Origin of the sequence: Klenkia sp. PcliD-1-E, assembly GCF_024124375.1 — a bacterium.
Taxonomy (GTDB): Bacteria; Actinomycetota; Actinomycetes; order Mycobacteriales; family Geodermatophilaceae; genus Klenkia.
The window spans coordinates 1-51452 of record NZ_JAMXRZ010000011.1 but is presented as its reverse complement, the minus strand read 5'-3'; the positions used below and the strand labels follow the sequence as shown (position 1 = coordinate 51452).

Below are 51452 nucleotides of genomic sequence, written 5' to 3'. Positions count from 1 at the left end.
GGGTGGAGGCGACGCCGGGGGAGCGGCCCGGCGCGGTGGCGTGCGCCCGGAGGGTGGCCAGCAGGGCGTCGCGGTCGCGGTGCAGCTCGGCGAGCGTGGCGCCGATCCGGCCCACCACGACACCCGCGTGCCCGGCGGCCGGCAACCCGCAGCCGGCGCACGCCGTACCCGGGTGGGCCCGGTCGGGGACCGGTGTCGAGCAGACCGGGCAGCGCAGCACCCACGGGGCGGTCGGAGCAGTCATGTCGTCGAGGTTCGCCGCGCGCAGGGCCCTCGCCCTCCGCCGCACCACCTGACCTTCCCTGGGTAGTGCTACCCAGGTCACCGGCGGTGCGCTCGGAACCGGGCCGTCCCGGCGGTACCCTGGGACCAGTGATCACGACCACCGGGCTCGAGCTGCGCGCGGGCGCCCGCATCCTGATCAGCGAGGCCGACCTGCGCGTGCAGCCCGGTGACCGGATCGGACTGGTCGGGCGCAACGGTGCCGGCAAGACCACCACGCTGACCACCCTCGCCGGCGAGCGGGTGCCGCACGCCGGGAAGGTCGAGCAGACCGGCGAGCTCGGCTACCTGCCGCAGGACCCCCGCAGCGGCGACCTGTCGATCACCGCCAGCGACCGGGTGCTGTCCGGTCGCGGCCTCGACGAGCTCAAGGCCAAGCTGACCAAGGCCCAGATCGCCATGGCCGAGCCCGCCGACGACGCCGAGCGCGACCGCGCCGTCCGCCGGTACGGCCGCCTGGAGGACCAGTTCGCCGCCATGGGCGGGTACGCCGCGGAGTCCGACGCCGCCCGCATCTGCACCAACCTCGGCCTGCCCGACCGGGTGCTCGCCCAGCCGCTGTCGACGCTGTCCGGTGGTCAGCGGCGCCGCGTGGAGCTGGCCCGCATCCTGTTCTCCGACGCCGACACCCTGCTGCTCGACGAGCCCACCAACCACCTGGACGCCGACTCGATCGCCTGGCTGAAGACGTTCCTGGCCAGCCACCGCAGCGGCCTGGTGGTCATCAGCCACGACGTCGAGCTGCTGGCCGCCGTCGTCAACAAGGTGTGGCACCTGGACGCCAACCGGGCCACCGTCGACGTCTACAACCTGGGCTGGAAGCGCTACCTGGAGGCCCGGGAGACCGACGAGCGCCGGCGTCGCAGCGAGCGCGCCAACGCCGAGAAGAAGATCGGCGCGCTCACCGCGCAGGCCGACAAGATGCGCGCCAAGGCCACCAAGGCCAAGGCCGCGCAGTCGATGGACAAGCGCGCCGCCCGGCTGGCCGCCGGTCTGGAGCAGGTGCGTGTGCAGGACCGGGTCGCCAAGCTGCGCTTCCCGACGCCTGCGCCCTGCGGCAAGACCCCGCTGACCGCCGAGCGGTTGAGCAAGAGCTACGGGTCGCTGGAGATCTTCACCGGCGTCGACCTGGCCGTCGACCGCGGCACCCGGGTCGTCGTCCTCGGCCTCAACGGTGCGGGCAAGACCACCCTGCTGCGGATGCTGGCCGGCACCGAGACCCCCGACACCGGCGAGGTCAAGGCCGGCCACGGCCTGCGGCTGGGCTACTACGCCCAGGAGCACGAGACCATCGACATGGACCGTTCGCTGCTCGAGGTCATGCGCGCCGCGGCCCCGGAGCAGACCGACACGGAGCTGCGCCGCATCCTCGGTGCGTTCCTGTTCTCCGGCGACGCGGTCGACCAGCGGGCCGGCACGCTGTCCGGCGGTGAGAAGACCCGGCTGGCGATGGCCGCGCTGGTCTGCTCGGCGGCGAACGTGCTGCTGCTGGACGAGCCCACCAACAACCTCGACCCCGCCAGCCGCGAGCAGGTGCTCGAGGCGCTGCGCACCTACCAGGGCGCGATCGTGCTGGTCACCCACGACGAGGGCGCCGTCACCGCCCTCGACCCGGACAAGGTCATCCTGCTGCCCGACGGCACCGAGGACACCTGGTCGCCCGACTTCGCCGAGCTCGTCGAGCTCGCGTAGTTCCAGCGCGCGCCCACCCGTGCGGGGGGTGATCATTCGAGCGGGACCGGCGTCACAGGGACGGCGGCCAGGCGACCAGTGGGGGACCCGGCGTGACCGGGACGCTGGCGGGGAGGGAGTCATGGCCGACTCGAACGCAGCGGACACCTCGGGCACCGGGGACGCCGCCGGGCTGACCAAGGGCAAGCGGATCACCGGTGACGACCGGAACTCGCTGGCCGGTAACCTGCGCAAGCGCTACGACGCCGGGGAGAGCATCCGGGTGCTCGCCGCCGACACCGGCCGCTCGTACGGCTTCGTGCACCGGCTGCTCAGCGAGTCGGGGGCGACCCTGCGCAGCCGGGGCGGGGCCAACCGGCCGGCCGCGGACAAGAAGTGAGCGGTGACCCGGCGCGCGGCTGGGTCACCACCTCGCTGGACGGCCCGGTCCTCACCGTCCTGCTGGACCGGGCCGACCAGCTGAACGCCCAGGTCCCCGCCACCTGGACCACCCTCGCCGAGATCGGGGCCGCGCTGCCGGACGAGGTGCGGGTCGTGGTGGTCCGCGGCGCCGGGCGGGCGTTCTCCGCGGGCCTGGACCGGTCGCTGTTCGCCGCCGACCCGGGCACCCCCGGCGGGCTCGGCGAGCTCGCCGGGCTCGGTGCCCACGGCGCGCAGGAGCGCATCCGCGGTTACCAGGCCGGATTCCGCTGGCTCCGGCGGCCGGGCATCGTCTCCGTCGCCGTCGTGCAGGGCCACGCCATCGGCGCCGGCGCCCAGCTCGCGCTCGCCTGCGACCTGCGGGTCTGCGCCGAGGAGGCCACCTTCGCCCTGCCCGAGGCCACGCTGGGCCTGGTCCCCGACCTGACCGGCACCTCCACCCTGGTGCAGGCGGTCGGCTACAGCCGGGCGCTGGAGATGTGCCTGACCGGGCGCCGGGTGGGGGCCGCCGAGGCGTACACCGCGGGCCTGGCGAACGTCGTCGTCCCGGCGTCCGCGCTCGACGGCGCGGTCGAGCAGCTCGTCGCCGCCGTCCTCGGGCCGGACGTCGACGCCAGCCGCGAGACCGCCGCCCTGGTGCGCCGCGCCGCGGCCGCCGACGAGGACGGGCAGGACGCCGCCGAGCGGGCGGCGCAGTACCGGCGGCTGCACGCACTGGCGGAACAGGCCTCCTCGGCCCGGGGTTGAGCCCGTCGTGGACGGACCGATGACCTCGATGGCCGCGATGCGGTCCTTCCGCCGCGAGGCGACGCCCGCCCGGGAGATCCCGAAGGGGACCGTCCGGCGGATCCTCGGCGTCGCCGGTCCCTACCGGCGCGACCTGGCGTCCTTCCTCGCCCTCGTCGTGCTGTCCGCGGTCATCGGCGTGGCCACCCCGCTGCTGGCCGGGGACATCGTCAACCGGATCGCCGGGCTGACCGGCACCGCCGGGGACATCGTGCGGATCGCGCTGCTCATCGCCGGGCTCGCCCTCGTCGACGCCGGCAGCTCGCTGGCCCAGCGCTGGTACTCCTCGCGCATCGGCGAGGGCGTCATCTACGACCTGCGGGCCCGCGTCTTCGCCCACGTGCAGCGGATGCCCGTCGCCTTCTTCACCCGCACCCAGACCGGTGCGCTGGTCAGCCGGCTCAACAACGACGTCATCGGCGCGCAGCAGGCCTTCACCTCGACGCTGTCCGGGGTGGTCTCCAACGTCATCGGGCTGGTGCTCACCGGCGCGGTGATGCTGACCCTGTCCTGGCAGATCACGCTGCTGTCGGTGGTGCTGGTGCCGCTGTTCGTGCTGCCGGCCAAGCGCATCGGGAAGAAGCTGCAGGAGATCACCCGGGAGTCCTACGGGCTCAACGCCTCGATGAACGCCACCATGACCGAGCGGTTCAACGTGGCCGGCGCGCTGCTGGTCAAGCTGTTCGGCCGGCCCGAGGCCGAGGTCGAGTCCTTCCGTTCCCGCGCTGCCCGGGTGCGCGACATCGGCGTCCTGTCGGCGATGTACGGCCGCACGTTCTTCACCGCGCTCACCCTGGTCGCCGCACTCGCCACCGCCCTGGTCTACGGCCTGGGCGGGACGCTGGCCTTCGACGGGTCGCTCACCCCGGGTGCGGTCGTCTCGCTGGCGCTGCTGCTGTCGCGGCTCTACGGCCCGCTGACCGCGCTGTCCAACGTCCGGGTCGACGTCATGAGCGCGATGGTCAGCTTCGACCGCGTGTTCGAGGTGCTCGACCTGTCGCCGATGATCGACGAGGCACCCGATGCGCGGCCGGTGCCGGCCGGTGACCGCTCCGTCGAGTTCGACCACGTCTCCTTCCGCTACCCGACCGCCGAGCAGGTGTCGCTGGCCTCGCTGGAGGACCTCTCGCTGCCCGAGCACGGCGAGCCCGCCACCGTGCTGCACGACGTCAGCTTCCGGGCCGAGCCGGGCCAGCTGGTCGCCCTGGTCGGTCACTCCGGCGCCGGGAAGTCGACCATCGCCAACCTGGTGCCCCGGCTCTACGACGTCACCGAGGGTGCGGTGCGGGTGGGCGGGGTCGACGTCCGCCGGGCGACGGCGGACTCGCTGCGCGCCGCGATCGGCGTGGTCAGCCAGGACGCCCACCTGTTCCACGACACCATCCGGGCCAACCTGCGCTACGCCCGGCCCGAGGCCACCGACGACGAGCTCTGGACGGCGATGACCGGCGCCCGCATCGCCGCCCTGGTCGCCTCGCTGCCCGACGGGCTGGACACCGTCGTCGGCGACCGCGGGTACCGGATGTCGGGCGGGGAGAAGCAGCGGCTGGCCATCGCCCGGGTGCTGCTCAAGGCGCCGGGCATCGTCATCCTCGACGAGGCCACCGCGCACCTGGACAGCGAGAGCGAGGTGGCCGTGCAGAAGGCGCTGGACACCGCGCTCACCGGCCGGACCTCACTGGTCATCGCGCACCGGCTGTCCACCATCCGCAGCGCCGACCTCATCCTGGTGCTCGACGAGGGCCGGGTGGTCGAGCGCGGCACGCACGACGAGCTGCTGGCGCTCGGTGGCCGCTACGCCGACCTGTACCGCACCCAGTTCGCCCAGCGCCCCGTGTCGGCGGCACCCGGGCAGGCCTGAGCACTACCGTCACAGGGGTCCCACCCGCACCACCCCGGGAGTCCCGTTGTCCGTCGCCCACCCCGAGGACGCGGAGATCCGCGCCGTCTACGCCGAGTACCTGGACGGCTGGAACGCGCACAGCGCCGCCCGCCAGGCGGCCACCCTCACCGACGACGCCGACGTGGTCGGGTTCGACGGCACCCAGCACCACGGCCGGCTGCAGTTCGCCGCCGACCTGCGCCGCATCTTCGCCGACCACTCGCCGCCGCCCTACGTCGCCGCCGTCCGGTCGGTGCGCGCGATGGGGGAGGACACCGCGGTGCTGGTGGCCACCGCCGGGATGCCCGGTTCCGACGGTGCGCTGCACCCCGACCTGTTGGCCGTGCACACGGTCGTGCTGGTCAAGGACGGCCGGCGGTGGAAGATCGCCGTCTTCGCCGCCACCCCCGCCTCGCGCACGACCACCCTCGACGTCGTCGAGGTGCTGGCCGGGCAGCTGTCGTGACCGGGGTCCTCGCCGGGCCGGACGACGTCGCGGGCGCGGTGCTGCTCGACGTCCGCTGGGCGCTGGGGCGCACCGACGGCCACGAGCGCTACCTGGCCGGCCACCTGCCGGGCGCGGTGTACGTGGACCTGGACACCGAGCTGGCCGCCCCGCCGTCCGCGGCCGGCCGGCACCCGCTGCCCGCGGTGGAGGACCTGCAGGCCGCCGCCCGCCGCTGGGGCGTCTCGGCCGGGTCGCGGGTGGTCGTCTACGACGACGGGCCGGGGATCGCCGCGGCCCGGGCGTGGTGGCTGCTGCGCTGGGGTCGACATGTCGACGTGTCGATCCTGGACGGCGGCCTGGCCGGCTGGTCAGGGTCCCTGGAGACCGGCGAGGTGGAGCCCGAGCCCGGGGACGTCGTCCTGGCACCGGGCGGGATGCCGGTGCTGACGGCGGACGAGGCGGCCGCGCTGCCCGGCGCCGGTGGCCTGCTGCTCGACGCCCGCGCCCCCGAGCGGTTCCGAGGCGAGGTTGAGCCGGTCGACCCGGTGGCCGGGCACGTCCCCGGCGCGGTGAACCTACCGGCCACCGACCTGCTCGCCGACGGCCGGTTCCGCCCCGACCTGGCCTCGGTGCTCGCCGGCCGCGGCGTCGCGGGAGCCGCCGTGGGGGTCTACTGCGGCTCCGGGGTGACGGCTGCGCACACCGTCGCAGCCCTGGCCTCGGCCGGTGTCCACGCGGCGCTGTGGCCCGGCTCGTGGTCGGAGTGGGTCGCGGACCCGTCCCGCCCGGTGGCGACCGGCCCCTGAGCGCGGCCGGCCCCCGCGCGGGTGGCCGGCTGGCACCCCTTCGCCCCTGACCGACCCTCGACCGCCCGGCGTGGATCAGGTGGGACGACCAGCGTGCATCCTCCGCCGCGGACGCCGGTGGCGGAGGATGCATTCTGCCCGTCGGAGCTGATCCACGCCCCGGGTCAGGGGCGGTCAGGCGAGGGCGGCGTCGTAGCGGTCGAGCAGGACCTGGGCGATGCGGTCGTCGGGCAGCAGGGGAGCGGTGACCAGGTCGGCGCCGGCGGCGTCCAGCTTGTCGCGGAAGTGGCCGGGCGCCAGCAGGTAGGCCGCGACCACCACCCGGGTGGCGCCGGCGGCCCGGGCGGCGGCCACGGCCTCGGGCACGGGGGGCTGCGCCGCCGAGCCGTAGCCGGTGCTGACCGGACCGGCCCACGACGTCTGCAGCATCGCGGCCGTCTGCGCGACGTCGGCGGTGGCGCGGGCGTCGCTGGAGCCGGCGGCCGCCACGACCACCGCCGTGCCGGGGTCGGTGGGGTCGGCGCCGGCCTCGACCAGCCGAGAGTGCAGCACCTGCGCCAGCCGGGGGTCCGGGCCCAGCGGGCGGGCGGCGACGGCGTCCTCGCGCTGGGCCACCGCGCCGGCGATGTCGACGTGCACGTGGTAGCCGCCGGACAGCAGCACCGGCACCACCACGGCCGGCCCGCCCAGGCCCGCGACGACGTCGACGACGGTCGGTGGCTGCACGTCGACGAACGCCGCGGTGGTGGTCAGGCCCGGGCGCAGCCGGCGGGCGGCCAGGGCCAGCTCGGCGACCAGCCGACGTCCGGTGGGGTTGCGGGTGCCGTGCGCGCAGGCGACCAGGACAGGGCCGGTCACAGCGCGCGGGTCACGCCGCCGTCCACGGCGATCATGGTGCCGGTGACGTAGGAGGCCGCGGGGGACAGGACGAACGCGGCGACGCGGCCGAACTCCTCGGGCCGGCCCACCCGCCGCAGCGGGATCCCGGACTCGGTGCGCGCCCGCATGCCCTCGGCGTCGCCCGAGGCGGCCTCGATGTCGGTGATCCGGTCGGTGGCGATCGTGCCCGGCAGCAGGCCGAACACCCGGATACCGCGGGGCCCCAGCTCGTCGGCCAGCGCCTTCGCCGTCATCGCCAGGCCCGGGCGCAGCCCGTTGGAGACCGCGAGGTGACCGATGGGCTGGCGCACCGAGGTGGACAGCACCAGGCCGATGGCCGCCCCCTCGCCGAGCTCGGGCACCGCGGCCTTGACCAGCCGGACCGTGCCGAGCAGGACGGACTCGACCGCGTCGCGCCAGGCCGACTCGTCGGTGTCCAGCAGGGAACCCGGCGTCGGGCCGCCCACGGACACCAGGACGCCGTCGAGCCCGCCGAGGTGGGTGCGGCAGGCCCCGACCAGTCGCCGTGCTGCGTCGGGGTCGGCCAGGTCGGCGGCCAGCCCGTGCGCCGCGGGGGCCCCGCCGAGCTCGGCGACGGCGGCGTCGACGGACCCCGGGGAGCGGGAGCTGATCAGCACCCGCGCCCCGTCGTCGACCAGGGCCCGGGCGGTCGCGGCCCCCAGCCCCCGGCTCGCGCCGGTGAGCAGGTAGCGACGACCGCCCAGCCCCAGGTCCACCGGTCAGACCGAGGCGGACCCGCGGAGGGAGCGCAGCACGTACTGCATGATCCCGCCGTTGCGGTAGTAGTTCGCCTCACCGGGGGTGTCGATCCGCACGCGCGCGTCGAACTCGACGTCGCCGGCCTTCACCTTCACCGTGCGCGGCGTGGTGCCGTCGTTGAGCGCGGTGACGCCGGTGATGGTGAACTCCTCGTCGCCGGTCAGGCCGAGGGACTCCCGGTCCTGGCCCTCGGGGTACTGCAGCGGCAGCACGCCCATGCCGATCAGGTTCGACCGGTGGATGCGCTCGTAGCTCTCGGCGATGACGGCCTTGACCCCCAGCAGCGCCGTGCCCTTGGCCGCCCAGTCGCGCGAGGAGCCCGAGCCGTACTCCTTGCCGGCCAGGACGACCAGCGGCACGCCCGCGTCGATGTAGGCGCGCGAGGCGTCGTAGATCGTCGTGGTCTCGCCGGTCAGGTGGTTCTTGGTCACGCCGCCCTCGGTGCCGGGCACCAGCTGGTTGCGCAGCCGGATGTTGGCGAAGGTGCCGCGGATCATGACCTCGTGGTTCCCGCGGCGCGAGCCGTAGGAGTTGAAGTCGCGGCGCTCGATGCCGTGCTCGGACAGGTACTTCCCGGCGGGGGAGTCGGCCTTGATGGAACCGGCCGGGGAGATGTGGTCGGTGGTCACCGAGTCGCCGAGCACCGCGAGGGTGCGGGCACCGGTGATGTCCTCGACCGGGGCCGGCTCGGCCGGCATGCCGTCGAAGTACGGGGGCTTGCGCACGTAGGTGCTCTCGGTGTCCCAGTCGAAGGTGTTGCCCTCGGGGGTGGGCAGCGAGCGCCACTGCTCGTCACCGGCGAAGACGTCGGCGTAGTCGTCGACGAACATCTCCTTGGTGATCGACTCGTCGATCGTGCGCTGCACGTCGATCGGCGAGGGCCAGATGTCGCGCAGGTACACGTCGTTGCCGTCGGTGTCCTGGCCCAGCGGGTCGTTGTTCAGGTCGACGTCCATCGAGCCGGCCAGCGCGTAGGCGATGACCAGCGGCGGGGACGCCAGGTAGTTCATCTTGATGTCGGGGTTGATCCGGCCCTCGAAGTTGCGGTTGCCCGACAGGACCGAGACGACGGCCAGGTCGGCCTCGTTGACCGCCTCGCTGATCGCCGGGGGCAGCGGCCCGGAGTTGCCGATGCAGGTCACGCAGCCGTAGCCGACCAGGTAGAAGCCGAGCTTCTCCAGGTAGGGGGTGAGCTGGGCCTTCTCGTAGTAGTCCATGACGACCTTGGACCCCGGCGCCAGCGTGGTCTTCACCCACGGCTTGCTGGTCAGCCCACGCTCGACGGCGTTCTTGGCCAGCAGCGCCGCCCCGATCATCACCGACGGGTTCGACGTGTTGGTGCACGAGGTGATCGAGGCGATCGTGACGTGCCCGTGGTCGACGTAGGTCTCGGTGCCGTCCTCCAGCACGACCCTGGTCGGCTTCGAGGCCCGGCCCGGCACGCGGTCGGGGGCGACGGTGCGCGGCTTGCCGGCGTCGCCGTTGGCCCCCGCGGACGGCGAGACCGGGTCGGAGGCCGGGAAGGTCTCCTCGACCGCCTCGTCGACCTTCGACCCCTCGGCGGCTGCCGAGTCGGGGTCGGCGTCGCCGTCGCCGGCGTAGTCGGGCAGCGCGGCGCGGAAGGCGGCCTGGGCGTCGGAGAGCTGCACCCGGTCCTGCGGCCGCTTCGGGCCGGCGATGGAGGGCACGACCGAGGCCAGGTCGAGCTCGAGGTACTCGGAGAACACCGGCTCGCGGGTCTCGTCGTGCCACAGCCCCTGCGTCTTGGCGTAGGCCTCCACCAGGGCGACCTGCTCGGCCGAGCGGCCGGTGAGCTCCAGGTAGCGGATCGTCTCGCCGTCGATCGGGAAGATCGCGGCGGTCGAGCCGAACTCCGGGCTCATGTTGCCGATGGTGGCCCGGTTGGCCAGCGGGACGGCGGAGACGCCGGCGCCGTAGAACTCGACGAACTTCCCGACGACGCCGTGCTTGCGCAGCATCTCGGTGATGGTCAGCACGAGGTCGGTGGCGGTGGCGCCGTCGGGCAGCTGCCCGGAGAGCTTGAAGCCGACCACGCGCGGGATGAGCATGGAGACCGGCTGGCCGAGCATCGCGGCCTCGGCCTCGATGCCGCCGACGCCCCAGCCCAGCACGCCCAGGCCGTTGACCATGGTGGTGTGCGAGTCGGTGCCGACGCAGGTGTCGGGGTAGGCCAGGGTCTTCCCGGACTCGTCACGGGAGAAGACGACGCGGGCCAGGTGCTCGATGTTGACCTGGTGCACGATGCCGGTGCCCGGGGGGACGACCTTGAAGTCGTCGAACGCGCCCTGGCCCCAGCGCAGGAACTGGTAGCGCTCGCCGTTGCGCTGGTACTCGATCTCGACGTTGCGCTCGAAGGACTCCGGGGTGCCGAACACGTCGGAGATGACCGAGTGGTCGATGACAAGCTCGGCCGGCGCGAGCGGGTTGATCCGGGACGGGTCGCCGCCCAGGTCGGCCATGGCCTCGCGCATGGTGGCCAGGTCGACGATGCACGGCACGCCGGTGAAGTCCTGCATGACCACACGGGCCGGGGTGAACTGGATCTCCTGGTCGGGCTCGGCCGACGGGTCCCAGTTCGCGACCGCCCGGATGTGGTCGGCGGTGATGTCCGCGCCGTCCTCGGTGCGCAGCAGGTTCTCGAGGAGGACCTTCAGGCTGTAGGGGAGCTTCTCCGAGCCCTCCACCGCGTCGAGCCGGAAGATGTCGTACTCGGTGCCGTCGACGTCGAGCGTCGCCCGTGCCCCGAAGCTGTCCTTGCTGGCTGCCACTGTGCTCCACCCTCTTGGTCCGCTCTCGTTGCCACCGGCCATCATCCCAGCCCCCGCGCCGTCGTGCGGCGTGAGGCCACCCTTGCCTGACCGCCGGTGGGTGTCGGTGCGGCGAACACCACACCGAACGGTTCCGAAGCCCTACGGTCTGCGCCGTGACGACGACGGCGGTGCCCCCGACGACGTCCGCCGCGTCGGCCGTCGCCGCCGCGGACCGGGGCCGTCCCGTCCGGGCCGTCCTGTCCGCGGCGCACCTGGTCGCCTTCCTGGCGGTGTGCGTCGCCGAGGGCCTGCCGACCGACCGGCTGAGCCTGCTGCTGTGGGTGCTCACCGGGCTGGCCTGCCGGTGCGCCGGCCGGGGGTGGCGGCGCGGGGTGCGGCTGCTGGCCGACTGGGTGCCCCTCGGCGCGGTGCTGCTGGCCTACGACGCCAGTCGCGGCATCGCGGGCACCCTCGGGGCGCCGGTGCACGTGACCGGGCCCGCGGCCGTCGACACCGCGGTGTTCGGCGCCGTGCCGTCGGTGTGGCTGCAGGCCCACCTGACCGCACCGGGCTGGCTGCAGGTCGTGGTCACGCTGGTCTACAGCTCGCACTTCGTCGTCACCCCGCTGGTGCTGGCCGTGCTGTGGGTGCGCGACCGCGCCCGGTGGGGCCGCTACGCCCGGTTGGTGGTCGCGCTGTCGGTCGCCGGGCTGGTCACCTACGTGGTCTACCCGGCGGCCCCGCCGTGGCTGGCCGCCCGGCACGAGGTGATCGGCGAGGTGCACCGCACCAGCGGCGACGGCTGGGCGGTGCTCGGCCTGCCCCGCGCACAGGCGCTGCTGCACGCCGGCCAGGGCCAGGTGAACCCGGTGGCCGCCGTCCCGTCGCTGCACACCGCCTTCGCGGTGCTGCTGTGCCTGTTCGCGCTGCGGCTGGTCCGCCGACGCTGGCAGCAGGTGCTGCTCGTGGCCTACGCGGTGGCGATGCCGCTGGTCCTGGTCCTCTCCGGCGAGCACTACGTCGTCGACACCGTGCTCGGTGCGCTGTACGCGGCCGGGGTGTGCTGGGGGGTGCCGCGGCTGGAGCAGGTTGCGCGCACGGTGCAACGGCGGTTGTCGGGGGGCGGCGCTAGCGTGACGCCGACCACCCTCCGCGGCTGACCCAGCGGTCGGCCCCGACCCCCCCGGAGCCGGCATGCGCGTGCCCCTGACCACCCGCGACTTCATCGACCGCGCCGAGCTGGTCTACGGCGACCGCGTCGGCGTCGTCGACGAGCCGACCCAGCCGGCACCGTCGCTGGGCGAGGTCACCTACCGCGAGCTGGCCCGCCGCGGCCGGGCGCTGGCCGCCGGCCTGGACGCCCTGGGGGTCGGCGAGGGCGAGCGGGTGGCCGTGGTCAGCCACAACTCCGCACGCCTGCTCGAGATGCTGCTCTCGGTGCCCTCGCACGGCCGCATCTGCGTGCCGGTGAACTTCCGGCTCTCCGCGGAGGAGGTGCGCTACATCGTCGAGCACTCCGGTGCGTCGGTGCTGATGGTCGACCCCGAGGTCGACCAGGCGCTGTCGGGTGTCTCCGCACCGCACCGGCTCGTGCTGGGCGAGGAGTACGAGCAGCTGCTGGACTTCGACACGGCGCCGCGCGAGTGGTCGCAGCCCGACGAGGACGCCACCGCGACCATCAACTACACCTCGGGGACGACGGCCCGGCCCAAGGGCGTGCAGATCACCCACCGCAACATCTGGATCAACGCCGTCACCTTCGGCATGCACATGCAGCTGTCCGACCGCGACGCCTACCTGCACACCCTGCCGATGTTCCACTGCAACGGCTGGGGTCTGCTCTACGCCGCCGCCGGCCTCGGGGTGAAGCAGGTCGCGCTGCGCAAGGTCGACGGCCCCGAGATCCTGCGCCGGGTCGACCAGCACGGGCTCACCTTCGCCGCGGGTGCGCCCGCGGTCTGGAACGCTGTCCTGGACGCCGCCGCCGACCTCGACGGCCCGGTGCCCGGCCGGGACCGGATGCGCATCGTCGTCGCCGGCGCCCCGCCGCCCTCCCGCACGATCGCCCGGGTCGAGGCCGACCTGGGGTGGGAGTTCAACCAGATCTACGGCCTGACCGAGACCTCGCCGCTGCTCACGGTGAACCGGCCCCGGGCCGAGGACGACCACCTGGACCCGCTGGACCGGGCGAAGAACCTGTCCCGCGCCGGGGTCCCGGCGCTGGGCACCCGGATCCGGGTCAGCGAGTCCGGGGAGGTCCTGGCGCAGGGCAACACCGTGCTGGCCGGCTACTGGGACAACCCGGAGGCCAGCGCCGAGGCCCTGGACGGCGGCTGGTTCCACACCGGTGACGGCGGTTCGGTCGACGAGGGCGGCTACGTCACCATCTCCGACCGCAAGAAGGACGTGATCATCACCGGCGGGGAGAACGTGTCCTCGATCGAGGTGGAGGACGCCGTGTTCAGCCACCCCGCCGTCGCCGAGGTCGCCGTCATCGGCGTCCCCGACGAGAAGTGGGGGGAGATGGTCACCGCCCTGGTGGTGCTGGCCGAGGGCCAGACGGTCACCGAGGCCGAGCTCATCACGCACTGCCGCACCAAGCTGGCCGGCTACAAGCTGCCCAAGCGGGTCGAGTTCCGCGACGCCATCCCGCGCACCGCGACCGGCAAGATCCAGAAGTTCAAGCTCCGGCAGGACTTCTGGAGCGGCCAGGAGCGCCAGGTGCACTGACCCGGGGCGCCTCCCCCCATCGGGTGGAACCGGTCAAGGGCCGGTCCACCTGCGACGACTCCCTCTGCGGCGCCGCTCGACGGCGGCGTCCCGTGGTCGATGAGCGCCCGCGGTCCCGCGGGACGTGCCGCGGGCCGCCGCCGGGCGCAGGGGAGTTGTCACACCGGTGCGCAGCACGAAGTCCAGCAGGGTCCGGAGCCGGGTCGCCGTCCGGGCGGGAGGGGTGCTGCTCGCCGCGGCCCTCGCCGTCGGGATCGCCCCCGGGGCGGCGCAGGCCGCCCCGCAGAACCCCACCGACAGCCAGCTCGCGGGGGCTGCGTCCGCCCGCGACCAGGCCGCCGCCGCCGTCGGCGCGATCACCGCGCAGCTGGCCACCGCGCAGGCCTCCGCGGACGCCGCGCACCAGCAGGCCCTCATCGCGCTGCAGGACTACGAGGAGAAGCAGGCCGCCGCCGCGCAGGCGCAGGCCGACGCCGCGGCCGCGACCGCCGCCGCCGACGCCGCCGACGTCGCCCGCGCCCAGGGCCAGGACGCCGTCGACGACTACGCCCGCACCAGCTACATGGGCGGCAGCACCAACCCCGGGTTCGCCTCGTTGCTGACCTCGGGCAGCCCCAGCGAGTTCGTCGAGCGCTCCGCGCTGCTGGAGGCCGCCGGCACCGGCCGCACCGACGTGCTGGCCGAGCTCACCGGGCTGCAGCAGCAGGCCGAGGCCGCCGAGACCCAGGCCGCCACCGCGCTGACTGCGGCCAACGACCTGCAGGTCCAGGCCGAGCAGCTGCTCACCAGCGCCCAGGCGCAGGAGACCGCCGCCCGCGCCCAGGCCGACACCCTCGCCACGCAGACCACCGAGCTGCAGGCCCAGCTGACCGCGGCCCAGCAGACCCTCTACGGCCTGCAGGGCGCCCGCCAGGTCGCCGAGCAGCAGGCCGCCGCGGCCCGCGCCGCCGCAGCGGCGGTGCCGACCCGCAGCGGCAGCCAGTCCAGCTCCTCCGGCGGCGGCAGCACGACCACCGCGCCCCGGCCGTCCTCCTCCGGTAGCGGGTCCACCCCGGCCCCGGCCCCGGCGCCGGCCCCGGCGCCGGTGGGCGGCAACGCCGGCGCCCCCTCCGGTTCCGCGGTGCAGACCGCCATCGCCGCCGCCCGCTCGCAGATCGGCGTCCTCTACTCCTGGGGCGGCGGCAACGCCAGCGGCCCGACCTACGGCATCTCGCCCGACGAGTCGGTCTACGGCTTCGACTGCTCCGGGCTCATGGAGTACGCCTACGCCCAGGCCGGCATCCGGGTCGGCGGCACCAGCCGCGACCAGTGGTGGCTCAACCGCAACAAGCAGGTCGACGCCGACGACCTGCAGCCCGGCGACCTGATGTTCTGGGGCTCGGGCAGCGCCTACACCTCGATCTACCACGTCGCCATGTACATCGGTGGCGGGCAGATGGTCGAGGCCCCCGACCGCGGGCTGCGCGTGAAGATCAGCTCGGTGCGCTACGGCGGCGACTACTACGGCGCCGTGCGGCCCAGCGCCTGACGCAGGACGGCACGAGGGCCGGTCACCTGGTGGTGACCGGCCCTCGACGTGTGGGCGTCGGGCAGCCACGGGGGGAGCTGCCCGACGCGGTGTCGACCGTACCGCACACCGGGGCAGGTGGGACAGGAGTCCACATCTGTTGTGGATCCACGGGTCACAGCTGCGTGTAGGACACTGGGCAGCGGGGTCGAGTCGGCCCCGGTGCACCAGACCGCCGACCAGGGAGCCCCGTGAGCAGCGCTGCCAGCACGTCCGACCCGTCCCCGCAGCAGCACACCCCGCCGGCCACCGACGCCGCGCTCCTGGAGCGGGTGCAGTTCGAGGTCAAGCGGGTCATCGTCGGCCAGGACCGGCTGGTGGAGCGGATGCTGGTGGGCCTGCTCGCCCGCGGGCACGTGCTGCTGGAGGGTGTGCCCGGCGTGGCCAAGACCCTGGCCGTCGAGACGCTGGCCACCGCCGTCGGCGGCTCCTTCGCCCGCCTGCAGTTCACCCCCGACCTGGTCCCGGCCGACATCATCGGCACGCGGATCTACAAGGCCGGCCAGGACGCCTTCGACATCGAGCTCGGCCCGGTCTTCGCCAACTTCGTGCTGACCGACGAGGTCAACCGCGCCCCGGCGAAGGTGCAGTCGGCGCTGCTGGAGGTCATGGCCGAGCGGCAGGTCTCCATCGGCGGCGTCACCCACCCGCTGCCCGACCCCTTCCTGGTGCTGGCCACGCAGAACCCGATCGAGAGCGAGGGCGTCTACCAGCTGCCCGAGGCCCAGCGGGACCGCTTCCTCATGAAGGTGCTGGTCGACTACCCCAGCCCCGAGGAGGAGCGGGAGATCGTCTACCGCATGGGCGCCCACCCCCCGCAGGCGCAGACCGTGCTGGGCATCGAGGACCTGCGGCGCCTGCAGCGCACCGCGTCCGGGGTGTTCGTCCACCACGCGCTGGTCGACTACGTCGTCCGGCTGGTCGTGGCCACCCGCGCGCCGCGCGAGCACGGCATGGCCGACGTCGCGAACTGGGTGACCTACGGCGCCAGCCCCCGCGCCACGCTGGGCCTGGTGTCGGCCAGCCGCGCCCTGGCGCTGGTGCGCGGGCGGGACTACGTGCTGCCGCAGGACGTCCTGGACATCACCGCCGACGTGCTGCGGCACCGCCTGGTGCTCTCCTACGACGCGCTGGCCGACGGCGTGCCGGCCGACCACGTGGTCAAGCGCATCGTGCAGAGCGTGCCGCTGCCGCAGGTCAGCCCGCGCCAGCGCGCCGGCGGGTTCGGCCCGGCCTCGCCCGGCGGACCGCAGGTCCCGCAGGGCCCCTGGGGCGGCCCGCAGTTCTCCGGCCCGTCGCAGGGTCCGGGCCAGCCGGGTCCGCAGCAGCAGGGTCCCCAGCAGCAGGGTCCGCAGTCGGCGTGACGGCCCCCGACCCCGTCCGCTTCGGCGAGGGCGGTGACGCCGCCGTCCTGCTGCGCCGGCTCGAGCTGACCGTCCGCCGGCGGCTGGACGGGCTGCTGCAGGGCGACCACCTGGGCCTGGTGCCCGGGTCGGGCACCGAGGCGGGGGACTCGCGGCCCTACTACCCGGGGGACGACGTCCGCCGGATGGACTGGTTCGCCACGGCCCGCACGCAGACCCCCTACGTGCGCGAGACCATCGCCGACCGGGAGCTGGAGACCTGGGTCGTGCTGGACCTGTCGGCCTCCCTGGACTTCGGGACGGCGGACTGCGAGAAGCGGGACCTGGCCATCGCCGGGCTCGCCGCCGTCGGCCACCTCACCGTGCGCGACGGCAACCGGCTGGGGGCCGTGGTGACCACCGGCGAGCGGGTGGACCGCTACCCGGCGCTGCCCGGGCGGCTGGCCGCCGACCGGATGCTGCGGGAGGTGGTGCAGACCCCGCGCGCCTCCGGTGGCCGCCGCGGCGACCTGGCGCAGGCGCTGGAGTCACTGCGCCGTCCACCGCGCCGGCGCGGGCTGGTGTGCGTGGTGTCCGACTTCCTCGGCGAGCCCGACTGGGAGCGCCCGCTGCGCGCCCTGGGCCAGCGGCACGAGCTGCTGGCGGTGGAGGTCGTCGACCCCCGCGAGCTGGAGCTGGCCGACGTCGGCCTGCTCACCGTCGTGGACCCCGAGACCGGCCAGACGCTGGAGGTGCCCACGGGCAACGACGAGGTCCGCCGTCGGTTCGCCGAGGGTGCGGCCGCCCAGCGGGAGCAGGTCGCCGCGACGCTGCGCAGGGTGGGCGCGGGCCACCTGCGGCTGCGCACCGACCGCGACTGGGTGGCCGACGTCGTCCGGTTCGTCGCCGACCGCCGCCGCGCCGGTGCCGGAGGTGCCTCCCGATGACGTTCCAGGCCCCCTGGTGGCTGCTGGCCCTGCTCGCCGTCGTGGCGCTGGCCGGGTTCTACGTGCTGCTGCAGCGCCGCCGGCAGAAGTACGCCGCCCGGTTCACCAACGTCGCGCTGCTGGGGTCGCTGGTACCCCGGCGGCCGGGCTGGCGCCGGCACCTGGCCTTCGCCCTCGTGGTGCTCGGGCTCGGCGCGTTCGTCGTGTCGCTGGCGCAGCCCTCGACGGAGGTCCGGGTGCCGCAGGAGCGGGCGACGGTGATGCTGGCGCTGGACGTGTCGCTGTCCATGCAGGCCACCGATGTCGACCCCAGCCGGTTCGCCGCGATGCAGACCGCGGCGAAGGAGTTCGTGGACATCCTGCCGGCCCGGATCAACCTGGGGCTGGTGTCGTTCTCGGGGACGGCGACCACCCTGGTGCCGCCGACGACCGACCGCGAGCAGGTCAGCGTGGCCATCGACAACCTGCAGCTGAACGAGGCCACCGCGATCGGCGACGCGATCCTGACCTCGCTGACCGCGATCCAGAACTTCACCTCCACCCTGCAGGACGCCGGCGAGGCCGCCCCGCCGGCGCGGGTGGTGCTGCTCTCGGACGGCTTCTCCACGGTCGGCGCGGACCCCGAGCAGGCCGTCGAGTCGGCCAACGCGGCCGAGGTGCCGGTCTCCACGATCGCGTTCGGCACCGACTTCGGCACCGTGGAGATCGAGGGCCAGTCCCAGCCGGTGCCGGTCGACCGCGCCACGCTGGAGCAGATCGCCGACGAGACCGGCGGCAGCTACTCCGAGGCGGCGAGCGCGTCGGAGCTGGAGCAGGTCTACGCCGACCTGGGCAGCCAGATCGGGTACACCACCGAGCCGCAGGACATCAGCCCGTGGTTCGTCCGCGGCGGGGTGCTGTTCGCCTTCCTCGGCATCGTGCTGTCCCTGCTGTGGACCAACCGCCTGCTGTAGCCCCCTCAGCGTCGATCAGGGGAGTTGATCGAACTCCGTCCTCCTGCACCAGATCTGGCGCAGGAGGACGGACGTCGGTGCAGGAGGACGTCAGCGAGACGGGTCGAGGACCAGCTTCCCGGTGCTGCGGCGGGACAGCAGGTCCTGGTGGGCCTCGCGGACGGCGGTCATCGGGTACCGGCCGCCGACGACCGGGCGCAGGTCACCGGCCGCGGTGAGGGCGAGCAGGTCGGTCATCGCCTCGTCGAGCATCTCCGGCCGGGCGGTGCAGTGCGCCAGCCAGAACCCGACGACGGCGCGGCTGGTGCCCATCAGCGAGGCGGGCGCGACGGCGGATGCCATCTGCCGGGAGGCCATGCCGTAGGCGGCGATCCGGCCGAAGGGGGCGAGGGCGGAGAACGCGCCGTCGAAGACGTTCCCGCCGGTCATCTCCAGGACGACGTCCACCCGCTTGCCGTCGTTGGCCTCGCGCAGCGCCGCGGTGAAGGCCTTCGGGTCGTCCTCGGCCAGTGCGGGGTCGACGATGGCGTCGGCGCCCAGCTCCTCGGCCAGCGCCCGCTTCTCCGGTGACGACGCGGTCGCGATGACCCGCCCGGCGCCCCACCGCTTGGCCAGCTGGACGGCGAGGGTGCCCACCCCGCCGGCGCCGGCCATGACCACCACGGACTCGCCGGCCGCCAGGTGGGTGGAGGTGCGCAGCAGGTGCCAGGCGGTGGTGCCCTGCAGCACCAGCGACAGGGCCTGCTCGTCGGTGACGCCGTCGGGCAGGGCCCAGGTCGTCCGGGGGTCGGTGACGACGGTGTCGGCGTAGCCGCCGCCCCCGAGCAGCAGGCCCACCCGCCGCTCGTCGGTACCCTCCGCCGTCCCCACGAACTCCGCGCCCGGGATGAGGGGCAGCTGCTGCGGGGCGAGGTAGGAGTCCTCGGTCTGGTGCGTGTCGGCGTAGTTCACCCCCGCGGCGCGCACCCGGTACAGCTGCTGGCCGTCGGCCGGGACGGGATCGGGGAGGTCGACGACGTCGAGGACCTCGGGGCCGCCGAAGCGGGTGATCTGCACAGCGCGCATGCAAAGGAACGCTAGGGGACGACCTCCGCACAGCGGTACACGGCCGAGGTTGGGCTCCAGCTCTGGCCGTGAAGGCGTGGAAGCCGGCCGGCTTGTCGGTAGGGCGGGAGACAATCGGTGCATGGAGGGGAAGGGCCGCCCCGTGGCCAGGCGGCATCACACCGTGCCCCGCTTCTATCTGCGGGGGTTCGCGGAGCAGGAGCGTGTCGTGACGGTGCGGCTGCCCGGCGAGCAGCGCTTCCCTCAGTCCATCAACAACGCCTCGGTTGCCAAGGACTTCTATGCCGTAGCAGGGCACGAGGATGGTGACGACGTCATCGAGAGAGTCCTCTCCGAGGTCGAGGGCGCGACCGGGGAGGTCTTCAAGAGGATTGGCGATGGCACGTGGCCCCTGCCATTGGATGACCGCATGGCCCTCGGGTACTTCGTCGCGTTACAGGCAACTCGCGTGCCAGTACAGCGTCGGACGATGGACCACATCGCCCGACAGATGCTTCGCCTCCAGGTAGGGGCAGGCGGCAAGCCCGGACTCCGTCGGAGACTCGAGCAGCGGGGCGGGGAGGTAACCGACGAGCTCGTCGAAACGCTCTGGCAACAGGCGACCCGTCCGGAGGGGCCGCCGATCGAGCGTCCCAGGGTCGAGCACATCAAGCAAATGATCGAATTTGCAGACGAGCTCCATAAGTACATCGTCGGTCGGCCGTGGACGCTCGTGAAGTTCGACCGGCGCTCGCTGATCACCTCAGATGCGCCGGTGGGGCTGGTTCCGGATCCCCAGGACGAGCCCGGGGCGGGGGTGGGCTACATGACGGCCTGGGGCATCACCTTCCCGGTCACTCGAAAGTTCGGACTACTCATGAGCTCTCCTGAGCCACTGATCGAGCTCAAGATCCCGGTTGAGAAGACGCACGAGGGGGCGGCCGACACGACCCAGCTCGGCACGACGCAACTGGAGAGGTTCTTCAACCAGCAGACGGTCGCGAATGCGAGCGAGTGGCTATACCACCACCCCGAGGATGAAAAATTTGTCCCGGAGCAACTACCGGAGCCAAATCCTGTGACTGTCGCCATGTCCGGCATGGCCCGCGACTTCGACGGCGAGCCTTGGTTCGAGGATCGTCGAGTGATGCGTAGCGACGCGGCGGGCATTGCGGGGCCGGCGGCTGGCGGACTCCCGCCGCTACTCGGCATACAGGATGTCCCGTAATGCGGACCAAGAGTCAACTGGACCGTGCTCGTACCCCCTGCGCATTATGTGGCCAGCGTTTATCGACTCCGGACGGGGAGCACGTCTTGCCGCAGGCGCTACTGCGGTCGCTATTCCCGCCCGAGTCTGGCCCCTTCACGACCACGTGGGGCACGCCCGACACGCCTAGCAGAACAGTCGTGGCCAGAACATTACAGCGAGCGAAGCTGCCGTGTTGTAGGGCATGTAACGACTCATTGAATCGGCGGTTCGAAAATCCTGGCGGGAGTGCCGGCAGGCGACTTCTCAGCGAAGATGATCCGATTCTGTCGGAGGCTGAGCTTGAGAATGCGGCGCTATGGCTCTTGAAGACATGGCTCTTGTTGGTGCATCCAGAAACGACTTCGAATGAGGGGCTGCCCCAGCCGGCTGCTTGGACGAAGGCGCCACCTTAGTTGTGGGCTTGGCTGGTCGACGGGTCGCCCGTCCCGGACGGCTTGACACCGTGGGTGCAAGACGGCATTAATCCAGGAGGCGAGGGTGGAGAGGAGTCCAGGCTCTTCCTCCCGGAGATTACGGCTGACGGCCGCATGGTCGCCTTTCTTGGCTTCTCGCTCGGCTTTGCCAAGCGCTTCGTTTCTCTGATCTATCACCCGGCCTGGCCGATATGGCACCCAGGCGTCACTGTGGGCGTCGTGCTGCAGTTGTGGCCACCCATCGACGGGCGAAAGTTGAATGGACTTAAAAAGGAACCAACGCACGTCATCCGGTTTGTGCACGGGTCGAGGATTGAGTTCGTGGACGGCGTATATGGTCACCTGGTTCTTCCGGCCTTGACTCCTGATGTGCCACCTTACGAACCGGTATCCCCATGGGTGCGAGCTGCGGCTCTCTGATCCGTCGGCTGGACGGTACCGTCATGACGCCCCTTGCTTCCCGCGCATAGTGGGGTCTGACCAAGTCACAAAGCGTGCAGATTCAACATCGAGCGCGAAGGCGTCGTACGCCATGGTGGCCCGGTTCGTGCCGTCGGTCAGGTATTGGCGGGCGTGGGTCAGTGCCTTGGCATTGTCTTCAACGAGGACCCGATCGCAGTGGGCTGATCCGTGTCTCTCCCAGAAGCGCGGGCGCTCTCGTATGGTCGGCGGATGTTGCTGGCCGGAAGCGTGTGCTTGAACGCCGTGCTCGCCCGGCTCGCGGCGCTCCGTCCGGTGTTCCACTCCGAGGCGGACTTCCAGCAGGCGTTCGCCTGGGAGGTCCGAACGCAAGACCCAACCGTGCACGTCCGGTTAGAGACCCGGCCTGCGCCTGGGATGCGGCTCGATCTGCTCCTGACAAGTGAGGACGGAATGCGGCGCAGCGCGGTCGAGCTGAAGTACCTCACGCGCCTCTGGGCCGGCGAATCCGCCGGGGAGCGGTTCGAGCTGAAGGACCAAGGGGCGCAGGACGTCCGAGCGTACGACGTCGTGAAGGACATCTTGCGCGTCGAAAAGTTCGTCGCCGCGATGCCGGGCAGCAACGGCGCGGTGATCTGCGTCGGCAACGACCCGTCCTACTGGAACGCCCCCTTGCACGGCCGTCCCACCAACGCCGACGCGTTCCGCCTCCACGAGGGAGTGGTCCTGCACGGGACCCGGGCGTGGGGCCCGCTGACCGGCTCGGGCACTAGCCGGGGACGGGAAGAGCCCCTGCCACTGGTCGGGACGTACCGGACGGCGTGGTCGGACTACTCGGCTCTGCCTGGCCCACGAGGGGTGTTCAGGACGCTCGTCGTCGAGGTCGCCGGAGGCTGAGCTCTGAGCGCGTCGTTGGCGTCCCTGACGGCGGGCGTGACATCGGCGCCTGGTTGCTCGAGTGATTCGTTCCTACGGACCTCATGTCACCGCGTGAAGGAGCGGTCGCGAGCCGAGATTGACGGTGGAGCTCCCCGCCCGATCCGAGAGTCAAAGCGGTGCGATGACTTCTACCGCGTGCAGTTCGTGTCCGTCGCTCTCGTCGCATCAGCAGTACAGCGCCGGCGCAGCCCAGTCGAGGATGTTGTTGCCGTAGGAGCCCGTTGCTGGGGCGAGCTGGGCGGTGAGCTCGTGCACAAGTGTGTTGGACCGCCAGCTCGACAGCACCACGGCGTCGTAGAACGGGTCCAACTTCAGTTGCCCAGGGCCACCGCACCAGCGACATCTACGTGCCCGAGCCTCCTGGGCCAAATGCTCGTCCGCGCGCCGCCGGAGTTCGACCCGTTCGTTGGGTAGATTGCCGCCATCCGGTTGAGTGGGGGTGGCGGGGATGGATCGTGTGGAGCTTCCTGCATGGGACTCTGACCTGCCGGAAGATGCTCGACCCGAGTCCCTCCTGAGGCAACTGGACGATTGGATTCGCTCGAAGGCCTTGAGCGAACTCGCATCGACGTGGCAAGCCGAGCCACCGAGAGGTGCGGATGCAGCAACGTTGTACCGCTGGTACGCCGACCTATCCGCTGAGCGGTGGGACTTTCGTGGCGGGCAAGAACGCAACATGGCCGCTGCGGCCCACCTATCTTCGTCTCAAGAACAGGCAGCGATAGAAGCGGCGACCGCCCTTGGGTTATCGGGTGGTCGCGCTCCCAAACGCAAGCAGTACGACCACGCGCTTGTCCTAGGGGGACTCATCAGGGCATGCATCACTCGTCCCAGGTACGCCCGGGAGCTGATGGAATCGGGTATCGAACTATCTGATGTGGTGGCGCTTGGCGGCTTCAGGCCCCTCAAAGGTGACGAGATCACCCTTGCGTCGGTTCTTGGTGTGGATGCGAGCAACGAATTCGAGGCGATGGTAGCTGGCGTCAGATTCGCCCTGGGGATCGCGGACGAGCCGAGCGTGGAACGATCGGACTTCGTCGAGCCAGCCAATGATGACTGGGCCGTGGCGACCTTCCCCGGCTATGCAGCCTCGGTGATTGCTGCGCCGTCAAGGTTGCCTGACGTCCGGCGGGCGAACACGGCCGACACCTTCGCGTGGTGGGGTGACAAGCATCCAGACGCGCGCGGCTCACATGTCCTGCTCATCACCTCGCAGATCTATGTCCCGTATCAGGGGGCCGTCGCTATCCAGAACCTCGGCATGCCCTACGGCGTTACTGTTGAGACGGTAGGCGTCTCAACGTCGGCGGCCGACCTGGGACCTCACACACAGGCCTTCTCTGCCGCCAACTACCTCCAGGAGATTCGATCCGCCATCGGCGGACACCTTGCGTTACGCGACCTGCTAGTGGAGTCCTAGGCCTAGGAAGCGATCAAAATGGGAGCGCTTCTCTGGTTGTGGGCGCTAAACTTGGCACTCTTGCTCGCGATTCTGATCCTTGGGCGAAATGTAGTCGGCGCCCGGCGCTATCGACTGCGCAGTCAAAGGCGGAAAGTTCTAGACGCGGCAATGGGCTCCCTGCCGCCGGGAGCGCTCGCGGACGATCTGTTGGCAGCTTGGATACTGTTGCTCGAAAGCGGCAAGAGGGACTGGTCCGAAGTGTCGGCCGGCATGGTGCAGCGAGTCTTCGCGGTGGAGTTGGCCGACGATAACGTTGTCCGTGAAGTACGCCGAGACTTCGACGACGCAGTGAATTCTCACAACAAGCTTTGCGCCCTCATAGATGAGGGGCTCGTGCGCCCGAAGGACATTGCACGGGCCTACCCTGCCCAGCATGAGCGGCTGCTGACGGTTCTCCATCTTCTTGAGCCGTTCATCTGGTACGAATCGATCCTGCGTGGTCGGGGTCGGTGGGGCTTCAGAGTTGCCCAACTGCGTCGCGTCATGGAAGCACTGCGCCCAGTCTCGCCGCGGCGCGCCCTCCTCTCGAAGCACTGCCTAGAGGCCAGCGGCTTAATCCTAATGGCTTTGCCCGAGGTGCGACCCATGACGCGGGCGTGGCGACTGGTGCTGCTCGCCATACGATCGCCCACTATAAGTGTTCGCTCAAAGTTGAAGCAGGCGAGATATAGGGACTCCCTCGCCCACGAACTTTGTGAGCTCGGCGTCGCCATACATCAAACAAGTGATGCGAAGCGAGGAGCTGTCGATTGGTAGAACAGCTAACCGCGCTGCTCCATAATGAGACGGCTTTGGCGATCGTGGCGGCCGCACTCGCTTTCTGCGCCACGGTGCTGGGGCTGGATGGCCCACACTGGGAGCGGAAGTTTGCCGCCGCCTTCGAGGATGGCCAGATCCGGCGCGAGGTCGAGGGCGAGTTCTATGAGAAGCGGCCGGCTGCGAGTCTCTACCGCCTTGTGCCCGCGCTGGCATTGCGTGAGCCAGTTAAGGGTCGCCGGGCTCGGTACGTTGCGCGTGCTGGCCGATTCGTAGCCCTCCCAGAACCCGCAAAAACAGACGCCGTTCAGTTCACACGGGCTTGGGTCGTTAGCGTCGGAGCCTTCGCGGAGGACATCGGTTCGCGGCATCAGGTCGCTCTGCGCCCATTCTTGGCGACGAATCATCTTGCGGTGATACGGCAAGGTGTAGTCATTGTGCCTATCGCAGTCAGCCTAATGGCGGACGGGGCGCTGACGGAAGAGGAGGAGATCAAGCTGGCTTGGGGGCTTGCGTTGATGGAGTTGGCAGTCCGCTACAACTCGGTCACTCGCCAGCAACGAGAAGCTGTCTACTTCTCCGCCCAGGGCCACGAGCCCGCTATTGGCCCAGTTCTGAGAAGCCCAGACGTCCTGCGGCGCCCCTTCTACAACCTTCTTGATAGGGCCTCGGGGCACTATCGACTGCGACGCTGGCGGTATGTCTACTCCCGGATGTGGCTCGACTCGGTCACACGTCAGCTGCGTGCTGTCCGAGAGCATTCGTTATGACCGCTCCGTGGGTGGTCGTGGCCGGTGCAGCCGGAGACATTGGCCAAGCCATTGCGAGGAGGGCCCAAGCCGAGGGCTATTCCGTCTACTCTCTCGACAAGGTCGCGGCGCCGAGGTTCGCAGATCGAGAGCTCGTGGTCGACCTTGCCCGTCTCACCGGCGATAGTATTCGGCAGATCGGCGCTCAGGCCACGGGCCTAGACATACGACATCTGATCGCCGTTGTAGGTGGAGCCTTATCCCAGGAGTTGTTGATGGAGGACCGCGCACGGACCCCCATTGACGTCGCGAGAAAGACCTTTGAGCTGAATGTCCTGTCCATCATAGGTTTGGTTGACGCACTGCTGCCCATCATGCGCCAGACCTCGGGTAGGCGATCGATCACGGCTATCTCGTCGATTAACGCGCTCGGCGGTTATGGCGCGCCCGCATACTCCGCTGCTAAGGCCGCGCTGAACGGGCTCGTGGCATCCCTTGCGGAGTTGCTGGCCACAGAGGACATCCGCGTGAATGCGGTTGCCTTGGGCACGACGCGTACTGCGAACCTCGCCGATCTGATGGCTGCGCAGGGGCGATCGATAGAGTCGCTAGCCGACGTTTCGCGATTTCCGCTTGGCCGACCCTTGACGGCTTCGGAGGCAGGAGATGCTGTCTTCGACCTCGCGACCCGCCTTCACGTGGTCACTGGACAAACAGTGACCGCCGACCTTGGTCAGAGCCTGCGGCGCCCCCGATGATGGGTCGTAGCGCTGGGCGGCACTGCGCACCGTCCAATTAAGAGGCTCTCGTCTGCCTCGGTGACCAGGACCGGATTGTCGAAGGCGCCTGCATCCGCGACGCGACGGAGCACCCGCTGCAGATCCGGTCGCACGGCATCTAGGGAGGTCGTCAGGGCGGACGACCACACAGCCGTCGTCAGACAGGTGCCGCGCACGGCACCGAACCACGGTCTCAACCTCAGGTCCGCCCGAACGGTGGAGCGCGAGGCGGCTGCGGGTCGGGAGGCAATGCGGCTCATCGCAAACGAGGGTGTAGTCCGGTTCTGAATCCGCCAGTCTCCAGCAGGCTGCGGGCGATGTAGTTGGTGAGGTTGCGGAAGCCGAGAGCGGATCCGCGCAGGTGCTCAAGCCGACCGTTGAGCGCTTCGGTGGGGCCGTTGCTGGTCCCGGGTCGGTCGAAGTAGGCGAGCACGTCGGCGGCGCGCTGGTTCAGGGTCCGGCCGAGGCGGCGAAGCTCGGTGAGGGCTGCCGGGACCCCGGAGCCCAGGGCGGTGATTAGGGGCTCATCTGCGATGAGCCGGCAATGCGGCCACGGTCGGATGCCTGCGACCCCTGCCTGGAGTCTCATGTTTCGGCAAGCGGAGACGCGACGTGACGACCGGGCTACCAGCCGCGAGGGCTGCAAGCCGGTCGCCCGGTGGTACCGCGTCAGGTCAGTTGGCCGACGTGGGGTGGTGGGTGTCGGAGTAGTTCACCCCTGAGGCGCGCACCCGGTACAGCTGCTGGCCGTCGGCCGGGACGGGGTCGGGGAGGTCGACGACGTCGAGGACCTCGGGACCGCCGAAGCGGGTGATCTGCACAGCACGCATGCGTCGGACGCTAGGCGACGAGCCCTCCGGCCGTCAGGACCAGTCGCCGTCCCCGGCGCGCAGCTGCTCCTGCCCGCGCTGCGTGAGCGGGATGGCCGCCATGCTGGCCAGGCCGATCTCCAGCAGCGTGGCCCGTGTGGCGCCAGAGCCACCCAGGGTGGACATGCCCTCGATGACCGCGACGAAGAAGGCGCCCAGCGCTGCCGCGTCGGCCCCGGCGTCGACCTCCCCGGCGGCCTGGGCGTCGGCGATGCAGGCCGCGTAGTGGGTCCGCATGGACTCGAAGGCGCCGGCCACGGTGGCGGTCACCTCCTCGTCCCGGCCGGCGAGCTCGACGGCGGCCTTGGTGAACAGCGACGGCGCGGCCTGGGCGCCGCCGTGCTCCACGGCGACCTTCACCAGCTGCGCCCGGATGCGGGTGATCGGGCTGTCCGACCCGTGCCGGACGTCCTCCACGGCGTCCACGGCCTCGGCGGTGTCGGCCAGGAACGCCCGCATAAACAGCTCCTTCTTGCCGCCGAAGGCGTTGTAGAGGCTCTGCCGGGCCAGGCCCGTCGCCTCCAGCAGCGCATCCAGCGAGGTGCCGGCGAAGCCCGTCTCGGCGAAGGCCCGCCGGGCGCGGGCGACGACGTCCGCCTCGTCGAACGTGCGGGGTCGTGCCATGCGGGTCCTCCTGGTTCCGGGGTGCGCCCATCCTGCGGCACGGCTGCCTCAGGCGATCGAGGCGCCGCCGTCGACGAGCAGCTCGCTGCCGGTCATGCCCGAGCTCTGGTCGGAGACCAGGAACAGGACGGCGGCGGCGACCTCCTCGGGGCGCAGCACCCGCCCGAAGGGCATCCCCGCGGCGAACTGCCGGACGAACGCGTCCCCTCCGCCGTCCGGGACGAGGCCCGTGAGGCCGGGCGTCTCGGTCGGTCCGGGGACGACGGTGTTGATCCGCACACCGCGCGGGGCCAGCTCGGCCGCCCAGGTACGGGTCATCGCGGCGATCGCGGCCTTGGACCCGCCGTACAGCCCGAACGAGCGTTCGGTGCCCGACGCCGCGGTGGACCCGGTGACGACGACGGCGGCGCCGGCGACCAGGTGCGGCACCGCACCCTGCACGGTGAGGACGGTCCCGCGCACGTTGGTGGCCAGGGCGGTGTCGACGTCCTCGGGGGTGACCTCGGCCAGCGGCTTGAGCTCCCCGTTGCCGGCGTTGACGTGCACGACGTCCAGCCCGGTGCCGCGCCGGGCGACGACCTCGAACAGCGCCCGCACGTCGGCCGGCACCGAGGCGTCGGCGCGGACGACGGTCACCGCGTCCCCGAGCTCGGCCGCGACGGCGTCGAGCTGGGCCTGCCGCCGTCCGGTGACGACGACGTGGGCGCCCTCGGCGACGAACCGGCGGACGACGGCCAGCCCGATCCCCGACGTCCCGCCGGTCACGAGGGCGGTCTTCCCGGTCAGCACTGCGGTCATGGTGGTCTCCTCCACGGGTTGTTGACTGAACGGTCCCGAACTTACCTTCGTTCGGGACCGACCAGTCAAGAATTCAACGGCCGACCGGGACCTGCCCTCCGCTGCGCACGGGCAGGAGCCAGGCGACGACGGCGGTCACGAGGCACACCGCCGCACCCACGACGGCGATCGCGACGTAGCCCCCGGACCCGGGCTCGGTGGCTCCGCCGGCCGTCGCGGCAGCCAGGACGGTGGCGGCCACCGCGCTACCGACGGCGAACCCCACGTAGCGCAGGACCTGGTTCAGGCTCGTGGCGCTGCCGGTCTCCGACGGCGGCACGGTCGACAGGACCAGGGCCGGGAAGGCCGCGAACGCCGCACCCACCCCGAGGCCGGCCACGCCCATGACGAGGAACACCTGCCAGAGCTCGGCGCGCAGCAGGCCGAACAGGACGAAGGCGCCCGCCTGGACCAGGGCGGCGACCGGCAGGACCACGAAGCGGCCGGCACGGTCGGCCAGCACCCGGGCCAGCCGCCCACCCAGCACGCTGGCGGCCGAGAACGGCAGCAGGGCCAGGCCGGCGACCAGGACGGAGCCGCCGAGACCGGGGCCGCCCGCCCGCGGGGCCTGCACGAGCACGGGCACCGAGACGAGCAGCAGGTAGTTGGAGAACCCGACCAGGAGGGCCGCGGAGTGCGCCGTGGCGGCGACGCGCCCGCGGGCGAGCCGGAGGTCGACCAGGGGCGCGGGCGTGCGCAGCTCCCACCGGCCCCAGCACGCCAGCACCAGGACCGAGCCCGCGGCCAGGCCCCAGGTCAGCGGCGACGTCCAGCCCCAGGCCCGCCCCTGGTCGAGGGCGAGCAGCGCACCGGCAAGCCCCGCGCCGAGCAGCACGGCGCCGACCGCGTCGAGGGGGCGGCCCGACACCACGCGGGAGGGCGGCAGCGCGAGGGCCGCGGCCACCAGGGCCGTGGCGCTCACGGCGGCGCCGGCCCAGAAGGCGGCGTGCACGCCGCCGAGCTCCGCGACCAGCCCGGCGAGCGGGTAGCCCAGCCCCAGACCGGCGACGACGGTGATCGACAGGGCGGCCACCGTGGACCGCTGCCGGTCGCCCTGCAGCGCCTCGCGGGCCGTGGCGATCGCCAGGGGCGTCAGGCCGAGCCCGACGCCCTGCAGCCCGCGACCGGCGACCAGCCACCCCAGGCCCAGCGGCAGGGCCGCCAGCACGCCGCCGAGGGTGACCACGGCGAGGACGGCGAGGACGACCCCCCGCCGTCGTGGGCCGTCGCCGAGGCGGCCGACCACCGGCGTCGCGACCGCCCCGACGAGCAGGGTGACCGTGAGCGCCCACTGCGCGTCGGGCAGCGGCGCCCCCGTCGAGGCCGCAATCGAGGGGATCAGCGGCGCGCCCAGGCTGCTGATGACCGCGACGACCGTGCCCACGAACAGCAGCACCGGCACCAGACCGCGGGACGGGGGAGCGGCGGTCACGGCCCCAGGCTCCCAGGTCGTTGCGCAGGGCAAGCGGCCCGGTCCCGGTAGCCTCGCGGCCCGTGCCCACGCCCGACCAGCTCCTGCCCACCGCGACCCGGATCGCCGACGCGCTGCTGGGGGTGCAGCAGCGGGTCAACGAGCGGGTCGACGCAGCGCACGCCGAGCTGCTGCCCGCCGTCCACGCGCTGCTGGGCATCGCGCCCGGGGCCGCGGTCGACCCCGGCGACCTGGTGGACGCCCGGATCACCGGCGCCAGCGCCGTCGTCACCCCGGCCGCGGTGGCGGCGCTGGTGCCGCTGACCGCGGAGTCCGCGGCGACCACCCGGGCCGGACGGCGGGCGGTCGCGGCGATCGTGCGGGGGGAGGACGACCGGCTCGCCGTCATCGCCGGCCCGTGCTCGATCCACGACCCGGTGGCCGCGCTGGAGTACGCCGCGTTCCTGGCCCGGATGCGGGAGCGGCACGCCGCGGACCTGGAGATCGTGATGCGCACCTACACGGAGAAGCCGCGCACCGAGGTCGACTGGAAGGGCTTCGCCTACGACCCGTTCCTGGACGGGTCCAGCCGGATCGGCGTCGGGCTGGTGGCCACCCGGATGCTGATGGCCGAGATCACCGCCCTCGGCGTCCCGGTCGCCGCCGAGCCGCTGAACGCCCTCACCCCGCAGTACGTCGACGGCCTGGTCACCTACAACGGCGTCGGTGCCCGCAACGTCACCGACCAGACCGCCCGCGAGCGCGTGTCCGGGTTCTCGTCGGTGGTCGGGTTCAAGAACTCGCCCGAGGGCTCGATCGACGTCGCCGTCTCCGCGGTCATCTCCGCGCGGGCGCCGCACGAGTTCCTCGGTGTCGACCGCCACGGGGTCTCCGCACAGCTGGGGACGACGGGCAACGACACCGGCCACGTGATCCTGCGCGGGGACGCCGACGGGCCCAACTACTCGCCGGCGCACGTGGCCGACACCAAGCGCCGCCTGGCCGCGCGCGGGTTGCCCGAGGTGCTGGTGGTGGACGCCTCGCACGGCAACAGCGGCAAGGACCACGTCCGGCAGGTGCAGGTGGTCCGCGACCTGGCCGGGCAGGTCGCCGGTGGGGAGCAGGGCATCCGGGGCGTCATGGTGGAGAGCAACCTGGTGGCCGGCCGGCAGGACCTCGACCGCGCCGACCCGGGCTCGCTGACCTACGGCCAGAGCGTCACCGACGCCTGCGTCGACCTCGCCACCACCGAGGACCTGTTCGCCGAGCTGGCTGCCGCCACCCGCGCCCGCCGCGCATCGAGCGACAGCTGAGCGCGCCCCCTCGGCCGGATCACCGACGGTGAGCTGTCACTCGGCGCGGGTCGGTCAGAGCTGGGGGGTGCGGTAGGGGTCGTGCTCGGCGAGCATCCGCTCCAGCCGGGCCTCGTCGATGCGCGACAGCACCGTCGAGCCCTCCTGCGCGTCGCGGACGACCTTCGCCAGCGTGAACGACGACGTGATCACGAACAGGCCGGTCATGCCGAGGAACAGACGCTGCCAGACGTCCAGCGGCAGGTAGGCGATGCCGACCAGCAGGCCCACCGCGCTGGTCCCGAAGGCGATCGCGGCCTGGGCGAAGAAGGCAGCGGTGTTCTTGTTCTTCATCGGGTTCGTCGTCATGGCAGCGACCCTGCCCGGCGGCTGACCCGGCCGACCGGGTAGGACTGCTCAACCGGCCTGCGCAGACCCCGCCACCGCGCGTGGTGTGCGCAGCACCGGCACCTCCCGGCCGCGCAGCTCACCGGCCCGCACGTGGTCCAGCACCAGGTCCAGCGCAGCCTCGGACAGGCGGGTCACCGAGCCGGTGTCGACGGCGTCCACCGGCACCGGCTCACGGCCGTACCGGGCGTGGAAATCGGCCACCACGGCGGCGTCGACGTCCCCCGCCAGGCACAGCACGCCCCGGCCCGAGGTGTTCACCAGCCGCACCAGACCCGCCACGCGTCGAGTGTGCCCGGTCCGGGGTAGGGGCGCGGGGTGCTCCAGCCGGCGGGCACCCCTGGCCCCACCCCACCCCGGAGGACCCCGTGCCCGCTCTGACCACCCTGACCGGCGCCGCCACCGCCGCCTACTCCGTCGCCGTCGCCGTCCGCCCGGAGCTGCTCCAGCGGCCCGCGGGGATGGCCCGCAACCGCGACGCCCGCACCCTCACCCGGCTGATCGGGGTGCGCGACACCGCCATCGGGCTGGCCATGGTGCTGGCCCCCGCCGGTGCCGCCCGCCGCGCTGCGGTGGGGGCGCGGGTGGCCAGCGACTGGGGCGACGCCGCCGTCCTCGGGGTGGCCCTGCGCGGCCGGGGCACGTGGGCGAAGACGGTCGGGTCCGCGGCACTGTGGGGCGCGGTCTGCCTGGCCGCGCTGCGGTACGACGAGCGGTAGACCGCCGCGGCCGGGCCGCGCCAGGATGGCCGGGTGGACATCGCGGGCGTCGCCGCCGGCACGGACCTGCGTGGCCTGCGGCTGGTCGAGTGCGACCTGCGGGAGGCCCGGCTGGTCGGCTGCGAGGTCGACGACGTCCGCATCGACGCCTTCGCCGGCGACCTCGGCTCGCTGGTCGTCGAGGGGGTGGAGGTCAGCGGCTTCGTGCACGCCGAGCTCGACCGCCGGTTCCCCGAACGGGTCGCCGTCCGCGAGGCCCGGACGGCGGCCGACCTGCGCGCCGCGTGGGACGTCGTCGACCGCCTCTGGCGGGGCACCGTGGCCGAGGTCCCCGTCGAGCTCGTGCACCGGCGGGTGGACGACGAGTGGTCGGTGACCGAGACCCTGCGGCACCTGGTCTTCGCCGCCGACGTCTGGGCCGGCCGGGTGCTCGGCGCCGGTGACGGGTCCTTCTCCCCGCTCGGCCTGCCCACCGGGGACACCGGCCCCGGCACGTTCGCGGAGCTGGGCCTGGACCCCGCGGCCCGCCCGGGCTGGCCCGAGGTCGTCGAGCTGTTCTCCGCCAGCCTGGACCGGGTGACGGCCGTCTTCGCCGCCGCCCGGGACGACGAGCTCGACCGGCCGCGGGTGCTGGTGCCCTACACCGAGCGGGGGGAGCTGGCCACCACGGTCCGACGCGCGTACGAGGTGCTGCTGCGCGAGCACGTCGACCACCGCCGGTACGCCCTGCGCGACCTCGCCGTCCCTACCGGTCAGTAGCCCGCCCGGCCCGGCGCGACCCCCGCCGCCACCGATAGGTTGCTCCCGACGGACGCCGGACGAGCGCGGGAGTGGCAGTGGGCAGATCGGTGCTGGTGACCGGGGGCAACCGGGGGATCGGGTTGGCCATCGCCCGCTCGTTCGCGGAAGCCGGCGACTCCGTGGCGGTCACCCACCGCGGCAGCGGCGCGCCCGACGGCCTGTTCGGGGTGCGCTGCGACGTGACCTCCACCGAGGACGTCGACGCCGCCTTCACCGCGGTCGAGGAGCACCAGGGCCCGGTCGAGGTCCTGGTCAGCAACGCCGGCATCACCCGCGACGGCCTGCTCATGCGGATGGGCGAGGACGCGTTCACCGAGGTCGTCGACGCCAACCTCACCGCCGCCTACCGGGTGGCCAAGCGGGCCAGCGCCAAGATGGTCCGCGCCCGCAGCGGCCGGATGGTGTTCGTGTCCTCGGTGGTCGGTCTGCTGGGCTCGGCCGGGCAGGTCAACTACGCGGCGTCGAAGTCCGGGCTGGTCGGGCTGGCCCGCTCGATCGCCCGGGAGCTCGGCGGGCGCGGCATCACCGCGAACGTGGTGGCGCCGGGGTTCGTGCGCACCGACATGACCGCGGAGCTGCCCGAGAAGCGGCAGCAGGAGATCCTCGGGCAGGTCCCGCTGGGCCGGCTGGCCGACGCCGAGGAGATCGCCGGCGTCGTCCGGTTCCTGGCCGGGGAGCACGCGGGGTACATCACCGGGGCGGTCGTCCCGGTCGACGGCGGACTGGGAATGGGGCACTGAGCATGGGCATCCTCGAGGGCAAGACGGTCCTGGTCGCCGGCGTGCTGACGGAGGCGTCGATCGCCTTCTCGGCGGCACGGATCGCGCAGGAGCAGGGCGCCACCGTCGTCCTGTCCAACTTCGGGCGGGCGCTGAGCCTGTGCCAGCGGATCGCCAAGCGGCTCCCGCAGGAGGCCGCCGTCGTCGAGCTCGACGTGACGAACACCGAGCACCTGTCGACGCTGGCCGACCGGCTGCGCGAGGTGCTGCCCGAGGGCGCGCAGCTCGACGGCGTCGTGCACTCCATCGGGTTCGCCCCGCAGGAGGCGATGGGCGACGGGTTCGCCGAGGTCGCCTGGGAGCACGCGGCCACCGCGTTCCAGGTGTCGACGTGGTCGCTGGCCTCGCTCACCCAGGCCTGCCGGCCGCTGTTCGGCGACACGGCCTCGGTGGTCGGGCTGACCTTCGACGCCACGGTCGCGTGGCCGGTCTACGGCTGGATGGGTGCGGCCAAGGCCGGGCTGGAGTCCACCTCGCGCTACCTGGCGCGCGAGCTCGGCCCGGACGGCGTCCGGGTGAACCTGGTCGCCGCCGGCCCGCTGCGCACCATGGCGATGAAGTCGATCCCGGGCAGCAAGCAGTTCGAGGAGGCCTGGGAGGGCAAGGCGCCGCTGGGCTGGTCGGTCACCGACACCGAACCCTCCGGCAAGGCGATCGTGGCACTGCTCAGCGACTGGTTCCCCGCGACGACGGGTGAGATCGTGCACGTGGACGGCGGGTTCCACGCCGTCGGGGTATGACTGGGCGGTGACCGAACAGCTCCTCCCTGCCCGGCCCGCCCACCCGCTCCCCGACGGGGTGTCGATCACCCCCGACGGGCAGCGCCCGGACGAGGAGCCCTCGCTCGCCGCCCGCAACAACGGCGGCGTCGTCCCGGGTTCCGCGCCGGCTCCGGCGGGCCGGCGGGAGGCGCTGCTGGTGCTCGGCTTCGGCGGGCCCGAGGGCCACGACCAGGTGATGCCGTTCCTGGAGAACGTGACCCGCGGTCGCGGCATCCCGCGGGAGCGGCTGGAGAGCGTCGCCGAGCACTACCACCACTTCGACGGCGTCAGCCCGATCAACGAGCAGAACAAGGCGCTGGTCTCCGCCCTCCGGGACGCCGGCGTCGACCTGCCGGTCTACTGGGGCAACCGCAACTGGGCGCCCTACGTCGAGGACGTCTGGCGCGAGATGGCCGCCGACGGCGTCGAGCACGCCTACGTGCTGGCCACCTCGGCCTACGCCTCGTTCTCCGGCTGCCGGCAGTACCACGAGGACGTCGCCCGGGCCCGGGTCGCGTTGGAGTCGGATCCGCAGGGCCTCACCGGGCCCACGGCGGAGAAGCTGCCGCACTACTACGACGCCGACGGCTTCGTGCAGGCCAACGCCGACGCCCTCGCCGCCGCGCTCGCGCAGCTGCCCGAGGACCTGCGGGACGGCGCCCGGCTGGTGGCCACCGCGCACTCCATCCCCGACGCGATGGCCGCGGTCGCCGGGCCGCAGGGCCACACCTACGAGCGCGAGCTGGAGACGGCAGCCCGGCTGGTCGTCGACCGGGTCGCGCCGGGGCGCGGGTTCGACCTGGTCTGGCAGTCCCGGTCCGGCCCGCCGTCGGTCCCGTGGCTGGAGCCCGACGTCAACGACCACCTGCGGGCGCTGGCGGCCGCGGGGGAGAAGGCGGTCGTGGTGTTCCCGGTCGGGTTCATCTCCGACCACCTCGAGGTGATCTGGGACCTGGACAACGAGGCCGAGGAGACCGCGCAGGAGCTCGGCCTGGCCTTCGCCCGCGCGGGGACGGCGGGCACCCACCCGGCGTTCGTCCGGTCGCTGGTCGAGCTCCTGGCCGAGCGCCGCGCCGGTGGCGAGCCCCGGCTGGGCACCAACTGCCCGGCGAGCTGCTGCTTCGTCCAGCGCCCCGCCGGCCGCCCGAGCGCCCCCGCACCCGCCCGCTGACCCCCGAGCTGCAGTTGATCATCGTCAGCTGCAGGCCGGACACGCTGCCGACCGGCGTGTCCCACCTGCGGCTGACGATGATCAACTGCAGGGGGAGGGGCTCAGCGGGGGAGCCAGTTCCAGACGGCGGTGGTGGCCTCGCGAACGGCGTCGGACAGCGGGCGCAGCGCGTGCTCCCGCGCGGCCATCTGGGCCGCCGTCACCGCGCCGCCGGGGGAGTCGGCCAGCGCGAGGTCCAGCACGGTGGCCAGCCGGCGGGCGCGGGTGAGCACCGACACCGCGACCGGGTCGGTGTCTGGGGGCAGGCCCGGGTCCTCCGCCTGCGCGGACAGGCCGGCCAGCAGTGCCGGGACCTCGGGGTGCCAGCGGGCCAGGTCCAGACCGGCCAGCGTGCGTGCGGCATCGCCGACGGCCAGGTCCAGCCGGCCCGACAGCGACCGCAGCGTGCCCTCGACCGGCGGCGGCGCGAACGCCCCGGCGGGCAGGTCGAGCTGGGTCCACAGCACCGTCTCCGACGTCGCCGACGCCGGCAGCAGCACGAGGGTGTCGCCGACCACGGCCTGGCCCGCCTCCACCGCGGCGGCTGCGACCGCGGGCACCGGCGGCAGGCCGTGCACGTCGCCCGGGACGGGCAGCACCAGGCGGAGCCGACGCTCGCCGCGACCGCGCAGGGAGGTCAGCACCTCGCCCAGCGGGCGCGCGCCGTCGGCGTCGGACACCACGTGGGCGCGGTCGCCGGTCACCGCCTCCAGCGCGTCGTCGTAGGGCACCCGGCCACCCAGCCACGCGGTCGCCCAGGCGGCCAGCCGTCCGGCGGGGTCGCCGGCGGCGCGGCGGGTCCTGAGATCGGGCACCCGGTCGAGGGTAGGCGGCGCGGCGCCCACCCGCCGCACCTCTGCCAGACTCGGGTCATGGCCGCCTGGGTGCTCTGGTTGATCGCGGCGGGGCTGTTCACGGCCGGTGAGGTCGCCAGCCTCGACCTGGTGCTGCTCATGCTCGCCGGCGGCGCGGTGGGCGGGATGGGTGTGGCCCTGCTGGGCGGCGAGGTGTGGGTGCAGCTGCTGGCCTTCGTCGTGGTCTCCCTCGGCCTGCTGCTCGTCGTCCGGCCGGTGGCCAAGCGGCACCTCACCCAGCGCACCCCCGAGCAGATCGACGGCGTCGAGGTCTACGTGGGACGCACCGCCGAGGTCAGCGAGCGGGTCACCGGGACCTCGGGGCAGGTGCGCATGGGCCACGACGAGTGGTCGGCCCGCACCCAGCTCGACGGCGAGGCCTACGACGTCGGCCAGGTCGTGCGCATCGTGCAGATCGAGGGCCCGATCGCCTACGTGTCCCGGGCCTGAACGGGGCGGTCTCGCACCGATCGGCGCGAGAGGGCACCATCAGTGGTGATCATCCAGCCGACGTCAGGAGCGCCCCGCCCGTGGAAGCCCTCATTGCACTCCTCGTGATCGCCGTCCTGGTGATCATCGTGCTCGCCAAGAGCGTCACGATCGTCCCCCAGGCCCAGGCCAAGGTCGTCGAACGGTTCGGCCGGTACAGCCGGACGCTGAGCCCGGGCCTGGCCATCCTGGTGCCCTTCGCCGACCGGGTCCGCGCCACCATCGACCTGCGCGAGCAGGTCATCAGCTTCCCGCCGCAGCCGGTCATCACCGCCGACAACCTGCAGGTCGGCATCGACACCGTCGTCTACTTCCAGGTCACCGACCCCCGGCTGGCCGTCTACGGCATCGCCAACTACATCACCGGCATGGAGCAGCTGACCACCACGACGCTGCGCAACGTGGTCGGCGGGCTGAACCTCGAGGGCGCGCTCACCGGCCGGGACGGCATCAACTCCCAGCTGCGCGCCGTCCTCGACGGGACGACCGGCCCCTGGGGCCTGCGGGTGGCCCGGGTGGAGATCAAGGCCATCGACCCGCCGCTGTCCATCCAGGACTCGATGGAGAAGCAGATGCGGGCCGACCGCGACAAGCGGGCCACCATCCTCACCGCGGAGGGGCAGCGGCAGTCGGCGATCATGACCGCCGAGGGCCAGAAGGCCAGCCAGATCCTCTCCGCCGAGGGCCACAAGCAGGCGGCGATCCTGGAGGCCGAGGCCGAGCGGCAGTCCCGCATCCTGCGCGCCGAGGGTGAGCGCGCCGCGCTGTACCTGCAGGCGCAGGGCCAGGCCAAGTCCATCGAGACGGTGTTCCAGGCCATCCACGACGGCAAGCCCGACCAGGGCCTGCTGGCCTACCAGTACCTGCAGACGCTGCCCAAGATCGCCCAGGGTGACGCCAACAAGATGTGGATCGTGCCCAGCGAGTTCTCCCAGGCGCTGGAGGGGCTGGCCAACCTCGGCGGCGCCGGCCGGGGCGGCTCGGGCGAGGGGGAGGGCAAGCGGTCCTGGCTCGACGTCGACGGCACGCAGGCGGAGTCCGCGGCGCCGGCACAGAAGCTGGACACCTCCGACTGGTTCGAGTCCGCGCTGCCCAAGGCGGCCGACCAGCCCGAGGCCCGCATCGAGATGAGCACGCTGGCCGACGCGGCACCGGAGACCCCGCACCCGCAGATGCCCAGCACGCCGTCGCTGGCCGAGCTGACCGCCGACGTCAAGGAGTCCGGCGCCGCGGCCGACCCGCGCAACGCCCCCGACGAGGACGACGACGAGCGCCCCGCGCCGCCGCCCCCCTACGGCCAGCAGGGCCCGCAGCAGCAGGGCCCCCCGCCCCAGCAGTGGCAGCAGAACCCGCAGCAGGGCCCGCAGCAGGGGTGGGGCCCGCCCCAGGGCTACCAGGGCCGCTGAGCCACCAACCCTCGACGCGTCGATCGACGCTCCCTGATCACTTCTGCCGAAGAATGATCAATGAGCGTCGATCGACGGCCGGTGGTCGGCGGTAGGCGGCAGGCGGCCGTGCGCGGGGTCAGTCGTCCTTGAGCAGGCCCTCGCGCAGCTTGGCCAGCGTCTGGGCGAGCAGCCGGGACACGTGCATCTGCGAGATGCCGATGTCAGCGGCGATCTGCGACTGGGTCATGTTGCCGAAGAACCGCAGGATGAGGATGCGGCGCTCGCGGGCCGGGATGGTGGCCAGCAGCGGCTGCAGCGACTCCCGGTACTCCACGCCCTCCAGGGCGGCGTCCTCCTGGCCCAGGGTGGCGGCCAGGGTGGGGGAGTCCTCCTCGCCCGACAGCCGCTCGTCCAGCGACGAGGACCGGTAGGCGTTGGCGACCTGCAGGCCCTCCAGGACCTCCGAGCGCGGGATGCCGAGGTACTCGGCCAGCTCCGACGGGTTCGGGGCGCGGCCGTTCTTCTGCGCGAGCTCCCCGACCGCGGCGTTGAGCGACAGGTGCAGCTCCTGCAGCCGGCGCGGCACCCGCACCGACCAGCCCTGGTCGCGGAAGTGCCGCTTGATCTCACCGGTGATGGTGGGCACGGCGAAGGACAGGAACTCCACGCCCCGGGTGGGGTCGAACCGGTCGATCGCCGCGATCAGGCCGAGCGTGCCGACCTGGAGAAGGTCGTCGAAGGGCTCGCCGCGGTTGGAGAACCGGCGAGCGAAGTGCCGCACCAGCGGCAGGTGCTCCTCGACCAGGATCTCCCGCAGTCGCTCCCGGCGGGGGTCGTCGGGGGCGAGGGCGGCCAGCTCGACGAACAGCGGCGCGGTGCGCTCGGCCCGGCGCCGGTTGTCCGACACCGGGGGTGCCGGCTCCGCAGCCGTCTCAGCAGCCGCCTCGGGTGCCTGCGCCGGCTCCACCGCGGCGGGCTCGTCGGTGGGGACGGCGGCCCCGGGCGCGGGCACCACGTCGTGGGGTCCGGTGTCGGGGGTCCGCTCGACCACCCGGGTCACCGGGCCACCGAGAGGTCGGCGTCGCTGTCGCCCGGGGCGGCGGGGGCGCGCAGCGGGGGAGGGAGCTCCTTGACCAGGGTGATCGTGGCCACCGGGCCCTCGCCGCCCTCACCGCCGGGGACGTCGGCGCGGTCGGCCGGCCCGGCGTCGACCGAGTCGACCAGGGCGGCGATGACCGCCCAGCCGAACCCGTCGCGGGGGACGTCGGTCCCCTCGGTGGTGGACACCCAGGCGGTGATGCTCAGGCCGGTGGGGCCGGTCTCGAAGACGGCCACCAGGGGCGTGCCGGGGGCGGCGACGGAGGCGAGCGTGGCGCTGGCCTCGTCGACGGCCAGGCGGAGGTCCTCGACGGCGTCGAGGTCGAAGTCCATGCGCATGGCCAGGTCCCCGGTCATGGCCCGGACGGCGGGCAGCTGGGTGCGCGACGTGGGCACCCGGAGCTCCAGGCGTTCGGTGCGGCGCCCCGGGGCGCCGCCGGTCGTGTCGACCATCGGCTGGTTCGCTCCTCACGTGTGGTCACCGCCCGTGCGGACGGCGACGCCCATCCTCCCGCACCGCGGGCCGTCCCGCGCGCCCGTCGCGGTTGCCGGAGCGGCGCAGGTGCGGTGGTATGGCTGGCGATGAGCGCAGTTCCGGGGAACCCCCGTCCTCGCGCCGACCCCCTGGTCCTCGACCTCCCCGCCGAGGCGGCCTCCCTGGTCACCGTGCGGCGGTCCCTGGGCCGGTGGCTGTCGGCGGCCCAGGTGACCCCGGACGTCGTGGGTGCCCTGCAGGTCGCCGTCGGCGAGGCGTGCGCCAACGCCGTCGACCACGCCTACCCGCCGGGCACCCCCGGCACGATGCAGGTGCGGGTGTCGGTCGAGCCCGGCGGGCGGGTCACCGCCGTCGTGGCCGACCACGGCGGCTGGCGCACCCCCGACGCCGACCCGGGAGACCGCGGCCGCGGGTTGCTGATCATGCACCAGCTGCTCGAGGACGTGGAGATCTCGCGCCGGCCCGACGGGACCACCGTCACCCTGCGGGTGCCCGCCCGCGAGCTGCCCGAGCGGGCCACCGCGTCGGCCGACGAGCTGGCCGCGCTGCGGATCGACCGGTCCGCCGCGGTGCCGTGCGTCCGCGCCACCGGGCCCCTGGAGGACGACGCGGCCGCCGGCGTGCGGCTGCGGCTGCTGGAGGCCTCCCGCGGCGGCGTGGTCCGGGCCGAGCTGGACCTCGAGGGCGTCGGTCACCTCGGGCCGGCCGTGGTGGCGGCCGTGGCCGAGGTCGCGGCGATCGGCCGGGCCAACGGCTGGCCGCTGCGGGTGACCTCGGCGGCCACCCAGCCGCGCGCCGCACTGGCCCGCGCCGGCGTCCCGCTCGGCGACGACTGATCCCCCGGGCGGGCGATCCCGTTCCGCGCAGGTTTGCCCGGCGCCCCCGCTGCCCACCACGTCGGGGTGAGGCTGCGGCGCAGTGACGTGCACGCCCCCGGGTGGACCCGCCGGGCGCGCGGTCGCGGCTGGGCCTTCTACGACGAGGACGGCGCGCTCATCCGCGACGACCGCCGGGTCCGCATCCAGGGCCTGGCCATCCCGCCGGCCTGGCGCGACGTGTGGATCTGCCCCTGGCCGCACGGCCACATCCAGGCCACCGGCACCGACGCCGCCGGCCGCCGCCAGTACCGCTACCACGACCAGTGGCGGGTGCAGCGCGACGCCGCCAAGCACGAGCGGGTGCTGGAGATCAGCCACACGCTGCCCGACGTCCGCGACGCCGTCGCGGCGGCGCTGCGCCGCCGGGGGATGCCGCGGGAGCGGGTCCTCGCCCTCGCCGTCCGGCTGCTGGACCTCGGCGCCTTCCGCATCGGCAGCGACCAGTACACCGAGGACAACGGCACCTACGGCCTGGCGACCCTGCGCCGGGACCACGTCGAGGTGCGCGGCCGCACGGTGGCCTTCTGCTACCTGGCCAAGGGCGGCAAGCAGCGCGAGGTGGAGATCACCGACCCGGCCACCGCCACCGCCGTCCGGCAGCTGCTGGAGCGCCCGGCCGGTGCGGGGGAGGACCTGCTCGCCTGGCAGAACCCCGACGGCAGCTGGCGCGACGTGCACAGCGACGACGTCAACGGCTACCTGCGGGAGGTCTCCGGCGCGGAGATCACCGCGAAGGACTTCCGGACCTGGACCGCGACGGTGCTCATGGCGGTGCTGCTGGCGCAGGACCCGCTGCCGACCACGCGCACCGGGCGGACGAGGGCCGCGCGGGCGGCGTACCGAGCGGTGTCGGACCAGCTGGGCAACACCCCGGCGGTCTGCCGGGCCAGCTACGTCGACCCGCGGGTGGTCGACCGGTTCGAGCACGGCGAGACCATCGCCGACGCGCTGGCCGAGGCCGCCGGCGCAGCCGACGACCGGGAGCGCCAGCGGGTGCTCGAGGCCGGGGTGTGCCGGCTGCTGTCGGCCTGACCCCGGAGGCGCCCGGGACGCAGAGGGCCCCGTCACCGGGCGGTGACGGGGCCCTCGGGGCGTCGGGTCAGCTGTTGCCGTCGACGATGGTGAACAGGTCGATCAGGCCGGTGACCTCCAGCGGCCGGGTGACCGCACGGGTGGAGGCGACCAGGGTCAGGGCCACGTCGCGGGCCCGGGCCGACTTCTGGGTCTCGACGAGGACGGCGAGGCCGGCGGAGCCGAGGAACTGGACCCCGCACAGGTCGATGACCAGCTTCTCGGGCTCCTGCTCCAGCTGGGTGTCCAGCGAGGCGCGCAGCACGGGGGCGGTGAAGGTGTCCACCTCGCCGACGACCGTCACCGTGACCGTGCCCTCGGCGTCCGAGGACGTCGACAGGGTGATCACGTCGTCGAAGGGAGCGTCGGCGGTGTCGGTGGGAGCCGGCACGTCGCGCTGACCCTCGGCGGGCAGGTCAGATGAGGTCACGGACTGGAGCTCCTCTCAGCGGTGGTGCCCGACGGGCACGCAACGGCGTGCACAACGTACCTGCCGCCCGTCGAGGCCGCCGACCTCGCCCGGGGCTCCGGTGGCGGACGGCGCCGGGGGTGACCCCGGGTGCAGGTGGTGCAAGGCAGCTGGTGGCTGAACCGCCCGCCCGGACCCTAGACAGGGCGGGGTCCGCCCACAAGCCGGGTGGGCGGCCCCCGCCGGTGCCGCGCGGCCTCAGTCGCCGGTGGGGTGCACCGCGCGCTCCTCGGGGCCCTCGCCGCCCACCGCGTCCTCCCCGGTGGCCAGCACGTCGTCGCCCACGGAGTCGGTGCCGGAGCTGTCGCGGGGGTCGGTGTCGGCGTCCTGCTCGAGCTGGGCCGCGGGGCCGGCGGGGTCCTCGGCGGGCCGGGTGCCCGGGTCGAGGTCGACGTCGGGCTCCTCGCGGGCCAGCCGGCCGTCGAGGGGCTCGCCCTCGGCCTGCTCCTCGGCGGTGGTGCCGAAGTCCAGGCTGGTGCCGGCGGTCTCCCGGCCCATGTCGGGGGCGAACTGCGGGTCCTCGGCGAGGGCGGCCTCGGGGCTGTCGTCGGCGATCTCGGGGATGCCGGCGTCCTCGGGGAACTGGTCGCGGGCGGTCTGGCCCTCGGGGTTGGTCATGATCGCCCCCTACCCCCGCGGAGCCGTCGTCCACACGCGGTGTGAGCCCCCTCCGGGCAGGGGTAGCGGCGCGTCCATGTCGGTCACCGAGAAGGTCGGGTCCTGGGCCCGCAACCAGCAGGAGCAGTACGCGCACGGCGAGCAGCGGCCCCTGGCCGGGCTGCTCGGGGCGATGGGGGTCTACGGCGCGCTGACCACCGCCGGTGCGGCGGCGCTGCGGGCCTCGGGGAGGCCGCTGCCCGAGCGGGTCCCGCTGGGCGACGCGCTGCTGCTGACCGTCGGCACGTTCCGGCTGGCCCGCACGATCGCCAAGGACCCGGTGACCAGCCCGCTGCGGGCGCCGTTCACCCGGTTCGAGGGCGCGTCGGGCGAGGCGGAGATCGCCGAGGAGGTGCGTTCCCACGGCGGGTGGAAGCACGCCGTGGGGGAGCTGGTCACCTGCCCGTTCTGCCTGGCGCAGTGGATCGGTACCGGGTTCGTGCTGTCCTACGTCGCGGCCCCGCGGGCGACCCGGCTGGCCGGGCTGGTCATGACGATGGTGGCCGGCGCCGACGCCCTGCAGTTCGCCTACGACGAGCTGCAGTCGGAGGTCACCGACTCGTAGGGGGTGGTGCGCGGGTGCGCCGCGGCCACCTGCGCCCCTACGCTGATCTTGGACACCGGCGGAGAGGGATGCACCATGCGGTCGATCTGGAAGGGCGCGGTCTCCTTCGGGCTGGTCTCGATCGCCGTGAAGCTGTACTCGGCCACCGAGGACCACGACGTCAAGTTCCACCAGGTGCACAGGACCGACGGCGGCCGGGTGAAGTACCGCAGGGTCTGCTCCATCGACGGCGAGGAGATCGAGTACCGCGACATCGCCAAGGGCTTCGAGCTGCCCAGCGGCGAGCTGGTGGTGCTCACCGACGCCGACATGGACGAGCTGCCGCTGGGCAGCACGCACGAGATCGAGGTGCTGCAGTTCGTCGAGCAGTCCGAGATCGACCCGATCCACTTCGAGAAGACCTACTACCTGGAGCCCGAGGGCACCGCGACCCGGCCCTACGTGCTGCTGCGCACGGCGCTGGAGAACGCCGGCCAGGTCGCCATCACCAAGATCGCCATCCGGCAGCGTGAGTCCCTCGCCGCGCTGCGGGTGCGTGACGGGGTCCTGGTGCTGCACACCATGCGCTGGCCCGACGAGATCCGGGCACCGGAGTTCGGGTTCCTGGACGAGGACGTCGAGGCCAAGCCCGCGGAACTCAAGATGGCCGAGTCCCTCATCGCCACCATGAGCGGCACCTTCGACCCGTCGGTGTTCACCGACGACTACAAGGAGGCCATGGCGGCGCTGCTGGAGGCCAAGCAGGCCGGCGGGGACGTCGTCCGGCCCGAGGAGGTCGAGGACGACGAGGACGACGGCTCGGTGGTCGACCTGATGAGCGCGCTGCGCCGCAGCGTGGAGAAGGCCGGCGGTAAGGCGTCGTCCGAGCAGCCGGCGAAGAAGACCCCGGCGAAGAAGGCACCCGCGAAGAAGGCCGCGGCGAAGAAGGCGGCGCCGGCGGGGAAGGCCGCGGCCACGAAGGCGCCGGCGAAGAAGGCGCCGGCCACGAAGGCCGCGAGCAAGTCCGCCTGAGGTGGCGGTCCCGGAGTCGACCCGGCCGATGCTCGCCGTCGCCGGCGATCTGCCCCACGACGAGACCGGCTGGGCGTTCGAGTTCAAGTGGGACGGCGTGCGGGTGCTGGCCCACGTCCGGGGCGGTGAGCTGCGGCTGCGGGCCCGCAGCGGCACCGACGTCACCGAGCGCTACCCCGAGCTGGCCGCCCTGCCGCCGTCCCTGCAGGGTCGTGACGCCGTGCTGGACGGGGAGGTCGTGGCCCTGGATGCGCAGGGCCGGCCGGACTTCGGTCTGCTGCAGCAGCGCATGCACCTCACCGGCCCGGAGGTCGCCCGCACCGCCCGCCGGGTGCCGGCCTCCTACTTCGTGTTCGACCTGCTCGAGCTCGACGGCCGGTCGCTGCTGGCCCGCAGCTACCGCGAGCGGCGCGAGCTGCTCGACGAGCTCGCGCCGGCCGCCCGGCGGTGGACCACCACGCCCTGGTTCCCCTCCGACGGCGCCGGCGTGCAGGCCGCCAGCGTCGAGCACGGCCTGGAGGGCGTGGTCGCCAAACGGCTGGCCTCGCCCTACCGGCCCGGGGGGCGGGGGCCGGAGTGGACCAAGGTCAAGAACGTGCGGCACCAGACGGTGGTCGTCGGCGGCTGGCGGCCGGGCAACGGCCGTCGCTCGGGGGGCATCGGGTCGCTGCTGGTCGGCGTGCAGGAGGACGGCGGGCTGCGCTACGCCGGCCGGGTGGGCACCGGGTTCACCGACCGCGCGCTGCGCGACCTGGCCCGCGGGGTGACCGGCCGGAGCACCTCCCCGTTCGCCGGGGAGGTGCCGCCCGACGTCGTCCGCGAGGCGCACTGGGTGGAGCCGCAGCTGGTCGGCGAGGTCGTGTTCGCCGGCTGGACCGGCGACGGCCACCTGCGCCACCCGGCCTGGCGTGGCCTGCGCGACGACGTCGGACCCGCCGCGGCGGTGCCGGAGTGACCCGGCAGCGGGTGGCGATCGGCGGGCGCCAGCTCGAGGTCTCCAACCTGGACAAGGTGCTCTTCCCCGAGGTGGGCGTCACCAAGGCGCAGGTCATCCAGTACTACGTGCAGGTCGCACCGGTGCTGCTGCCGCACCTGGCCGGCCGCCCGGTCACCTTCACCCGCTGGCCGCACGGGGTCGAGGGCGCCTCCTTCTTCGAGAAGAACAACGCCCGGCACGCCCCCTCCTGGGTGCAGCACGTGGTGGTGCCCGCGCCGGGGTCGACCAAGGACCGCGAGACGCTGGACATGGTGCTGCTCACCGACGTCCCCGACCTGGCCTGGTCGGCCAACCTCGCGGCCCTGGAGCTGCACGTGCCCCAGTGGCGGGTCGACGACGACGGCGTGCCGCAGCTGCCGGACCTGCTCGTGCTCGACCTCGACCCCGGGCCGGGGGCCGGGGTGGCCGAGTGCGCCGCCGTCGCCGTCCGGCTGCGGGAACGGCTGGTCGACGACGGCCTGGACCCGGTGGTGAAGACCTCGGGGTCCAAGGGCCTGCAGGTCTACGCCCCCATCCGGTGCACCGACCCCGACCACCCGTCCCGCTACGCCAAGGCGTTGGCGCAGGCATTGACCGAGGAGACGCCCGACGACGTGGTGTGGCGGATGGAGAAGGTGCTGCGGCCGGGCAAGGTGCTCGTCGACTGGAGCCAGAACAACACGGCCAAGACCACCGTCGCGCCGTACTCGCTGCGCGCCCGGGCCGGGGCGACGGTGTCCACGCCGGTGACCTGGGAGGAGCTGGACGGGCCGCTGGTCTTCGACACCGACGACGTGCTGGCCCGCGTCGAGGAGCACGGCGACCTGTTCGCCACCGGGGAGCCCGCCGACCTGCCCTGACGGTCTGGGATCATCCCTCCCCGTGTCCCAGAGCAACACCGGCCGGCTCGTCGTCCGCTGCCCCGACCGGCCCGGCATCGTCGCCGTCCTCTCGCGCTTGATGGCCGACGCCGGCGCCAACATCACCGACTCCCAGCAGCACAGCTCCGACCCGTCGGGGGGCACCTTCACGCTGCGGCTGGAGTTCGTGCTCGACGACCTGGCCGGCCGCCGGGCCGAGCTGGAGGAGCAGCTGGGTGCGCTGGCCGCGGAGTGGGGGATGACCTGGCGGCTGGTGCTCGCCGACCACCGCCCGCGGCTGGCGGTGTTCGTGTCGCGAACCGACCACGTGCTGCAGGAGCTGCTCTACCGGGTGTCGGCCGGGGACCTGCGGGCCGAGATCGCCGTGGTCATCTCCAACCACCCCGACCTGGAGCCGGTCGCCGCCGCGCACGGCGTCCCGTTCCACCACGTGCCGGTCACCCCCGGCACCAAGGCCCAGGCCGAGGCCCGGGCGCTGGAGCTGGTGGGGGACTGCGACCTGGTCGTGCTGGCCCGCTACATGCAGATCGTGTCGGCCGAGTTCTGCGCGCGCTTCCCGGAGCGGCTGATCAACATCCACCACTCGTTCCTGCCGGCGTTCGTGGGCGCCAACCCCTACCAGGCGGCCGCCGACCGCGGCGTGAAGCTGATCGGGGCGACCGCGCACTACGTCACCGCCGAGCTGGACGCCGGGCCGATCATCGAGCAGGAGGTCGCCCGCATCGACCACCGCGCCACCGTCGAGGACATGCGCCGGGTGGGTCGCTACGTCGAGCGGCAGGTGCTGGCCCAGGCGGTCACCTGGCACGTCGAGGACCGGGTCATCGTCGACGGCGCGAAGACCATCGTCTTCGCCTGAGGGCTACTCGGGGCGGCGGTCCTGCTCGGCGAGGAACGCCTCGATCTGGTCGGCCATCTCCTCGCCCGAGGGCAACTGACCGGAGTCGCCGAGCAGGCCGGTGCCCTCGCGGGCAGCCGCGAAGTCGTCGAACTGCCGCTCCAGCTGGGCCACGACGGCGGTGTTCTCCTCCGACCGGGCGATCTGCTCGTCGACGTCGGTCCGGACGGCCCGGGCCGCCTCCTCCAGCGTCTCGGTCGGCAGGTGCAGCCCGGTGAGCGAGGACAGGTGCTCCAGCAGGGTCAGCGACGCCGCGGGGAACGTGGCCGAGGCCAGGTAGTGGGGGACGTGCGCGGCCACGCCCAGGGCGTCGACGCCGGCCTCGCCCGCCCGCAGCTCCAGCAGCGCCCCGGCGCTGCCCGGGATGCGCATCTCACCCCAGTAGACCGGGTAGCTGGCGATGAGCTCGCGCCGGGTGGCGTGCGCGGTGACCGTGACCGGACGGGTGTGCGGCACGGGCATCGGGATGGCCTGCAGCATCACCATGCGGGTCACCCCCAGGGTCTCCACCAGACCCAGCACGGCGGCGGTGAACTGCTCCCACGCGAAGTCCGGCTCGGTGCCGTGCAGCAGCAGGAACGGGGTGCCGCCGTCGTCGTCGACCGCGTACAGGGTGATCTCGGGGGCGGCGAAGGACTCGTAGTGGTCGCCGGAGAAGGTGATCCGGGGCCGGTGGCCCCGGTAGTCGACCAGGGCGTCGGCGTCGAAGCGGGCGACGACCTCGTGCGGCAGGCTGGCCAGCAGGTGCGAACCGGCCAGCGCGCCGGCGTGCGCGGCGTCGAACTCGCCGGCCAGGTCGTGCACGAGCACCAGCTCGTCGGCGGCGGTGCGCTCGACGAGCCGCTCGTGGGCGGGCAGCAGCTCGACGAGGTCCTCGGGGCGTCGGGGCACGGTCGGGTCCTCCTGGTGGTCCATCGGTCGCCGGGTGCAGCCCCGTCGGCCGGCCGGGCATTCCCATGGTCCTCCCGTGGCGGGGACGGTGCGCGGGAGGGACGCTCGGCCGGTGGGCACCCGGGACGAGCTGGCCAGGCGGATCGAGGAGCTGCTGGACGCCCGCGCGCCGACGTCGTCGATCTGCCCGTCCGACGCCGCCCGGGCGCACGACCCCGAGGGGTGGCGGGACCTGATGGACGACGCCCGGGCCGCGGCCGGGGGGCTGGCCGCCGAGGGGAGGGTCGAGGTGACCCAGCGCGGGCAGGTGGTCGACGTCGCCACCGCCCGCGGCCCGGTCAGGATCCGCCGCCCCCGGTGACCGGGTCGCGGACCGGCTCCTCGCTGCGCACGAGGGCCGAGCCGTCGTCGTCGGCGACGACCTCCGGGACCCGGCCCTGGTCGTCCCGCTCGGGGTGCTTGCCGTCGAGCTGGTCGCGGCCGTACCGGTAGCCGACGGCAAGCAGCGCGGCGACCGGGACGGCGAGGAACGCACCGATGATGCCGGCCAGGCTCGACCCCGCGGTGACGGCGAGGATGACGACGCCGGCGTGCAGCTTCAGGCCGCGGCCCTGCAGGATCGGTTGCAGCACGTTGCCCTCGACCTGCTGCACCACCACCACGACGGCCAGCACCCACAGGGCGGTGCCGAAACCGTTGCTGACCAGGGCGATCAGCACGGCGAACCCGCCGGCGACGAAGGCACCGATGATCGGCACGAACGCGGCGAAGAAGGTGATGACCGCCAGCGGGAGCACCAGCGGCACCCCCAGGACGAGCAGGCCCAGGCCGATGCCGGCGGCGTCGATGAGCCCCACCAGGGCCTGCTGGCGGATGAACTCCGACAGCGTGCGCCAGCTCTGCCGGGACAGCTCCGCCACGTGCGGGGCGGCCTGGGGACCGGTCTGCGCGGCCAGCCAGGGCAGGAAGCGCGGCCCGTCCTTGAGGAAGAAGAAGGTCAGCACCAGCGCCAGGGCCACGTTGACCAGCCCGGTGCCGATGGCGCTGGCGCCGGTGAGGGCGTAGGTGGCGATGTCGCCGGCACTGGCCTGCAGACGGTTGATCGCGTCGCCGACGTACTCGCCGATCTGCTCCTGGCCCAGGTTGAACGGCGGCCCGGCCAGCCACTCCTGCACGCTCTGCAGGCCCGAGCTCACGCCCAGGGCCAGGTCCTCCACCTGCGACACCACCGGGGGCGCGATGGCGGCCATGATGCCCACGAACGCGGCCAGGAACAGCACGACCGAGCTCAGCGCGGCCGCGGCCGGGGGGAACCGCCAGTGCCGCAGCAGCTTGGCCAGCGGCCAGGTCACCGTGGCGAACAGCAGGCCCAGCACGACCGGCAGCAGCACCGAGGACCACAGCACCCCGAGCACGTAGCCGAGCACCACGACCGCGGCGGCGATGAGCAGCAGCCGCGCGGAGAAGGTGGCGAGCACCCGGGTGGCCGCGGCGAGCCGCGCGCTGCGCTGCGGCCCGGGGACCGGGGCACCGCTGTGCGAGGGCGGCTCGCCCGAGTCGTCGTGGAAGTTCGCCTCCCCGTCGGTGGCGGGGGCCTCGGTGCGAGCCTCGGTGCGGGGCTCGTCGCGTGGTCGGCCGGGGGTGTCCTGCGGGTCGTCGGCCATGCCGTGATCAGAGCACAGGCAGGGTTCCGGCACCGGGTGGACCCACCCCGACCGGGGGCCTCGCCCGGGGACAGCGCCCGGGGACAGCGCCCGGGCGGCGGACGTCGGACCCCCGTCGTAGCGTCGCGCCCATGCCGAAGACCGCCACCGCCGACCGGGTCGACCTCGACGGGCTGCTGGAGTTCCTGCGCCCCCGCCACAAGGCCCTGCTCATGACCCGCCGCGGTGACGGCGAGCCGCAGATCTCACCGGTGAGCTGCGGGGTCGACGACGCGGGCCGCGTCGTGGTCAGCACCTACCCGCAGCGGGCGAAGACCCGCAACGCCCGCCGCGACCCCCGCGTCAGCGTGGTCGTGCTCTCCGACGACTTCGACGGCCCCTGGGTGCAGGTCGACGGCACCGCCGAGGTGCTGGACCTGCCCGAGTCGGTCGAGCCGCTGGTGGAGTACTTCCGCTCGATCAGCGGGGAGCACCCCGACTGGGACGAGTACCGGGACGCGATGCGGCGGCAGGGCAAGTCGCTGATCCGGGTCACCCCGCAGCGCTGGGGCCCGGTCGCGACGGGCGGGTTCCCGCCCGAGCTCTCCGACAAGGACTGAGGCTTGCCTCCGGGGTAGGCAAGCGCGCATGCTTGCGCGATGCCGTTCGTGCTGACCGTGGACCAGCAGGGCAGCCGCCGCGGACCCGACCGGGTCGGCGGCGCGCTGGACCTGCTGGCTGGCGTGCCGGTGGTGCTGCGCTTCGAGCGCACCGCCGGCGACGAGTTCCAGGGGGTGCTCGACCGGCCGGCCGCCGTCGTCGACGCGGTGGTCGCCCTGGTGCGCGCCGGCGGCTGGAGCGTGGGCATCGGGGCCGGGCCGGTGCAGGTGCCGCTGCCCGAGTCCACCCGCGCCGCGGCCGGCCCGGCCTTCCTGGCCGCTCGTCGCGCCGTCGACGCCGCCAAGCACCGGCCGGTGCGGGTGGCGGTCCAGGGGGTCGACGACGAGGCCGCCGCCGACGCGCAGGCCACCGCCACGGTGCTCGCCCTCCTGCTGCAGCGGCGCAGCCCGCAGGCCTGGGAGGCGATCGACCTGGTCGCGGCCGGCGCCACCCAGGCCGAGGCGGCCGCCCGGCTGGGGGTGAGCCGGCAGGCGGTCGGGCAGCGGCTGGCCGCGGCGGCGTGGGAGGCCGAGCAGGACCTGCACCCGGTGCTGGCCCGGTTGCTCGCCCGCGCCGAGGGCGGGGTGCGGCCATGAGCACGGCGACGCTGGTGCTGCTGGTCCTGGCCGCGGTCGGCGGTGGGCTGCTGGTGCGCGGCGCCGAGGTCCGCCGGGTCCCCCGGGGCCGGCAGCTGGTCG

54 protein-coding genes and 1 pseudogene are annotated in these 51452 nt (G+C 73.1%); 34 read left to right on the top strand and 21 right to left on the bottom strand.

What is annotated here, in order from left to right; translation table 11 throughout:
- A partial coding sequence (locus NH342_RS04265; RefSeq protein ID WP_253011671.1) for a hypothetical protein occupies window positions 1-244 on the bottom strand: 244 nt, incomplete at its 3' end.
- 128 nt (window positions 245-372) lie between these two features.
- Between NH342_RS04265 and NH342_RS04260 the strand changes: the two genes are divergently transcribed.
- From NH342_RS04260 to NH342_RS04235, 6 genes are all read left to right on the top strand, one after another.
- Window positions 373-1974 carry an ABC-F family ATP-binding cassette domain-containing protein gene (locus NH342_RS04260; protein ID WP_253011668.1) on the top strand — a complete coding sequence of 534 codons (1602 nt, stop codon included), beginning with the start codon at window positions 373-375 and terminating at the stop codon, window positions 1972-1974.
- Between the two features lie 121 nt (window positions 1975-2095).
- Window positions 2096-2353: a helix-turn-helix domain-containing protein gene (locus NH342_RS04255; protein ID WP_253011665.1), complete on the top strand. Its 258-nt coding sequence runs from the start codon at window positions 2096-2098 to the stop codon at window positions 2351-2353.
- Entirely contained in the window at window positions 2350-3141 is a 792-nt protein-coding gene (locus NH342_RS04250; protein ID WP_253011662.1) for an enoyl-CoA hydratase/isomerase family protein, read from the top strand. The genes NH342_RS04255 and NH342_RS04250 overlap by 4 nt, the downstream gene beginning before the upstream one ends.
- A gap of 19 nt (window positions 3142-3160) precedes the next feature.
- The gene (locus tag NH342_RS04245; RefSeq protein ID WP_253011661.1) at window positions 3161-5041 is read left to right on the top strand and encodes an ABC transporter ATP-binding protein; all 1881 of its coding nucleotides are present in this window, start codon (window positions 3161-3163) and stop codon (window positions 5039-5041) included.
- A 46-nt stretch (window positions 5042-5087) separates the two neighbouring features.
- On the top strand, window positions 5088-5528 hold the full coding sequence (locus NH342_RS04240) for an SgcJ/EcaC family oxidoreductase (RefSeq protein WP_253011659.1): 441 nt from the start codon (window positions 5088-5090) through the stop codon (window positions 5526-5528).
- Window positions 5525-6316, top strand: a complete 792-nt coding sequence (locus NH342_RS04235; protein ID WP_253011656.1) for a sulfurtransferase — start codon at window positions 5525-5527, stop codon at window positions 6314-6316. The genes NH342_RS04240 and NH342_RS04235 overlap by 4 nt, the downstream gene beginning before the upstream one ends.
- Before the next feature lie 174 nt (window positions 6317-6490).
- Here the strand turns inward: NH342_RS04235 and NH342_RS23855 are convergent, their stop codons facing one another.
- From NH342_RS23855 to NH342_RS04215, 3 genes are read right to left on the bottom strand one after another with little or no spacing between them, the layout of a single operon-like run.
- Window positions 6491-7174 carry a sirohydrochlorin chelatase gene (locus tag NH342_RS23855; RefSeq protein WP_308200608.1) on the bottom strand — a complete coding sequence of 228 codons (684 nt, stop codon included), beginning with the start codon at window positions 7172-7174 and terminating at the stop codon, window positions 6491-6493.
- Window positions 7171-7932, bottom strand: a complete 762-nt coding sequence (locus NH342_RS04220; RefSeq protein ID WP_253011653.1) for an SDR family oxidoreductase — start codon at window positions 7930-7932, stop codon at window positions 7171-7173. Before NH342_RS04220 ends, NH342_RS23855 begins: the two co-directional genes overlap by 4 nt.
- A gap of 3 nt (window positions 7933-7935) precedes the next feature.
- Entirely contained in the window at window positions 7936-10764 is a 2829-nt protein-coding gene (locus NH342_RS04215) for an aconitate hydratase (RefSeq protein ID WP_253011650.1), read from the bottom strand.
- A gap of 155 nt (window positions 10765-10919) precedes the next feature.
- Here NH342_RS04215 and NH342_RS04210 point away from each other — a divergent pair, with 155 nt between their 5' ends.
- From NH342_RS04210 to NH342_RS04185, 6 genes are all read left to right on the top strand, one after another.
- Complete coding sequence (locus NH342_RS04210) at window positions 10920-11906, top strand: phosphatase PAP2 family protein (RefSeq protein ID WP_253011648.1); 987 nt, start codon at window positions 10920-10922, stop codon at window positions 11904-11906.
- 34 nt (window positions 11907-11940) lie between these two features.
- Window positions 11941-13476, top strand: a complete 1536-nt coding sequence (locus NH342_RS04205) for an AMP-binding protein (protein WP_253011645.1) — start codon at window positions 11941-11943, stop codon at window positions 13474-13476.
- A gap of 166 nt (window positions 13477-13642) precedes the next feature.
- Window positions 13643-15004 (top strand): C40 family peptidase, encoded by a 1362-nt coding sequence (locus NH342_RS04200; protein WP_253011642.1) that lies wholly within the window; start codon window positions 13643-13645, stop codon window positions 15002-15004.
- Window positions 15005-15234: 230 nt separating this feature from the next.
- Entirely contained in the window at window positions 15235-16407 is a 1173-nt protein-coding gene (locus NH342_RS04195; protein ID WP_253011639.1) for a MoxR family ATPase, read from the top strand.
- Entirely contained in the window at window positions 16404-17333 is a 930-nt protein-coding gene (locus NH342_RS04190; protein WP_253011636.1) for a DUF58 domain-containing protein, read from the top strand. The genes NH342_RS04195 and NH342_RS04190 overlap by 4 nt, the downstream gene beginning before the upstream one ends.
- Window positions 17330-18286: a VWA domain-containing protein gene (locus tag NH342_RS04185; protein WP_253011633.1), complete on the top strand. Its 957-nt coding sequence runs from the start codon at window positions 17330-17332 to the stop codon at window positions 18284-18286. Before NH342_RS04190 ends, NH342_RS04185 begins: the two co-directional genes overlap by 4 nt.
- Window positions 18287-18376: 90 nt before the next feature.
- On the opposite strand, the gene NH342_RS04180 is transcribed toward NH342_RS04185, so the two are convergent.
- Entirely contained in the window at window positions 18377-19351 is a 975-nt protein-coding gene (locus tag NH342_RS04180; RefSeq protein ID WP_253011629.1) for a zinc-binding dehydrogenase, read from the bottom strand.
- A 163-nt stretch (window positions 19352-19514) separates the two neighbouring features.
- Here NH342_RS04180 and NH342_RS04175 point away from each other — a divergent pair, with 163 nt between their 5' ends.
- Together NH342_RS04175 and NH342_RS04170 are read left to right on the top strand one after the other, a co-directional pair.
- A complete protein-coding gene (locus NH342_RS04175) occupies window positions 19515-20558 on the top strand; it encodes a DUF4238 domain-containing protein (RefSeq protein ID WP_253011627.1) in 1044 nt (347 codons plus the stop codon).
- A gap of 1127 nt (window positions 20559-21685) precedes the next feature.
- Complete coding sequence (locus NH342_RS04170) at window positions 21686-22330, top strand: hypothetical protein (protein WP_253011625.1); 645 nt, start codon at window positions 21686-21688, stop codon at window positions 22328-22330.
- 207 nt (window positions 22331-22537) lie between these two features.
- Here NH342_RS04170 and NH342_RS04165 read toward each other — a convergent pair whose 3' ends face one another.
- Window positions 22538-22681 (bottom strand): hypothetical protein, encoded by a 144-nt coding sequence (locus tag NH342_RS04165; protein ID WP_253011622.1) that lies wholly within the window; start codon window positions 22679-22681, stop codon window positions 22538-22540.
- A gap of 367 nt (window positions 22682-23048) precedes the next feature.
- On the opposite strand from NH342_RS04165, the gene NH342_RS04160 reads away from it, so the two are divergent.
- Window positions 23049-23792: a hypothetical protein gene (locus NH342_RS04160; protein WP_253011619.1), complete on the top strand. Its 744-nt coding sequence runs from the start codon at window positions 23049-23051 to the stop codon at window positions 23790-23792.
- 803 nt (window positions 23793-24595) lie between these two features.
- On the opposite strand, the gene NH342_RS04155 is transcribed toward NH342_RS04160, so the two are convergent.
- The gene (locus NH342_RS04155; RefSeq protein WP_253011615.1) at window positions 24596-25015 is read right to left on the bottom strand and encodes a hypothetical protein; all 420 of its coding nucleotides are present in this window, start codon (window positions 25013-25015) and stop codon (window positions 24596-24598) included.
- 341 nt (window positions 25016-25356) lie between these two features.
- Here NH342_RS04155 and NH342_RS04150 point away from each other — a divergent pair, with 341 nt between their 5' ends.
- A complete protein-coding gene (locus tag NH342_RS04150; protein ID WP_253011612.1) occupies window positions 25357-26097 on the top strand; it encodes an SDR family NAD(P)-dependent oxidoreductase in 741 nt (246 codons plus the stop codon).
- Window positions 26098-26374: 277 nt separating this feature from the next.
- Here the strand turns inward: NH342_RS04150 and NH342_RS04145 are convergent.
- The 5 genes and pseudogenes from NH342_RS04145 to NH342_RS04125 form a co-directional block, all read right to left on the bottom strand.
- A pseudogene (locus NH342_RS04145) lies at window positions 26375-26620 on the bottom strand (transposase); the annotation flags it as partial.
- 172 nt (window positions 26621-26792) lie between these two features.
- Window positions 26793-26948, bottom strand: coding sequence for a Zn-dependent oxidoreductase (locus tag NH342_RS04140; RefSeq protein WP_253011609.1), 156 nt, complete (start codon window positions 26946-26948; stop codon window positions 26793-26795).
- 33 nt (window positions 26949-26981) lie between these two features.
- Complete coding sequence (locus NH342_RS04135) at window positions 26982-27611, bottom strand: TetR/AcrR family transcriptional regulator (RefSeq protein WP_253011606.1); 630 nt, start codon at window positions 27609-27611, stop codon at window positions 26982-26984.
- 48 nt (window positions 27612-27659) lie between these two features.
- On the bottom strand, window positions 27660-28409 hold the full coding sequence (locus NH342_RS04130; protein WP_253011603.1) for an SDR family NAD(P)-dependent oxidoreductase: 750 nt from the start codon (window positions 28407-28409) through the stop codon (window positions 27660-27662).
- A 73-nt stretch (window positions 28410-28482) separates the two neighbouring features.
- The gene (locus NH342_RS04125) at window positions 28483-29880 is read right to left on the bottom strand and encodes an MFS transporter (RefSeq protein WP_253011600.1); all 1398 of its coding nucleotides are present in this window, start codon (window positions 29878-29880) and stop codon (window positions 28483-28485) included.
- A gap of 62 nt (window positions 29881-29942) precedes the next feature.
- Here NH342_RS04125 and NH342_RS04120 point away from each other — a divergent pair, with 62 nt between their 5' ends.
- Window positions 29943-31172, top strand: coding sequence for a 3-deoxy-7-phosphoheptulonate synthase (locus tag NH342_RS04120; RefSeq protein ID WP_253011597.1), 1230 nt, complete (start codon window positions 29943-29945; stop codon window positions 31170-31172).
- A 54-nt stretch (window positions 31173-31226) separates the two neighbouring features.
- Here NH342_RS04120 and NH342_RS04115 read toward each other — a convergent pair whose 3' ends face one another.
- On the bottom strand, window positions 31227-31520 hold the full coding sequence (locus NH342_RS04115; RefSeq protein WP_253011594.1) for a YiaA/YiaB family inner membrane protein: 294 nt from the start codon (window positions 31518-31520) through the stop codon (window positions 31227-31229).
- A 48-nt stretch (window positions 31521-31568) separates the two neighbouring features.
- Entirely contained in the window at window positions 31569-31841 is a 273-nt protein-coding gene (locus NH342_RS04110; protein WP_253011592.1) for a hypothetical protein, read from the bottom strand.
- An 86-nt stretch (window positions 31842-31927) separates the two neighbouring features.
- Here NH342_RS04110 and NH342_RS04105 point away from each other — a divergent pair, with 86 nt between their 5' ends.
- The 5 genes from NH342_RS04105 (at window position 31928) to NH342_RS04085 (ending at window position 35790) form a co-directional block, all read left to right on the top strand.
- Complete coding sequence (locus tag NH342_RS04105) at window positions 31928-32278, top strand: hypothetical protein (RefSeq protein WP_253011591.1); 351 nt, start codon at window positions 31928-31930, stop codon at window positions 32276-32278.
- Window positions 32279-32311: 33 nt separating this feature from the next.
- On the top strand, window positions 32312-33037 hold the full coding sequence (locus NH342_RS04100) for a DinB family protein (protein ID WP_253011590.1): 726 nt from the start codon (window positions 32312-32314) through the stop codon (window positions 33035-33037).
- Between the two features lie 77 nt (window positions 33038-33114).
- Window positions 33115-33819 carry a 3-oxoacyl-ACP reductase FabG gene (gene fabG / locus NH342_RS04095; RefSeq protein WP_253011588.1) on the top strand — a complete coding sequence of 235 codons (705 nt, stop codon included), beginning with the start codon at window positions 33115-33117 and terminating at the stop codon, window positions 33817-33819.
- A 2-nt stretch (window positions 33820-33821) separates the two neighbouring features.
- A complete protein-coding gene (fabI, locus tag NH342_RS04090; protein WP_253011586.1) occupies window positions 33822-34598 on the top strand; it encodes an enoyl-ACP reductase FabI in 777 nt (258 codons plus the stop codon).
- Window positions 34599-34605: 7 nt separating this feature from the next.
- On the top strand, window positions 34606-35790 hold the full coding sequence (locus tag NH342_RS04085) for a ferrochelatase (protein ID WP_253011584.1): 1185 nt from the start codon (window positions 34606-34608) through the stop codon (window positions 35788-35790).
- A gap of 101 nt (window positions 35791-35891) precedes the next feature.
- Here the strand turns inward: NH342_RS04085 and NH342_RS04080 are convergent, their stop codons facing one another.
- A complete protein-coding gene (locus NH342_RS04080; protein ID WP_253011582.1) occupies window positions 35892-36644 on the bottom strand; it encodes a hypothetical protein in 753 nt (250 codons plus the stop codon).
- A 57-nt stretch (window positions 36645-36701) separates the two neighbouring features.
- Here NH342_RS04080 and NH342_RS04075 point away from each other — a divergent pair, with 57 nt between their 5' ends.
- Together NH342_RS04075 and NH342_RS04070 are read left to right on the top strand one after the other, a co-directional pair.
- Entirely contained in the window at window positions 36702-37133 is a 432-nt protein-coding gene (locus tag NH342_RS04075) for an NfeD family protein (protein WP_253011580.1), read from the top strand.
- A gap of 104 nt (window positions 37134-37237) precedes the next feature.
- Window positions 37238-38578, top strand: coding sequence for an SPFH domain-containing protein (locus NH342_RS04070; protein ID WP_253011578.1), 1341 nt, complete (start codon window positions 37238-37240; stop codon window positions 38576-38578).
- A 118-nt stretch (window positions 38579-38696) separates the two neighbouring features.
- Here NH342_RS04070 and NH342_RS04065 read toward each other — a convergent pair whose 3' ends face one another.
- On the bottom strand, window positions 38697-39620 hold the full coding sequence (locus NH342_RS04065; protein WP_253011576.1) for an RNA polymerase sigma factor SigF: 924 nt from the start codon (window positions 39618-39620) through the stop codon (window positions 38697-38699).
- On the bottom strand, window positions 39617-40111 hold the full coding sequence (locus tag NH342_RS04060) for an ATP-binding protein (protein WP_253011574.1): 495 nt from the start codon (window positions 40109-40111) through the stop codon (window positions 39617-39619). The genes NH342_RS04065 and NH342_RS04060 overlap by 4 nt, the downstream gene beginning before the upstream one ends.
- Window positions 40112-40240: 129 nt before the next feature.
- On the opposite strand from NH342_RS04060, the gene NH342_RS04055 reads away from it, so the two are divergent.
- Complete coding sequence (locus tag NH342_RS04055; protein ID WP_253011572.1) at window positions 40241-40990, top strand: ATP-binding protein; 750 nt, start codon at window positions 40241-40243, stop codon at window positions 40988-40990.
- Between the two features lie 66 nt (window positions 40991-41056).
- On the top strand, window positions 41057-42064 hold the full coding sequence (locus NH342_RS04050; protein WP_253011570.1) for a DNA topoisomerase IB: 1008 nt from the start codon (window positions 41057-41059) through the stop codon (window positions 42062-42064).
- A 67-nt stretch (window positions 42065-42131) separates the two neighbouring features.
- On the opposite strand, the gene NH342_RS04045 is transcribed toward NH342_RS04050, so the two are convergent.
- Window positions 42132-42533, bottom strand: a complete 402-nt coding sequence (locus NH342_RS04045; protein ID WP_253011568.1) for an STAS domain-containing protein — start codon at window positions 42531-42533, stop codon at window positions 42132-42134.
- Window positions 42534-42770: 237 nt separating this feature from the next.
- Window positions 42771-43190: a hypothetical protein gene (locus NH342_RS04040; protein WP_253011565.1), complete on the bottom strand. Its 420-nt coding sequence runs from the start codon at window positions 43188-43190 to the stop codon at window positions 42771-42773.
- A gap of 76 nt (window positions 43191-43266) precedes the next feature.
- Here NH342_RS04040 and NH342_RS04035 point away from each other — a divergent pair, with 76 nt between their 5' ends.
- From NH342_RS04035 to purU, 5 genes are all read left to right on the top strand, one after another.
- Window positions 43267-43794, top strand: a complete 528-nt coding sequence (locus NH342_RS04035) for a DUF1360 domain-containing protein (RefSeq protein ID WP_253011562.1) — start codon at window positions 43267-43269, stop codon at window positions 43792-43794.
- Window positions 43795-43869: 75 nt separating this feature from the next.
- The gene (locus tag NH342_RS04030) at window positions 43870-44805 is read left to right on the top strand and encodes a Ku protein (RefSeq protein WP_253011559.1); all 936 of its coding nucleotides are present in this window, start codon (window positions 43870-43872) and stop codon (window positions 44803-44805) included.
- Between the two features lies 1 nt (window position 44806).
- A complete protein-coding gene (ligD, locus tag NH342_RS04025; RefSeq protein WP_253011556.1) occupies window positions 44807-45760 on the top strand; it encodes a non-homologous end-joining DNA ligase in 954 nt (317 codons plus the stop codon).
- Entirely contained in the window at window positions 45757-46641 is an 885-nt protein-coding gene (gene ligD / locus NH342_RS04020) for a non-homologous end-joining DNA ligase (RefSeq protein ID WP_253011553.1), read from the top strand. The genes ligD (NH342_RS04025) and ligD (NH342_RS04020) overlap by 4 nt, the downstream gene beginning before the upstream one ends.
- A gap of 22 nt (window positions 46642-46663) precedes the next feature.
- Window positions 46664-47521 carry a formyltetrahydrofolate deformylase gene (gene purU, locus NH342_RS04015; RefSeq protein ID WP_253011550.1) on the top strand — a complete coding sequence of 286 codons (858 nt, stop codon included), beginning with the start codon at window positions 46664-46666 and terminating at the stop codon, window positions 47519-47521.
- Window positions 47522-47524: 3 nt separating this feature from the next.
- Here the strand turns inward: purU and NH342_RS04010 are convergent, their stop codons facing one another.
- Window positions 47525-48475: a proteasome assembly chaperone family protein gene (locus NH342_RS04010; protein WP_253011547.1), complete on the bottom strand. Its 951-nt coding sequence runs from the start codon at window positions 48473-48475 to the stop codon at window positions 47525-47527.
- Between the two features lie 88 nt (window positions 48476-48563).
- Here NH342_RS04010 and NH342_RS04005 point away from each other — a divergent pair, with 88 nt between their 5' ends.
- A complete protein-coding gene (locus NH342_RS04005) occupies window positions 48564-48812 on the top strand; it encodes a DUF3253 domain-containing protein (RefSeq protein WP_253011544.1) in 249 nt (82 codons plus the stop codon).
- On the opposite strand, the gene NH342_RS04000 is transcribed toward NH342_RS04005, so the two are convergent.
- A complete protein-coding gene (locus tag NH342_RS04000; RefSeq protein ID WP_253011541.1) occupies window positions 48790-50115 on the bottom strand; it encodes an AI-2E family transporter in 1326 nt (441 codons plus the stop codon). The two genes, NH342_RS04005 and NH342_RS04000, sit on opposite strands and share 23 nt — an antisense overlap.
- A 131-nt stretch (window positions 50116-50246) precedes the next feature.
- On the opposite strand from NH342_RS04000, the gene NH342_RS03995 reads away from it, so the two are divergent.
- Window positions 50247-50714: a PPOX class F420-dependent oxidoreductase gene (locus NH342_RS03995; RefSeq protein WP_253011538.1), complete on the top strand. Its 468-nt coding sequence runs from the start codon at window positions 50247-50249 to the stop codon at window positions 50712-50714.
- 39 nt (window positions 50715-50753) lie between these two features.
- Window positions 50754-51350, top strand: a complete 597-nt coding sequence (locus NH342_RS03990; RefSeq protein WP_253011535.1) for a hypothetical protein — start codon at window positions 50754-50756, stop codon at window positions 51348-51350.
- Window positions 51351-51452: the final 102 nt, after the last annotated feature.

Coding starts and splice junctions, on each gene's coding strand:
- NH342_RS04255 (WP_253011665.1), top strand. CDS start 2,096: ATGGCCGACTCGAACGCAGCGGACACCTCGGGCACCGGGGACGCCGCC.
- NH342_RS04245 (WP_253011661.1), top strand. CDS start 3,161: ATGACCTCGATGGCCGCGATGCGGTCCTTCCGCCGCGAGGCGACGCCC.
- NH342_RS04205 (WP_253011645.1), top strand. CDS start 11,941: ATGCGCGTGCCCCTGACCACCCGCGACTTCATCGACCGCGCCGAGCTG.
- NH342_RS04185 (WP_253011633.1), top strand. CDS start 17,330: ATGACGTTCCAGGCCCCCTGGTGGCTGCTGGCCCTGCTCGCCGTCGTG.
- NH342_RS04180 (WP_253011629.1), bottom strand. CDS start 19,351: ATGCGCGCTGTGCAGATCACCCGCTTCGGCGGCCCCGAGGTCCTCGAC.
- NH342_RS04170 (WP_253011625.1), top strand. CDS start 21,686: ATGTTGCTGGCCGGAAGCGTGTGCTTGAACGCCGTGCTCGCCCGGCTC.
- NH342_RS04160 (WP_253011619.1), top strand. CDS start 23,049: ATGGCCGCTGCGGCCCACCTATCTTCGTCTCAAGAACAGGCAGCGATA.
- NH342_RS04150 (WP_253011612.1), top strand. CDS start 25,357: ATGACCGCTCCGTGGGTGGTCGTGGCCGGTGCAGCCGGAGACATTGGC.
- NH342_RS04140 (WP_253011609.1), bottom strand. CDS start 26,948: ATGCGTGCTGTGCAGATCACCCGCTTCGGCGGTCCCGAGGTCCTCGAC.
- NH342_RS04135 (WP_253011606.1), bottom strand. CDS start 27,611: ATGGCACGACCCCGCACGTTCGACGAGGCGGACGTCGTCGCCCGCGCC.
- NH342_RS04130 (WP_253011603.1), bottom strand. CDS start 28,409: ATGACCGCAGTGCTGACCGGGAAGACCGCCCTCGTGACCGGCGGGACG.
- NH342_RS04115 (WP_253011594.1), bottom strand. CDS start 31,520: ATGACGACGAACCCGATGAAGAACAAGAACACCGCTGCCTTCTTCGCC.
- fabI (WP_253011586.1), top strand. CDS start 33,822: ATGGGCATCCTCGAGGGCAAGACGGTCCTGGTCGCCGGCGTGCTGACG.
- NH342_RS04075 (WP_253011580.1), top strand. CDS start 36,702: ATGGCCGCCTGGGTGCTCTGGTTGATCGCGGCGGGGCTGTTCACGGCC.
- NH342_RS04060 (WP_253011574.1), bottom strand. CDS start 40,111: ATGGTCGACACGACCGGCGGCGCCCCGGGGCGCCGCACCGAACGCCTG.
- NH342_RS04055 (WP_253011572.1), top strand. CDS start 40,241: ATGAGCGCAGTTCCGGGGAACCCCCGTCCTCGCGCCGACCCCCTGGTC.
- NH342_RS04040 (WP_253011565.1), bottom strand. CDS start 43,190: ATGACCAACCCCGAGGGCCAGACCGCCCGCGACCAGTTCCCCGAGGAC.
- NH342_RS04035 (WP_253011562.1), top strand. CDS start 43,267: ATGTCGGTCACCGAGAAGGTCGGGTCCTGGGCCCGCAACCAGCAGGAG.
- NH342_RS04030 (WP_253011559.1), top strand. CDS start 43,870: ATGCGGTCGATCTGGAAGGGCGCGGTCTCCTTCGGGCTGGTCTCGATC.
- NH342_RS04010 (WP_253011547.1), bottom strand. CDS start 48,475: ATGGACCACCAGGAGGACCCGACCGTGCCCCGACGCCCCGAGGACCTC.
- NH342_RS04000 (WP_253011541.1), bottom strand. CDS start 50,115: ATGGCCGACGACCCGCAGGACACCCCCGGCCGACCACGCGACGAGCCC.
- NH342_RS03995 (WP_253011538.1), top strand. CDS start 50,247: ATGCCGAAGACCGCCACCGCCGACCGGGTCGACCTCGACGGGCTGCTG.
- NH342_RS03990 (WP_253011535.1), top strand. CDS start 50,754: ATGCCGTTCGTGCTGACCGTGGACCAGCAGGGCAGCCGCCGCGGACCC.